We start from the raw sequence: 56,227 nt of genomic DNA, 5'->3' as shown, positions 1-56,227 counted from the left end.
GGGCCGATGGCCACGGGCTCCGTGCGGGGCCACTGTTTTCCCACGGGTTCGTGCGGGTCGTCGTAGCTGTGGTTGGTGGAGGTGATGTAGACGTAGGGGCCGCAGTAGGTGTCCGGGCCGATCGACACGGTCGTGTCCGCGATGACGTGGCTGCCGCGTCCCAGCACCACTCCGTCGCCCAGGGTGAGGATGGGGTCGGGCCCGAGGTCCAGGTCCGGCATCATCCCCGCCGTGAGCGTGACCTGCTCGCCGATGACGCAGTGCGCGCCGAGCTCGATCCACGGCTCCCCGAACACGGTGCCCTGCGGGAAGGCGAGCCGGGTTCCCGAGCCGATGGCGGCGAACCGCAGCCGCCCGGGGTGCTCCGCGGTGACCGCGCCCGTCTCCCGCACCCACGCCCAGCAGCGGTGGACCGCGCGGGAGGCGGCGCGACGCGGGAGGCGGGCGAGGGAGGAGAACATGTTTCGGTTCTTCGGCACGCACTCACGGTAGTCGGGGACGCGGCGGCCATCCGCGCGGTGACCTGTGATGTTCGCCCCACCGCCCGGTGCGTGCGGGGAGCCGTCGCCTACCGTGTGGAACGGCCCGGCCCGGCGACGAGGGCCCGGAGCACCACACCGGCGCGAAGGAGCAGACGATGGCGGAGCAGGCGCTGATCACGGGCATGGGCGGCAAGGAGCCGGTGGTCGACGTGGACGCGTTCGTGGCGCCCACCTCCGTGGTGATCGGAGAGGTGACACTCGCGCCGGGCTCCAGTGTCTGGTATCAGGCCGTGCTGCGCGCCGACTGCGGCCCCATCACGATCGGGCCCGACAGCAACGTCCAGGACAACTGCAGTGTGCACACCGACCCCGGCTTTCCGCTCACCGTGGGCGCACGGGTGTCGGTCGGCCACAACGCGGTGCTGCACGGCTGTGTGATCGAGGACGACGTGTTGATCGGGATGGGCGCGACGGTGCTCAACGGCGCGCACATCGGCGCTGGCTCGCTGGTCGCGGCACAGGCCCTCGTCCCGCAGGGCATGCGGGTGCCGCCGGGTTCTCTCGTCGCGGGGGTCCCCGCCAAGGTCAAGCGGCCGCTGACGAAGGAGGAGCTGGAGGGCGTCCGCTTCAACGCGACCGGCTACGTGGAACTGGCCAAGGCCCACCGGCGGGCGCACGCGGTGTGAGGCCGTGCCCGGACCTCCGCGCCACGGAACCGGGGCCGCCGTCCTCCCCTCGCGGGGCCGGGGAGGGCGGCGGCCCGGGGCCGAACGCCGCCGGTCAGCTGTTGGGGCGCAGAGTCCACACCACGGTCATCTCGCCGGTGACCGCGCCGTCGGCGCGCTTGATCTCGACGGCGACGGGGAATTCGGGGCGTCCGCCCGCGTCGAGTTCGGCGACGACGTCGGCGACGGGCCGGCCGAGGGTGGCGGTGGCGGTGACCTCCCCCATGGCGAGCTTCTTGTAGCCGATCTCGGCCTTCACCGCGAGCGGCACGGCACGTCGCAGCTGGTCGCCGAAGGCGGCGATGACGACGGCGCCGCTGGCCGACTCGGCGAGCGTGAACATCGCTCCGGCGTGCGGGCCGCCGACGTGGTTGTGGTAGTCCACCTGGTCGGGCAGCCGGACGACCGCGCGTTCCGCGGTCGTCTCCAGGAAGTCGAGGTCGAGGGTCCGGGCCATCGGAACCGTCGCGAGGAGCATCTCGCCCACGGTCGTCTCTTCAGCGCTCATGGTCCGAAGGTTACTCACGGGTAGCCCTGTTTGGCCATCCCCGTACAGCACCGGAACAGGGGCGGCCGTAGCAGCGGACGCGCCGCCCCTCTATGGTTACTGGCCATGTGGCCAGGACAGCAGCCGCCCGGGGGCGAGCAGAACCCGCAGGACCAGAATTCCAACCCGTACCAGCAGCCGGGGTACCAGCAGCCGAACCCCTACCAGCAGCCGGGATACCCGCCGCAGGGCCAGTCGGCGCAGCCGGGGTACGGGTACCCGCAGGGTCAGCCCGGCGGGCAGCCCGGCTACCCGCAGCCCCATCCGTACCAGCAGCCGACCGTGCCCCAGTACGCCGTGCCGGGGTCGCCCGGGGGGCCGAAGCCGGGCGACGACAAGAAGAAGACGGCCCTCGTCGCGGTCGTCGCGGCGACAGCGGTCCTCGTGGCCGCCGTCGTCACCGGTGCCATCGTGCTGAACAGGGACGACGAGGGCGGCGAGAGCGTCGCCGACGGCAAGAAGTCCGCGTCGCCCAGCGCGCAGCCCAGCGAGTCGGCCACCGGCACCGCACCGGTGGAGAACCCGCGGGGCGCCGACGGAGACCCCAAGCCGCTCATCGCGGGCTGGAAGGTCGTCACCAACCCCAAGTGGGGCACGCAGTTCGACGTCCCCGGCGACTGGGAGGTCTCGGGGACCGGCGTCATCTCCGGCTTCGAGGACGCCAAGGACCCCACGGGCCCGCCGGTCGCCGGCTTCTCCGCCCCCGCCCACTACAAGACCAAGTGGTGCGTCGACGACTCCGACGGGGACGGCCGCGAGGAGACCACCGGGCTGGCCGGCGCCGGGACGAAGGGCGCCCAGGGCGCCAAGACCGCCGACGAGGCCGCGCGGAACGAGGCCGCGAACTGGGTGTGGGCCGCCTACGCGCAGACCGACCCCAAGAGCAAGGTCAAGATCGGCGAGCCCAAGGCCTACACGACGAAGTCGGGGCTCTCCGGCAGCGTCGTGCAGGCCACCGCGCTGGAGCTGAGCAAGAAGGAGAAGTGCGACACGGACGGCAAGTCCATCGCCTTCACCTTCAAGAACGCCAAGGACGAGTTCGCGACCTGGGTGCTCTACGCCAACGCGGGCGTCGACGACGAGCTTCCGGACTCGACCGTCCAGCAGATCCTCAGCACGGTCCGGCTCGCCGGCCGGCCCGCCGGCTGACGCGCTCCGCGGCCGCCGCGCTGTCCCGGCCGCCGCCCACGCGGAGAACGTCGGCGCTCTCCGAGATCCGCGCCCCGCGCGCCCTGCCGGTCCACGCTCGTTCCACGCGTCAGCCGACGCTGAAGGCGCCCCCGGGCGGCTCGGGCGAGGCGACCGCGTCCGCGTCCCGCACCGGGCGGGCTCCGCCGAGGAACCGGGCCAGCGCCGGTCCGTACGTGACCCGGGCCGGAAAGGCGTCGGCGGCGCAACGCCGGGTGAGCGCGGCGATGTCGACCGGGGCGTGCGAGGCCAGCAGCACGACGTTGCCGAAGCGACGGCCGCGGAGCACCGCCGGCTCCGCGATCAGCGCCAGGTGCGGGAAGACGGCGGCGAAGTTGGCCAGTTGGGAGCGGACGAAGGCGAACGGCGTGCTGTCCGCCAGATTGGCCGCGTAGATCCCGTCGACGCGCAGCGCCCGGCACGCCGCGCGCGCGTACTCGGCGGAGGCGAGATGGGCCGGCACCCGGGAGCCACCGAAGACGTCCCCGATCAGCAGGTCGGCGCAGGCGGGCGCAGCGGCCTCCAACCGGCTCCGGGCGTCGCCCGCGTGGAGGCTGATCCCGCTGCCCCCGGGCAGCGGGAGATGCTCCTCGACCAACCGCAGCAGGCCCCGGTCCGCCTCCACGACGTCCTGCCGCGATCCGGGGCGGGTCACGGCCACGTAGCGCGGCAGGGTCAGCGCGCCGCCGCCCAGATGCAGGACGTCCAGCGGCGCTCCCGCCGGCGTCGCGCCGTCCACGACGTGGGCGAGCCGCCGGACGTACTCGAACTCCAGGTGCGACGGGTCGTCGAGGTCGACGTAGGACTGGGGCGCGTCGTCGACCGTGAGCAGCCAGGCCCGGTCGCGGTCGACGTCGGGCAGCAGCCGGGCGGTGCCGCAGTCGACCTCACGGTTGACGGGTATCGGCTCGTTCACCCCTCCATTGTCACCGCAGCGGCCCACCTCCGGCGCGCCCGCCGCCCGCCGCCCCGGGAGGCGGGCGGCGGGCGCGCGGGCCGTCAGAGCAGGGCGGTGACGGCGCCCGCGCCGACGGTGCGGCCGCCCTCGCGGACCGCGAAGCCGAGGCCGGGCTCCAGCGGCACGTCACGGCCCAGTTCCACGGTCATCGTGACCGTGTCCCCCGGGCGCGCGACGGCCGCCTCGCCGAGGTCGACGTCCCCGACGACGTCCGCCGTGCGGATGTAGAACTGCGGCCGGTAGCCGGTGGCGACCGGGGTCGTCCGGCCGCCCTCCTTCGCCGACAGCACGTACACCTGCGCGGTGAACCGGCGGCTGGGCGTCACACTGCCGGGCGCGGCGACGACGTGGCCGCGGCGGACGCGGTCACGCTCCACCCCGCGCAGCAGCAGGGCCACGTTGTCCCCGGCCTCGGCGGAGTCCATCGGCCTGCCGAAGGTCTCCAGGCCGGTGACGACGGTTTCCGCATCCGCGCCGAGCACCGCGACCCGGTCGCCGACGCGGACCGTGCCGCGCTCGATCGCGCCGGTGACCACGGTGCCCCTGCCGGTGATGGTCAGGACGTTCTCGACGGACAGCAGGAACGGCGCGTCCGTGTAGCGCACCGGCATCGGCACATACGTGTCGACGGCGTCCAGCAGTCCCTCGATCGCCGCCGTCCAGCGGGGGTCGCCCTCCAGCGCCTTCAGCCCGGAGACCCGGACGACGGGCACGGCGTCGCCGCCGTAGCCGTGCGCGGACAGCAGCTCGCGCACCTCCAGCTCGACCAGGTCGGTCAGTTCGGGGTCGCCCGCGTCGGCTTTGTTGAGGGCGACGACGATGTGGTCGACGCCGACCTGACGGGCCAGCAGCACGTGCTCGGCGGTCTGGGGCATGATCCCGTCGAGCGCGGAGACGACGAGGATCGCCCCGTCGAGCTGCGCCGCTCCGGTGACCATGTTCTTCACGTAGTCGGCGTGACCGGGCATGTCGACGTGCGCGTAGTGGCGGGTGTCGGTCTCGTACTCGACGTGGGCGATGTTGATGGTGATGCCGCGCCGGGCCTCCTCCGGGGCCCGGTCGATCCGGTCGAACGACACGTAGGAGGTGCCGCTGCCGCCGCGCTCGCTGAGCACCTTGGTGATGGCGGCGGTGAGGGTGGTCTTGCCGTGGTCGACGTGGCCCATGGTGCCGATGTTGAGGTGCGGCTTGGTGCGCACGTACGCCGTCTTGGACATGGCTCGTTCCTTACGAGGACTCGAAGCTGAGCGGAGAAGACCCCAGGGACCTGCCGACCCTCCCCTTGCGGGGTCCGCCGGACTGTCGGGGGAGGGTCAGCTTCGGGCGCCGCCGAAGGGCGCTGCGGCGGCGAGGACCGCTGCCGGGAGGGCTGCTGCTGCGGCGACGGCCGCCACCGGGACCGCGACGTTCACGGCAGCCTTCGGCGCGTCCGCGACCGCGGACCGCGCTGCGAGGAAGACGTACCGGAACATGCCTCAGATCATGGCCGGGGCCGGCCCCCGCGTCGACCGGTTTTCCGTGGGACCGGGGCGTCGCGGGGCAGCGGGCCGTTCGAGGGCGCTTGGGTTCCCGTGCCGGCGCAGCGGGTCGGCGCCGACGTGCTGGGACCGGCCCCCCGGCAACCGCCGGCCGCGAGCGGTGCGATCGCCGCGCCGGGCGGGCGGCGGGGGTACGCGACGCACGTTACGGCGATCACCCGCCCGTTTCGGTTACTCTCCCCGCATGCTCGACCCCGCCCCCCTCTCCGGACCCGCCACCGCCGGTCCTTCGCTGCGCTGGTCCAGGGCGCTCCTGTCACCGTGGTCCCGGCTCTCGCTGCTCCTCGTGGTCCTGCTGGGGGCCGCCACCACGATGCTGCTGTTCGAACCCCAGCGACTGCTGGCATCGGGGTGGCCTCCTCAGTTGACCGGCGGCACGGCCGCGATGGTCTTCGCGCTCGCGTACGGGGCGCTGACGGTGGCGTTCGTGCCCCGCCCGCTGCTCAACCTCGCCGCAGGGGCGCTGTTCGGCGCGCAGGCGGGGCTGGCGGCGGCGCTGGCGGGCACGGTGCTGGGCGCGGGCGTCGCGTTCACGCTGGGCCGGGTTCTGGGTCAGGACGCGCTGCGCACTCTGCTGCGCGGCCGGCTGCTCACCGCGGCGGACGGGGTGCTGAGCCGGCACGGTTTCCGGTCGGTCCTGGCGCTGCGGCTCTTCCCCGGGGTCCCGTTCGCCGCCGCCAACTACTGTGCGGCGACCTCCCGCATGGCCTGCCCGCCGTTCCTGCTGGCCACCGGGCTCGGCTCGATACCGAACACGGCGGCGTACGTGATCGCGGGCAGCGAGGCCGCGTCGCCGACCTCGCCCGTGTTCCTGGCCGCGGCGGGCTTCATCGTGGTCTCCGCTCTCGCCGGGGCTCTGGTCGCCTGGCGCAAGCGTCACCGGCTGGGCCCGGAGGCCGCTGGCGGCTGACCGGGCCGCGGCGGGGACCGGTCGGTCTGGTGTTCACTTTCAGGCGATACTGTGCCCGCGACCGACCAAGGATCTCGGGGCCCGGGGCCCCTTCTTTCTGATGTCCTCGACCGCACACCGCACGCCGCCGGCGGGCCCGTGGCCCGTGGCCGATGCACGATCACCTTCGGGATGGCCAAAGCCCCATGAGCTGGTTCGAATCATTCGTCCTGGGCCTCGTTCAGGGACTGACCGAGTTCCTGCCGATCTCCTCCAGCGCCCACCTGCGGCTGACGGCCGCGTTCGCCGGCTGGCACGACCCGGGTGCGGCGTTCACCGCGATCTCCCAGATCGGCACGGAGGCGGCGGTGCTCATCTACTTCCGCAAGGACATCTCACGCATCCTGTCGGCCTGGTTCCGTTCACTGACGGACCGCTCGATGCGCAGTGACCACGACGCCAAGATGGGCTGGCTGGTCATCGTGGGATCGATTCCGATCGGCGTGCTGGGCATCACGCTCAAGGACCAGATCGAAGGCCCCTTCCGCGACCTGCGGCTGATCGCGACGACGCTGATCGTCCTGGGCATCGTGCTGGGCATCGCCGACCGGCTGGCCGCGCGCGACGAGTCCGGCGGCAGGCACCGCGTCGTGAAGGAGCGCAAGACGCTCCAGGACCTCAACGTCCGGGACGGTCTGATCTTCGGGTTCTGCCAGGCGATGGCCCTGGTCCCGGGCGTCTCCCGGTCGGGCGCGACGATCAGCGGCGGACTGCTGATGGGCTACACCCGGGAGGCGGCCGCGCGCTACTCCTTCCTGCTGGCGATCCCCGCCGTGCTCGCGTCGGGGGCGTACGAGCTGAAGGACGCGAACGAGGGGCATGTGTCCTGGGGGCCGACGATCTTCGCGACCCTGGTGGCGTTCGTCGTCGGGTACGCCGTGATCGCGTGGTTCATGCGCTTCATCACCACCAAGAGCTTCATGCCGTTCGTCATCTACCGCATCATCCTCGGCGCCGTGCTGTTCCTTCTCATCTGGGCCGGTGTGCTGAGCCCGCACGCGGGCGAGTCGGCGGGCTAGCGGCCGCCCGGCCCTGGTCCTCCGGGCGCCCTCTGAGGGCCGACCGGCCGGGCGGCGGGTTTCAGGCCGGTCGCGGCCAGGATCGCGTCGACCGTCCGGTCCACGGTCAGTTCCGCGTTGTCGATCCAGATCCCCTCGTCGGCGAGTTCGGCGCGCATCACCGTCTCGAGCGGGGTCCAGTCCGTCGTCAGAGTCTTGTCCCGGGCGAGGTTGCGCTCCCGGGCCTTCGCCGCGCCCGGGGCGAGGAGGACGCGGTGCAGCGGCCGGCCGGTGAGTCTTTCGCGGTAGAAGCCGAGGTGGGCGCGGCGCACGACCACGTCGTCGATGACCGGGAGGAAGCCGGCGGCGGCGAAGCTGTCCGCCAGCAGACAGGCGTTGCGGGCCCGGAGGAGGATCTGCCGGTCCGCCTCCTCGTCCCGCTCCGGCGAGGGCCACCGGCCGCCCGAGACGATGAGCCCCTGGAGGGCGTCCACCTCGATGTGCGCGGAGGCGGTGAAGCGGGCGGCGAGCGCCGCGGCCACGGTGCTCTTGCCGCTGCCGGGGATGCCGCTCAACAGGACCGTCGCGGCGGCCGGCTCTGTGTCCACCGGCGCCTGCGCCCACTCCATGGCCATGCCCCCCTCGGTCAGTACACGTCACGCACGTATCTGCGGTCAGAGGCTAGCTGCTTCACCTGGGCGGCCGCCGCCTCCGGGTCCAGCCCGCCGTGAGCGACGGCGATGTCCCGCAGGGCCCGGTCGACGTCCTTGGCCATGCGGGAGGCGTCACCGCAGACGTAGACGCAGGCGCCCTCGCGGACCCACGACCAGAGCTGGGCCCCGTGCTCGCGCATCCGGTCCTGGACGTAGACCTTGGCCCGCTGGTCGCGGGAGAACGCGGTGTCCAGCCGGGTGAGGGTGCCCGCGCGGCGCAGCGCGTCCAGCTCGTCGCGGTAGTAGAAGTCGGTGGCGCGGTGCTGCTCGCCGAAGAACAGCCAGTTGGCGCCGGGGTGGCCCAGGGCCCGGCGCTCCTCCAGGAAGCCGAGGAACGGGGCGACGCCGGTGCCCGGCCCGATCATGATCACCGGGGTGGCCGGGTCGGCGGGGAGCCGGAAGCGGTCGTTGCGCTGGACGAAGACCGGCACGGGGCTGTCCGGCGCGGCGTCGGCGAGGAAGGTGGAGGCGACACCCTTGCGGGTCCGGCCGCGGTGGCTCTCGTAGCGGACCACGGAGACGGTCAGACGTATGCGGTGAGGGTCCACCACGGGGCTGGAGGCTATGGAGTACAGCCGCGGCCGCAGGGGCGCGAGGACGTCGGCCCACGCGGCGGCGGGGGCGCGCACGGAGTGTTCGGCGAGGACGTCGACGGCCTGGCGGCCCCACGCCCACTGGGCCAGTTCGCCCTTGTTGTCCGGGCGCAGCAGCTTCTTCAGCGTCCGGTCCCCCGTGTCGTCGGCGACCAGGCGCAACAGGTCGGGGGTGATGCGGGCGATGTCCAGGTGGCGGTGCAGGGCCTCGCCCAGTTCGACCGTGCCGCGACCGGGCAGCTCCACCTCCGCGTCCGGGGCGAGGCCGGTGACGGCGAGCCATTCGGCCACCAGGTCCGGACAGTTGAGCGGCCGTACGCCCAGGGCGTCGCCGGCCACGTAGGTGAGGGGGGTCTCCGTGTGCAGGGTGTCGAGCGTGAAGGCACGGACCTCCTTTCCCGCGCCGGGCAGGCTCAGCAGCCGGTTCCCGGTGAGGAGGGCGGTCCCGGGGGCCTCCCGCGAGGGGCGGGGGGCGGGAGCGGCGAGCGGGGGGCGTGTCTCCGCAACGGCGGCGAAGGCGCTCATCTCGACGGCGGGCTCCGGGGCCGCGGATATCTCCAGGGCGACGCGGACCTCCTTGAGCCACTGGCCGACGGGCTGTTCGTAGTCGGGTTCGCAGTCGGCGCGCGGGACCAGCCGCTCCGCGCCGAGGGCGTGGAACCGTTCGTCCAGCCGCCGGCCGTGGCCGCAGAAGTCGTCGTACGAGGAGTCGCCGAGCGCGAGGACGGCGTAGCGCACGCCGTCCAGGCGCGGCGCGCCGGGGGCGTTGAGCGACTCCCAGAATCCGGCGCCGTTGTCGGGGGCCTCGCCGTCGCCGAAGGTGCTGGTGACGAGGAGGACGTCGGCCGGGCGCGGGAGGACGTCGGGCGTCCCCTCGTCCATGCACAGGAGCGTGGTGCGGTGGCCTTCAGCGGCGAGGGTGCGGGCCGCCGTGGCGGCGACCTCCTCGGCGTTTCCGGTCTGCGAGGCCCACAGCACGACGACCGGGCGGCCCTGGCCGTACGGATCTTGGGGGGCCTGCGCGGCGGCCGGGGAGGGGGCGTCGGCGGCCGGGAGGCGCGAGTAGGTGCCGGCCAGTACCCCGTTGACCCACAGGGCGTGGTCCGGGGCGATGGGGGCGTGCTCCGGGAGCACCGGGGTGCCCGAGGGCCGGGCGCCCAGGCCCGCCAGGAACCCGGCCAGATAGCGGCGTTCCGCTTCGGTGAGGAGGGGGGCCGCGGTGTCCGCGAGGCCGAGGACCCCGCAGAGCGCGCGCCGTTCGTCCTCCTGGTGCGGATACGGCGGGGGGGCGGCGTCGGAGAGGGCGGCAGCGGCAAGGGCCGCGAAGGCCGGAGCGGCGACCGGAGCGGGCCCGGAAGCCCGGGCCGGGACGGAGGCGGAAGCAGGGGCGGAGGCGGAGGCGGGGGCCGGTATGACGGCCGACGCGGGGACGGCGGACTTCGCCAGTCGCACCGCGCACACCTTGAGCTCGGGCTGGAAGGATATGGGGTCGACCGCGTCGTTGGTGACGGCGTTCACACCGAGGTGCTCGCCGAACAGGTCGTTCCAGTGGAACGGGGCGAAGCACTCGCCCGGCCGGACCAGGTCGGTGATCCGGGCCGGGAGCACGGCGCGGCCGCGCCGTGAGGCGATCTCGACGCCGTCGCCCTCGGCGAGGTCGAGGGCGGCGGCGTCGTCGGGGTGGACCTCCACGAAGGGCCCGGGGTCCAGACGGTTCAGCTTGCCGATCTTCGCGGTCTTGGTCAGGGTGTGCCACTGGTGCTGGAGCCGCCCGGTGTTCAGGACGAACGGGAAGTCGTCGTCGGGCATTTCGGCGGGCGGCAGATGCGGTCGGGCGTGGAAGACGGCGCGGCCGCCGGGGGTGGGGAAGGCGAGCCGCGGCACGGTGCCGTCGGGCCGTACGATCAGCTCCTGGCTGACGCCGTCGTTGAGGTAGCGCACGGGGTTGCGGGCGGGGCCGTCGACGGCGGCGCTGGGCCACTGCACGGGGGTCTCGCGCAGCCGCTCGTACGTCACTCCGCGCAGGTCGTATCCGGTCTGCGGGTTCCAGGCCCGGGTGATCTCCGCGAAGATCTCCTCGGCGCTCGTGTAGCTGAAGGCCTCCTCGTACCCCATGGCGCAGGCGACGGCCGCGATGATGCGCCAGTCGGGCCACGCCTCTCCCGGCGGGTCGGTGGCACGGCGGGAGAGGGTCAGGTTGCGCTCGGAGTTGACCATCACGCCCTCCGACTCGGCCCAGAGCGCGGCGGGCAGCACGATGTCGGCGTGGGCGTTGGTCTCGGTGTCGGCGAACACGTCCTGGGTGACGACGAATTCGGCCGCCCGTAGGCCCTCCACGACGGTGGTGCGGTTGGCGACCGACGCCACGGGGTTGGTGCAGATGATCCAGCACGCCTTGATGTCGCCCTGCGCCATCCGGCGGAACATGTCGACGGTGCCGCTGCCCGATCCGTCCGCGCGCAGGGTCCCCGGCTCCAGGCCCCACAGCCCCTCGACGAAGGCGCGTTCCTCCTCGACGAGCACCGAGCGCTGGCCGGGCAGCCCCGGCCCCATGTAGCCCATCTCCCGGCCGCCCATGGCATTGGGCTGACCGGTGAGCGAGAACGGTCCGCTGCCGGGGCGGCAGAGGGCGCCGGTCGCCAGATGCAGGTTGATGAGCGCGTTGGTGTTCCAGGTGCCGTGGGTGCTCTGGTTGAGCCCCATCGTCCAGCAGCTCATCCACTCGCCCGCCTCCCCGATCCAGCGGGCCGCCTGCCGGATGTCGGCTTCGGGGATGCCGGTGATCCGCGCGACGGCGGCGGGCGGGTAGTCGTTCAGGAAGGCGGGCATCGCCTCCCAGCCCTGTGTGTGCTCGGCGATGAACTCGGGGTCGGTGTGCCCGTTCTCCACGAGGAGGTGCAGCAGTCCGTTGAGGAGGGCGAGGTCGGTGCCGGGCCGGATGCGCAGGTGGAGGTCGGCCTTGGCGGCGGTGGCGTTGCGCCGAGGGTCGACGACGATGAGCTTCGCGCCCGTCTTCACGCGCTCCATCATCCGCAGGAACAGGATCGGATGGCAGTCGGCCATGTTGGCGCCGGTGACGAGGAAGACATCGGCGTGGGCGAAGTCCTCGTAGGAGCCCGGCGGGCCGTCCGACCCCAGGGAGAGTTTGTAGCCACTGCCCGCACTCGCCATGCAGAGACGGGAGTTGGACTCGATGGTGTTGGTCCTGATGAAGCCCTTGGCCAGCTTGTTGGCCAGGTACTGCGCCTCCAGCGTCATCTGACCGGAGACGTAGAAGGCCACCGCGTCCGGTCCGTGGGACTCCAGCACCGACCGCAGCCTGCGCGCGGTCTCCGCGATGGCGGCGTCCCGGCCGAGCGGGGCGGGCTGCTCGCCGCGTTCGGCCCGCGCCAGGGCGGTGGTCAGGCGTCCCGGAGCGGCGAGCAGCTCCGCGCCGGTGGCGCCCTTGGTGCACAGGCGGCCGGCGTTCGCCGGGTGCTGTCTGTCGCCCGAGGCCTTCACGACGCTGCGGCGGCCGTCGGGGCCGGTGGCGATGTCCAGGACGACCCCGCAGCCGACCCCGCAGTAGGAGCAGACCGTACGCACCCGGTCGGTGGCGGGGACGTCCGGCGGCAGGGTCGACTCGGTCATGGGCCAGGCCTTTCGGGGGGCGGGCGTTCCCGGGGGGACACGGAGGGCGGGCATGGGCACCCCCGAGTGTATGGAGGGCCCGTTACCCGTGGATGACACTCGGCGATCAAAGCCGGTTACGTCGACTGCACAACGTCCGTCGGACGTCGGTGAGGGATGCCGCTCCGGGCGGTGCAAGGGCCGCGAACCGCCCCGGAAGCGCGGGAACTACCCGCCCGGGCCGGCCGACTACTCAGGAGACGCCGGACGCGCGAGAAGCGCCCGGCGCCGTCCGGACGTCAGGTCCCAGGGCCCTCGGGGCCGGGAGGAGGCCGCGAGGCATGCACTGGTACGAGGACGACGCGCTCTGGTCCGATTTCGCCCCCACGATGTTCCCGCCGGCGCGGGCCGAGTCCGCAGCCGCCTTGGTCGCCTCGTCCCCCCTGCTGGACTTCCCACCGGGCTCCCGGGTGCTGGACCTGTGCTGCGGGCCGGGGCTCTTCGTGGTGCCGCTGGCCGGCCGGGGGTACGACGTGACGGGCGTCGACCTGTCGCCCACGATGCTCGACGCGGCCCGCGCCGCCTGCAAGGCGGCGGGCGCCCCTGCGCGGCTGGAGCGGGCCGACATGCTCACGTACACGGAGCCGGGGGCCTTCGACGTGGTGCTGAACGTGTTCACGTCGTTCGGCTACTTCGAGGCCGCGAAGGACAACCTCCAGGTGCTCCGCAACGCCCACGACAGTCTCGCCCCGGGCGGGCTGCTCCTGGTGGACGTGATGGGCAAGGAGGTTCTGGCGGGTTGGATCGGGCGGCCGAAGGCCGTCGACCTGCCGGACGGTTCGTACGTCGTCCAGCGCGACACCGTCCTGGACAGCTGGCGGCGACTGCGCACGGACTGGACGCTGGTGAGCGGGGCCTCTGCCCGTACGGCGTCCATCACCTCCTGGCTCTACTCGGCGGCCGAGCTGCACGCCCTCTTCGAGAGCGCCGGCTTCACCGGGGTGGAGTGCTTCGGCGGATTCGACGGGTCCGGCTACGACCAGCGGTCAAACCGGCTCATCGTCCGCGGGCGGCGCTCGTGAGGGCCGGGGCGGACGCCGGTCCGCGCTCCGCCGCCGCGCCGGTCCACGAGCACATCACCGATGCCGTGAAGGCCCCGGACCTGATCCGGCTGAACGGTGACGTCGTCCTCGCCCGCTTCGAGACGATGAAGGTGTACGCGGCGCTCGGCGCGGTCCGCTCGCTGCTGCGCCGGGGCCGGGTGGCCCCGGGGCAGACCCTCGTCGACAGCTCCAGCGGGATCTACGCGCTGGCGCTCGCGATGGCCTGCCACCGTTACGGACTGCGCTGCCACATCGTCGCGTCCACCACCGTCGACGCCACTCTGCGGGCGCAGTTGGAGATCCTCGGCGCGACGGTGGACGCGATGCCCCCGTCGTCGAGTCTGCAGTTGGACCAGGAGCTGCGGGTGCGTCACGTGCGGCGGCTGCTGGCCGAGCGGCCCGACGTCCACTGGATGCGGCAGTACCACGACGCGATCCACCACGAGGGCTACCGGGAGTTCGCGGAGCTGCTCACCGACGCGCTGCCCGAGGGCCCGCTGACCGTGGTGGGGGCGGTGGGCACGGGGGCCTCCACCGGTGGACTGGCCCGCGCCCTGCGGGAGTCGGGGCGGCCGGTGCGGCTGGTGGGCGTCCAGCCGTTCGGCAGCGTCACCTTCGGCAGCGAGCAGTTCACCGACCCGGAGGCGATCATCGCGGGCATCGGCAGCTCCATTCCCTTCGGCAACGTCCACCACGCGTTGTACGACACCGTCCACTGGATGGACTTCCGCCATGCGATGGCCGGCGCGGTGGGGCTGCTGCGGGAGCACGCGGTGTTCGCCGGCCTGTCCACCGGGGCGGCCCATCTGGCGGCTGCCTGGGAGGCGGCCCGCGACCCCGGGCGCCTGCACCTGGTGCTGGGCGCGGACACCGGACACCGGTACGCGGAGCGGGTGTTCGCCCGGCACTCCGAGGCCCTGGACCCCGCCGGACTGCGGCCGCGGACCATCGCCGCGCTCGACGCCCTGCGCCCTCCGTGGTCGGTCATGGAGTGGGCCGGGCGCTCCGCTCCCGAGGCCGCCCGACCCGCCGCCGAGGACGCCCCCTTCGCCGTACCGACCGTGGAGCTGCTGCCATGACGATCGCCGCACTGGAGTCCCTGTCCTTCGGTCTGGGCCGGATGGCCCGGGCCGCGGAGGGGGCGGGCCACCGGCTGTGCCTGCTGACCGGCGACCGCTCGGTGTACCGGCACGAGCTGGCGACCCTGCCACCGGACGCGCTGACCGTCGTCGAGGTCGACACCCATGACCGGGAGGCCGCACGGCGGGCGCTGGCCGCCGTGCCCGGTCTGGCCGGGCTGATCAACACGACGGACACCTGGAGTCTGCCTGCCGCGTCGCTGGCCGCAGAGCTCGGGCTCCCGGGGCCGTCCCCGCAGGCCGTGGAGCTGCTGCGGGACAAGCTCCGGGTGCGTCAGGCGCTGCACGCGCACGGGCTGAGCCGGTCCGGAGCTGTGGCCGTGCCAGAGGGCCCCGAGGCCGCCGGGGAGGTACTGCGGGCCGTCGGGCTGCCGGCGGTCCTCAAGGACTCGGCGGGCACCTCGTCGCGCCATGTGTGGATCGTGCGCGACGAGGAGGCGTTGCACCGCGCGCTGGCGGAGGCCGGGCGGCAGCGTCTGACGGGCACACTGTTCGCCGAGGCGTTCCTGGCCGGCCCGCTGTACAGCGCGGAGACCCTGAGCTGGGACGGGACCACCCGGCTGCTCGGGGTGATGAGCCGCCAGACCTCCCGGGCGGCGGTGGCGCGCGAGGAGGCGGCGGCGTTCCCGGTGGCTCTGCCGGACGGGGACCGGGCCGGGGTCGCGGCCTGGGCGGGGCGGGTCCTGGAGACCGCCGGGCACCGCAGGGGCTTTGCGCACGTGGAGTTCGTCTGGACGTCGGACGGCCCGGAACTGGTGGAGATCAACCGCCGGATCGGCGGCGCGCTGGTCGGCGAGGTGCTGTGCCGCACTCTGGGGACCAATGTCTACACGGCGATGATGGACGAGGCGCTCGGCCGCCGCCCGGCGCTGCTGGACGCCCCGCTCGACGCGGAGGGACCCGCGTACGGTTTCGTCCTGGTGTACGCGGACGGGCCCGGGGTGCTGAAGGGCTGGACGGGTCTCGACGAGCTCGCCGCCTTCCCCGGTCCGGTGGAGTGGTACCCCACCCGCGAGCCCGGGGAGACCGTGGCCCATGTGGGCGACCAGCGGGGCTGCACGGGCCTGGTGCTGGCCGAGGGCCGGACGGCGGAGCTCGCCCAGCACCGGGCGTGGAGCGCGGCCGTGCGGGTCCGCCCGGTGCTCGCCGCGACGCCGTGAGCCCGGGCAGGTGAGGCCGCTCCGGGCGGGCGGCCGCCCCGGCGCCCGGCAGCGCCCCCTTCCGCTCGCCGGAGGGCCTCCGGCCGGCGGGAAGGGGCGTGAACGGGCCGTGCGCCGACCGATGAGCGGACCTCAGCGGTTCCTGCTGGCGGGCTCGTTCCTGATCACGCTGGGCAGTTTCGCGGTGCTGCCCTACATGTCGGTGCTGCTGCACCAGCGGCTGGGCCTCGGGATCGGCACGGTCGGTCTCGTGCTGGCCGTGGCCTCGCTGATCCAGTTCGCCGGGGGCGCGGTCGCGGGCCCGGTGACCGGGCGGATCGGACTGCGGCGCTCGATGCTGCTGGCGCTGGCGCTGCGCACGGCGGGGTTCGCCGCGTTCGTCCCCGGCCTGAGGAGTCCCGTACTCGCTGTGGGGGCGCTGCTGTTGGTGTCGGCCGGGGCCGCGCTGTACCTGCCGGCGAACAAGGCGTACCTGGTGGACGGGGCGGCCGAGGCACAGCGCCCGCGACTGCTGTCGGCGAGCGGTTCCGCGTTCAACGCCGGCATGGCGCTGGGCCCGGCGGCCGCCGCGCCGCTCGTGATGGGCTCCCCCGGCGTGCTGTTCTCCTGCGTCACCGTGCTCTTCGCCCTCGTCGGGGCCGCTCACGCGCTCCTGCCCCGCAGCGCGGCGGGCCAGCCGCCCGCTCCGCCGCCCCCCGTCGCCCCGGTCCGGGACGCCGCGGCGCCTCCCCCGGGCCCCTCACCCTTCCTGGCGACCGCGGTGAGCGTGTACGCGTTCATGTTCTTCCAGCACTACCTGGCGCTGTACGCCGTCCCCCGGACGTCGGCGGGCTTCTACGGGGCGGTCCTGACGGGGTACGCGGCCCTCCTGGTCGTCGCCCAGCCACTGCTGGCGGAGCGGGTCTCCGCGCTGAGCCATCCGCGCGCGCTGCGGTGGGGCTTCGGCGCGATGGCGGCGGGCATGGCGGCGATCGCCGGCGGCGGTCACGTGGGGATCGCGGCGGGCGCGGTGCTGCTGTGCCTGGGGGAGATCGTGCTCTTCCTGAAGAACGATCTGGAGGCGCTGGCCCGTGCGGGCTCCTCCTTGCCGGCCGCCGTGTTCGGGCGTCAGCGACTGGCGGCGGGCCTCGGCGCGTTCGTCAGCGGGGTGGCCGGGGGCCAGTTGTACGGGGCGGCGGAGGCGGCGGGCTCTGCGCGGGCGTTCTGGGCGGCTCTCTGCCTCCAGTGCCTGCTTCTGCCGGTGCTGCTGCTCCGCCGCCGCGCCGCCCGGAGCCGTCCGGGGCCCCGGAGGGGCGCCCCCTAGAGTCGGGTGCTCGGCCGGGACGACGCGGTGCGGCCCGGCCCGGACGTGCCGTCTCAGCGGTCCGCGGCGGGCCCCGCCGCCCGGCCGCCGCCGACGGGGTGGTCCGTGCGCCACTGCCCGGCCAGTTCGCGCCGGGCGCGGGCCACCCGGGAGCGCACCGTGCCGATGGGGCATCCGGCCGCCGCCGCGGCCTCCTCGTACGAGGCCCCCAGCAGCTGGGTGAGGACGAAGGCCTGGCGGCGCGCCGGTTCCAGCCGCCGCAGGGCGTCCAGCACCGCGACGGACTCCTCGAAGCCGGGCAGATGGCGGGGCTGCGTCCGTTCCACCGCGCTCTGCCAGTCCGCCGTGTCGGCGGTCCGGGGGCGTGCGGCGGCTGTGCGGTGCCGGTCGATGACCACGCGCCGGGCGATGGACAGCAGCCAGGTCCGCGCGCAGGAGCGCCCGGCGAACCGGGCCAGCCCGCCGAGCGCCCGCAGATAGGTCTCCTGGGCCAGGTCGTCGGCGCCCGGGACGTCGGCGCTGAGGTAGGCGACGAACCGGCGGACGTCGTCGTAGGTCGCCCGGACGAAGCGCTCGGCGGCCTCTCGGTCCCCGCCGCCCGCGGCCAGGGCCCAGTCGGTGATCTGCCCGTCGTTCTGCCGCGCAGAGGAGCCCCGGGGGCGAGGCGGCCGGGCGGTGGCCGGGCGGGAGGCGGGAGGCCGGTGGGCGGGGGCGCAGTCGCGGGGCGCGGGGGCCGCCGGCGACGGGGGCGGCGGCGCGGGAGCGGGTAACGCGACCACCGGCCGCGCGGGAGCGGGCGGGAGAGGGGTGGGCCATGCGGGGGCAGAGAGAGTCACAGCAGTCCTTCGCGTCCTCGCGGAGCCGGGGCGACGGCCGCGCGGCTCCGGTGACCGGCCCCCGGTGGGCCCGTGCGGCGTTCCGGGGGGACCGGCATGCCTGTCCGGGGTGTACGCGGGCGCGCACACCCGTACCGCCGACCGGCGTGCGACAGCCTGGAGGGCGGGCGGGGTTCAGGGGAGACGGAGGACGACGGGCGGCCCGCGCCGGGAGATGGCGTGCAGCGCGAGGAGGTCCTGGGGGCGTCGACCGGGGCGGCGTCGGGTGCGCCGTCGGGCGGACGGCGGCACAGCGGGCGGCCGCGCGGACCACAGGCCCAGGGCCGTGTGCAGCGGGGCCCGCACGGTCAGGGCCAGACCGCGGCCCAGCCGGACGGCGGCGACTTCGCCGCGCCACAGCCACCAGCCGCAGACCAGCCCGGCCAGCGCGTGCGCCGCGGCCATACCCGTCGTGGACGCCGTGCCGTCGAAGGCGGCCGACAGGTCCGGCGAGCCGCCTGCCGCCGCCTCGCGGACGGCGTGGTGCGCCGCGCCGGGGGGCGCATGGCCCCCGCCCGCGTGGTGCGCGCCCGAGTCGGGCGGCAGGCAGGCGCCGACGACGGTGAAGAGGACGTGCAGCCCCGACTGGCCCATCCCGTGGGCCGCGACGGTCACCGGAGCACTCCGCTCCCGCGCCGCGAGCCACCATCCCGCTCCGCCCGCCGGCACCAGGGCGGCGGCCTGGGCGAGGAACGGCAGGGGCGCGCCGGACATCACCGCGTGGCCGAGCCCGGACACGGCGACGCACACGACCGCGAACAGCGCGGCGCGCCCGAGTCGGAGTGCGGTTCCGGCCCCCATGGCGGTCATCGTGCCAGCCGTACCCACCCCGGCGAGAAGACCGCCCGTCGCCGAAACGACCGGGTTGCTCCTGGTCTGAACCAATGCGTCAGGCAGTGATTCACCTCACACGAAGACGTCGGGAACTTCCCTCGCTCCCCGCCCGACTGCTCCAACAACGCGTCTGTGCGCGCTGCGTGGCCCCAGCCGCCGCGTCCGCACGCACCGGGCCCGTCACCCCGTCCGCCCCCTCGGCACCGGCCTGGCGCCCTGCCGCCGACCCGATGCCCCTTCCCCCGCCAGCCGACGCCCCCCGAAGAGGCCGCATGACGAATCCGTCCCCCGCCCCCGAACCGGAAGCGGCCGCCGAGACGCCAGGAGCACCTGCCCCGTCCCCGCACTCCCCCGCAGCCGCACAGCCGGCGGACGGCCGGCCCCCCGGGCACCGGTCCGCACGGCAGCCGCGGCCGACGCTCCGCTCCGATCTCCGCGCCTCCTGGCCCGACGGCCTGGTGGCGCTCGTCGTCACCGCGGCGATCTTCGTCCTGCTCTACGTCCGTATCCGGAACAAGACCTCCTCCACGGTCACCGTGATGCCCTTCATGGCGGATGCGGGCGGCTTCTGGATGTACTTCCTCAGCCAGGCGTTCGGCTGGTCCGCACTGGCGTGGGCCTGGGGGACGGTCGTTTTGGGGCTGCTGCTCTCCGGGCCCCGGCCGAGCCGCCTCCCGCTGTCGCACCCCCGGCTGGAGCGCCTGCACCGCACCACGAGCCTCAACACCATCGCGCTGACCGCGGCGCACGGCCTGTTCTTCGCCGCCGAGCTGGTCCGGCACGACACTGCCGCCTGGAACTCGGCCGTGGCCACCGCCTTCGTCGAGGCCTTCGTCCCCGGCGGTTACGACTCGGGGACCGGGCGGATCGCCATCCCCATCGGCCAGGCGGCCCTCTACCTCGCGATCCCCCTCGGTCTGCTCTTCTACGCACGCCACCGTATCGGCCCCCGCACCTGGCGCACGCTGCACCGGTCAGTGATCGTCGTCTACGTCCTCAGCGTCTGGCACACCCTGCTGTACGGGACGAACGTCTGGTACGACGGTTGGTTCCGCACCAGCGTCTGGCTGCTCCAGCTCCCGATCGCCGCCCTGCTGCTCGTACGACTGCTGCGGCCCGCCCGGCGCTCCGAGAAGATGCCCGGGCGACCGGAGGCCACCGTCCGGTCGCGGACGGGGTGGGCTCTGCGGCTGGGCGGCCGGCTCGCCGTGGCGGGGACGCTCGTCGCCCTCGTCGCGGTGCTGGTCAGCGGCAGCGACGGCGGACGCCACGCTCCTCCGAAGGACACTTCCTCCACCCACAACCACGACTGACAGGCCACCCGTACAACGACGTACGCTCGCAGCCATGACCCCTACTGATCTTCCCGTGATCGCCGCCGTCGACGGCTCCACGCACAGCCGCCAGGCCCTTGACTGGGCCACCCATGAAGCTGCGCGGCGGGAGCTGCCGCTGCTGATCGTCCATGTCCTGCCGCTCACCCGGCAGGGCGACGAGGAGGCCCGGCGGCGCGAGGCGGACGAACTGCTGGCCACATCCGTACGCCGCAGTGCTTCGATCGCTCCGGGGGTGCGGGCCTCGACGCTGGCGCCGCTGGACTTCCCGTCGGCGGCGCTGGTCTCGCTGGGGCGGGACGCGTCGATGATCGTGGTGGGCTCGCGGGGACTCGGCGGCTTCCGTTCCCTGATGGTCGGTTCCAACAGCCTCGCCACCGCGTCGATGGCGAGCTGTCCGGTCGTCGTCGTGCAGGACGGCCGGCCGGAGGAGGACGACCAGCCCGGGGGCGCGGAGGTGTTCACCGACATCGTCGCGGGAGTGGCCGCCGACGAGAGCAGTGAGGCGGTCCTGGAGTTCGCCTTCGCCACCGCCGCCTCCCGGCCGGGCGCGCGGCTGCGGATCGTGCACGGCTGGACCATGTTCTCCTCGATGCTCGCAGGCGGCCCGGTCCTGGACCGGGAGGAGGCGGCGGACTCGGCCGCCCGGACCCTGGCGGAGCTGACATCGGGCTGGCACGAGAGATATCCGCGGGTGGAGATCGTGCGCGAGCCGGTCAACGGCTCCGCCTCGCGGACCCTGGTCACCGCGTCGGCCACGGCGGGCCTCACGGTGATCGGCCGCCGGAGGGGCGGCGAGTCGCTCGGGCTGGGGCTGTCCCCGGTGGCGCAGACGACGGTCACACACGCGCTGGGGCCGGTCGCCGTCGTTCCCTGCTGACCGGGCCGCGGTCGCCGCTTCCGCCGTCTCCTCGCCCCACCCGCGGCGCGGGCCCCTTGGCCGGGCGGGCGCCGTGACCGAGACTTGCCCGATGACACAGCGTGTGGCACTCGCGACCGTACTGGACCGGCTTGCCATCGATGCGGTGATCACCGGGTACGCGGTGGCCGTGGACGACGGGGCCTGGTCGGACTACGGAGCCCTGTTCGCCCCCGGCGGCCGCGCGGACTACCGGGAGGCGGGCGGGGCCGAGGGGCCTGCGGAGGAGATCGCGCGGTGGCTCGCGGAGAGTCGGCGACGCTTCCCCGTCCGCCAGCATCTGATCGTCAACCGCCGCATCGACCTGGAGGATCTGGGCGGCTACCCGGGCGACCGGGCGGAGGTGCGGGCCGACTACCTCAGTCCGATGTGCCCGGCCCCGGCCGAGGGCGTGGGCACGCGGGCGGCCGGACCGCGGGACTCCGGCCCCGGGGTGAGGGAACGGGGGCCGGCGGACGCTGCACCTTCGAACTGCGGCGCGTGGACCCGGGCTGGCTCATCTCGAAGGTCACCGTCCACGAGAAGTGGCGCCGGGCGCACGGCGCACCGGCCGGCCCCCCGTCGATCACACCCCCCTGAGCGGCCGCGTCCTGTGTCCGACTCGCGCCCCGCCCCCCACACTGAACAGACAGGGGCGCACCGGCGACGGCACCCGCCCGCCCGCTCGGGACCAAGGAGGGCACGGCATGCGGATCTGGGGCGGACGCTCCCCCACCGGTCCGCGCGACCGGAAGCCGACCGGGCGCTCCGGCTCCGCACGGGCCGCGGCCGGCGGACCCCGCCGCGCCTTCAGCGGGCTGCTCGGCTCCCGCTGGGGGCGGGCCGCCCTGGCGCTGCTCGCCGGGGCGCTGCCGGCGCTCGCCTTCCCCGCCCCCGGGCTCTGGTGGTTCGCCTACGTCGCGCTGGTCCCCTGGCTGCTGCTGATCCGCAGCGCGGACACGGCCCGTCGGGCGGCCCTCGACGGCTGGATCGGCGGGGCGGGCTTCGTGATCGCCGTGCACCACTGGCTGATGCCGAACCTCCACGTCTTCATCCTCCTGCTGGCCGCGCTGTTCGGGCTGCTCTGGGCTCCTTGGGGGCTGCTCGTCTTCCGGCTGCTCGGCGGCCGCCCCGGTGCGCTGCGGGCTGTCGCCGCTGTGGTCGTCGTGCCCTCCGGATGGCTGGTGATCGAGCTGATCCGGTCCTGGGAGGGGCTCGGCGGGCCCTGGGGGCTCCTCGGCGCGAGCCAGTGGGAGGTCGCTCCCGCGCTGCGGGTGGCCTCGGTCGGCGGGGTGTGGCTGGTGAGCCTGCTGGTGCTGGCGGTGAACACCGGCGTCGTGCTGCTGACCGCGTCCGCCGCCCGGGCGACCGCCGCGGCCGCACTGGCGGTGTGCGCGCTCGCGGTCACGGCGGTCTGGGCCTGGGCCCCGCGGCCGCAGACCACGGACACGGTCAGGATCGCCGTGGTCCAGCCTGGCGTCGTCGAGGGGCCGGGCAGCGTCGCGCGACGTTTCGAGCGGGGGGCGGAGCTGACGCGCTCGCTGGAGGGCCGGGGCGTGGACCTCGTGGTGTGGGGCGAGAGCGGCATCGGCGCCGGCGTGTGGGAGGACCCGAGGACCGTTCGGCGGCTGGCGGAGCTGTCCCGGCAGACCGGGGCGCACCTGCTGGTCAATGTGGACGCCCGGCAGACGGACGGCTCCGGGCGCTCGGGGATCTTCAAGTCGGCGGTGCTCGTCGGGCCGGGCGGGCCCACCGGCGACCGTTACGACAAGATGCGGCTGGTCCCGTTCGGCGAGTACGTCCCGGCCCGCGGCCTGCTGGGGTGGGCTGCCTCCGTGGGCCGGGCGGCGGACGAGGACCGGCTGCGCGGCGACCGCCCGGTGGTGATGGCGCTGCCGGACGGCGGGCAGGGCCTGCGGATCGGCCCGCTGGTCTGCTTCGAGTCGGCGTTTCCCGACATGAGCAGGCGGCTGGTGCGCGACGGTGCGCAGGTGATCGTCGCCCAGTCCGCCACGTCCACGTTCCAGGACAGCTGGGCCCCGGCCCAGCACGCCTCGCTGGCGGCGCTGCGGGCCGCGGAGAACGGCCGTTCCACGGTCCACGCGACGCTCACCGGCGTCAGCGCGGCCTACGGGCCCCGGGGAGAACCGCTGGGCCGGCCGCTCGGTACGGACACCCGAGCGGCCGGCGTGTTCGACGTACCGCTGGCGCGCGGCTCCACGGTCTACGGGCGCTTCGGCGCCTGGCCGGTGTACGGCGCGCTGGCCGCGCTGGCCGCGCTGTGCGCCGCCGAGGGGGCGCGGGCGCTCAGGAAGCCTGCTCCAGCGCCTCCCGGACCACCCGCTCGCACAGCTCATGGGTCGCCAGGGCGTCCCGGGCGCTGAGCTGCTCGCCCCGGCGCACGGCGTCGAGGAAGGCGTGGACGCAGCCCTCGATGCCGCGCTGGCGGGCCACCGGCACCCAGTCCCCGCGTCGTCGCACCGAAGGCCGGCCCGCGTGGTCGACGACGTCCGCGAGGTTGAGGACCTGGCGTTTGGCGTCCTGCCCGGAGACCTCCAGGATCTCCTCGGTCGATCCGTTCAGCCGGTTCATCATGCCGATCGCGGTGAAGCCGTCGCCGGACAGCTGGAGCACCACGTGGTGCGTCAGACCGTCCACGGTCCGGGCGCGCACGGTGGTGTGGTCGACCGGCCCAGGGAGCAGGAAGCGCAGGGTGTCGACGACGTGGACGAAGTCGTCCAGGATCATGGAGCGCGGGTCCTCCGGCAGCCCCACCCGGTTCTTCTGCATCAGGATCAGCTCGCGCGGGTGGTCCGCGCACTGCGCGTAGTCGGGGGCGAACCGGCGGTTGAAGCCGACGGCGAGGCTGGTCCCGCGCTCCTCAGCGAGGGCCACCAGCCGCTCGGACTCGGCGAACTCGTAGGCGATCGGCTTGTCGACATAGGTGGCGACGCCCGCGTCGAGCAGGCGTTCGACGATCTGCGGGTGGACGGCGGTCGGGGCGTGCACGAGGGCCGCGTCCAGCCCTTGGGCGAGCAGTGAGTCGAGGGTCGTGTGCCGTGCGCCGACCGGAACGCGGTGGGCGTCGCCGACCGCGTGGAGCGTGGCGGGGGTCCGGGTCTGGAGATGCAGTTCGGCCCCCGGGACGGCGCTGAGAACCGGCAGATACGCCTTCTGCGCGATGTCGCCGAGCCCGATGCAACCGATCTTCACGAGGGTCTCCCTGTCGCCATGACGCTCCGCTCTTCCCGCCACGGCAGCATACGTCTTCGCTGCCGCCCTTCCTCAGCCCGCCGGGACCGACGCTGCCCGCTCTTCTGCGGCGCGTCCGACGGGCGTCCGTGACGGCGGGCGGCGTCGGCCATGACCCTCGTTCGGGTGCACCGTCGCCGTCCGGCGGAGGCGCGCGGCCCGGGCGCAGAGCTGACCGGGTCACTCGTGCGGGCCATTCCTCGTCCACCGCCTCCGCCAGGGGTCCGCCGCGCCGCAGAGTTGTCCGGGTGCAGCACATGAGAATCACCATGGGACTTCTGGTCGGGGCGGCGGTCGCGACCCTCTCCGGCTGCGTGTCGGTGGAGCCTTCGGCCGGCCCTTCTCCGCGTCCGGGGCCCGGGCCCGTCCACGACGTCTCCCCGCAGATCGTGCAGCCGCCGGCGCGCGAGGCGCTCGACGTGGTGGCGGACCCTAGTCCGTCCGCCGCCCGGCCCGCCTCCCCCGCCCCTGAGCGGTCCCGCTCCGCCGCCCCTTCGGCCGCACGGCGGGCAGCGTCGTCGCCTGAGCCCCGGCCTCGCCCGCGCCCGCCGCGGCGGGCGGCGCCCCGGGCCCCTGGCCTCCCGTCCGCCGCCGACGCGGTTTCCGCCGTGCCGCGCGTGCCGGGCGGCGGCGTGGACGTCTGCGCGCTCGGCCGGGGGTACGGCCGCTGGCCCGCCGGGAGCAGGGAGGCCCGCATCTGCGAGGAGGCGTACGGGCGCTGACGCGCGGAGGGCTCCCCCAGGGGCGCGACGCGGCCCCGGGTCACCCCTGCCGCATACGGAGCTCCAGTCGGTCGATGGCGGCGCGGACCCCGCCGCCGTACCCGTCGTCCGCGAGCGCTTCGGCGGCGGCGCGGGCCCGCTGAAGGTGGGTGCGGGCCGCTTCGGGGCGCTGGAGCTTGAGGTAGTCGGCAGCGAGGTTGAGATGGAGGGAGGGGTAGAACGCCCGGACCGCCGAGGCGTCCCGGTGCTCCTGCGCCCGCTCCCCGCAGGCACCGTCGGTCTGGGGGGCGTCCGGCCCGCAGGCCCCGGCCCGCTCGCCCTCCGGCCCGCCGGGCCCGCAGCCCGCCGTCGAGGCGCCGGCCGGCCCGTCGGCCGCCCGCTCGTCGTCCAGTCCCTCGGCGGCTGTCAGGGCGCGCAGATCCCAGGCCAGCTCGTCACCCGGGTCGTCCTGGGTGTCGGCCATGTAGTGCGCGAGGGTGCAGCGGTGCAGCGCGCCGCCCTCCGCTCCGAGCTCCGACCAGAGGAGGCCCAGGCGGTTGCGGGCCTCCTCGCGGTCGCCCCCGTGGAGCAGCATGATCGCCTGGCCGATCCTGGTCATGACTGCGTCCTGCGACGCCTCCCGCTGCTCCACCACTGTGGTCTCCTCACGCCCGTGCTGCGGTTGCGGTCGCTTCGACGCTAGCGCCGGGCGGGCGCTTTGCCGCTCAGACACGGGCGGACCACCGCACGGGCGTGGGCTTCGGGGCCCGTCAGCCGAGGTCGGGGATGCGCCAGTCGATCGGCTCGTGGCCCTGGGCGGCCACGGCCTCGTTGATCTGGGTGAAGGGACGGGAGCCGAAGAACCTCTTCGCGGAGAGCGGCGAGGGGTGGGCGCCCTTGACGACGACGTGACGCTCCTCGTCGATCAGGGGCAGCTTCTTCTGGGCGTAGTTCCCCCAGAGCACGAAGACCGCGGGGTCGGGCCGTGATGAGACGGCGCGGATCACCGCGTCGGTGATCTTCTCCCAGCCCTTGCCCTTGTGGGAGTTGGCCTCGCCGCCCCGGACGGTGAGCACCGCGTTGAGCAGGAGGACGCCCTGCTCGGCCCACGGCATCAGATAGCCGTTGTCCGGGACCGGCAGGCCGAGCTCCTGGTTCATCTCCTTGTAGATGTTGCGCAGGGAGGGGGGCGTCTTCACGCCGGGCCGCACGGAGAAGCACAGCCCGTGCCCCTGGCCCGGGCCGTGATAGGGGTCCTGGCCGAGGACGAGGACCTTCACCCGGTCGTAGGGCGTGGCGTCCAGCGCGGCGAAGACCTGCTCACGCGGGGGGTACACCGGCCCCTTGGCCCGCTCCTCCTCCACGAAGTCCGCCAGCTCCTTCACATAGGGCTTTCGCAGTTCTTCGCCGAGGACGCCGCGCCAGGACTCGGGCAGCAGGTCGATATCGGTCACGTCCACAACCTCCGGTGAGCAACAGGATCTTGGTCCCGAACCTACCGGGCGCCACTGACAACGGGCCCCGGGATGCCTACCAGCTGGCCTTGCGGTAGAGCTCCCACATCTGCATGACGGTCTGCGGGTCGAGTGCGCGCTCGCCGCCGCCGATGTCCTCGCCCGCGGCGATGTACAGCTTGCCCTGCCACAGCGGCAGCAGGCGCACGTCCTCGACGAGGATCTCCTGGGCCCGCTCGAAGTGCTGGTTCACCGCTCCCCGGTCGCTCTCCTGCCGCGAGGACGGGATGAGCTGCTGGGTGATCTCCTTGTTGACGTACGGGGTGCCGGTGACGCTCTCCTTGCCGACGAACGGGGCGACGAAGTTGTCCGGGTCCGGGAAGTCCGGGAACCAGCCGCGGCCGAACACGGGGTACTCGCCGTCGTTGAAGCCTTCCTGGAACACCGTCCAGGGCTCGCCCTTCAGCGTGATGTCGAACAGCTCGGAGGCCTCCAGCTGTCGCTCGATCTCCTCGAACTCGGGCTGCGTGGAGGAGCCGTACCGGTCGGTGGTGTACCAGAAGGTCATCTTCACGGGCTCGGTGATGCCGGCCTCGGTGAGGATGTTCTTCGCCTTCTTCACGTCCGGGTCGCCGAAGGTGTCGAAGAAGCTCGTGGTGTGTCCCGCGATGCCCTTGGGGATCATGGAGTAGAGGGGCTCGGCCGTGCCCCGGTAGACCTTGGCGACCAGGGCGTCGCGGTCCACGACGTGCGCGACGGCCTTGCGGACGGCCGGGTTCGCGGCAGCCGGGTCCTTCGGGTTGAAGACGAGGAAGCGGATGTCGGCTCCGACGGACTCGACGACCTGGAGACCGGAGTTCCCGTCCTTCCCGTCCTCCAGGCTGACGACCTCCTCTGCGGTCAGACCCCGGTAGGTGGCGTCGATCTTCTTGGCCCTGAGGGCTTCCACCATCTCCGCGGACTTCCCGAAGTAACGGATGGTGACCGCGTTGTTCTTCCGGTTGGCGAAGCCCTTGTAGCCGGGGTTCTTCTTCAGCTCAGCGACGTCCCCGGCCTTGTAGGCCTCCAGGAGGTAGGGGCCGGAGCCGGTCACCTGGACGCCCTCGCGGATCTTGTCCTTGGGGTAGTCGCCGGGGGCGACGATCGACATGGCGGGCGTGGCCAGGATGAACGGGAACGTGGCGTCGGACTTGTTCAGGTGGAAGACGACCGTGTCGTCGCCCTTGGCCTCGACCCGGTCCAGCGATCCGAGCATCCCGGCCGGTCCGCCCTTGAAGTCGATGTCCACGATGCGGTCGATCGAGTACTTCACCGCCTCGGCGTCGAGCTTCTCACCGTTGGAGAACTTCAGGCCCCGCTTCAGCTCGCACCGGTAGGCCATGCTCGTGGCATCGGTGAACTCGCAGGACTCGGCGGCGTCCGGCTCGGGGCTCGTGCTCCCCGTGGGGTAGCTCACCAGGGTCTGGTAGACGTTCCGCATCAGCTCCCAGGAGTTGTCCCAGGCCGCCGCCGGATCGAGGGTGGACGGGGAGCTGGTCGTCCCGACGGTTATCTTCTGGTCCGCCTCCGATCCACTGTCGGAGAGGAGACCGCAGCCGGCCAGCAGAGAAAGGGAAGCTAGGGCTGCAGCAGCCTGCAGACTGGCCCGGTAGAACACGCGCACGCTCCTCGATCAGCCATGGGTCGGCAGACCATACCGCAGCGCCCCGCCGGGTCAATCCGTGGGCCCGGCAGGGCACTTGAGTCAATCAGGGCCAAACCGGCGCAGGCCGCTCAGCCCACACCGGCTTTCAGGAAGATTCCTCCGTCGACCACCAGGGTCTGCCCGGTGATCCAGTCCGACTGCGCGGAGGTGAGGAAGGCCGCCGCACCTCCGATGTCCTGCGGCACGCCGAGCCTGCCCAGGGGGTAGGACGCGGCCGCCTCCGCTTCCCGGCCCTCGTAAATGGCCACGGCGAACTTGGTCTTGACCACGGCGGGGGCGATCGCGTTGACCCGGACGGCCGGGGCGAACTCGTGCGCCAGCTGAAGAGTCAGGTTGATCATCGCCGCCTTGCTCATGCCGTACGCGCCGATGAACGGCGAGGCGGAGACGCCGGCGACCGAGGCGATGTTCACGATCGCCCCGCCGTTCTCCTTCTGCCAGGCCTTCCAGGTCTGCTGCGCGAAGCCGAGCGCCGAGACCACGTTGGTCTCGTACACCTTGCGGGCGACGGCGAGGTCGAGCTCCGCGATGGGGCCGAAGACCGGGTTCGTCCCGGCGTTGTTCACCAGGTAGTCGATCCGGCCGTACTCCTCCATCGCGCACGCGACGGCCGCCGCCTGGTGCGCCTCGTCGTGCGCCTTGCCCGCGATGCCGGTCGCCCGGTCGGGGCCGAGCTTCTCCACAGCTTCCCGCAGGGCCTCCTCGCCCCGCCCCGTGATGACCACCCGGTCGCCGCGGGCGACGAGAGCCTCGGCGATGCCGTAGCCGATGCCCCGGCTCGCACCCGTGATCAGGGCGACCTTTCCGCTGTCCTGCACCGTCATGTCGTCCGCCGTCCTTCGCGTCAGTTGAGGGGGCCGCCGGCCACGTACATGACCTGGCCGGAGACGAAGCCCGCGTCGTCGCCCGCGAAGAAGGCGATGGCGTTCGCGACGTCCTCGGGGCGGCCCACACGCTGGACCGGGATCTGGGTGGCGGCCGCCGCCTGGAACTCCTCGAAGCCCATGCCGACGCGCTCGGCGGTCTGCGCGGTCATCTCGGTGACGATGAAGCCGGGGGCAACGGCGTTGGCCGTGACGCCGAACTTGCCGAGCTCCTTGGCCAACGTCTTGGTGAGGCCCTGGAGCCCCGCCTTGACCGCGGAGTAGTTGGCCTGACCGCGGTTGCCGAGGGCGGAGGAGGAGGAGAGCGAGACGATACGTCCGAACTTGGCCTCGACCATGTGCGCCTGCACGGCCTTCGCCATGAGGAACGCGCCCTTGAGGTGCACGTTCATCACGAGGTCCCAGTCGGACTCGCTCATCTTGAACAGCAGGTTGTCGCGGAGCACGCCCGCGTTGTTGACGAGGATCGTCGGCGCGCCCAGCTCGGTGGCGACCCGCGCCACGGCGGCCTCCACCTGACCGGCGTCCGAGACGTCGCAGCCGACGGCGAGCGCGGTGCCCCCGCCGGCGGTGATCTTCTCGACGGTGTCCTTGCAGGCCGACTCGTCGAGGTCGAGCACGGCGACGGCGCGGCCCTCGGCCGCGAGACGTACCGCGGTGGCGGCGCCGATGCCCCGCGCCGCTCCTGTCACGATGGCCACACGCTGCTCGGTGATGGACATGCTTGGTTCTCCTCGCCCTTGGATCGCGGCTCAGCGGACGTCGGGGCGTTTCCTCCCGGAACCAGGCCCCCGATGACTGAGCAACCGCTTAGTACCTTCAGCAGACGAGACGCTAGAAGCCCTGGCACCCGGTGTCAACGGCCCACGGCCTCACGGGCCGCACGTCACACCCGGCGCGGCCGCCCGCCGGGCGCCCGCCCGGCCTCTCCGCACACCGCGGGCCGGACCGCGGTGTGCGGAGGGGCGGGCGGTCGTCCGCGCCGGTCAGCGCACCAGCAGGTCGAGCAGCCGCTCGACCTCGTCGGCCGGGTCGGCGGTGAGGCCGCTGTGCACGGCGCCGGGCTGGACGACGGTGGAGCGCGGGGCGATCAGCCAGCGGAACCGCCGCCCGGCCTCGTCGCCCGCCGCCTGACCGGCGCCTTCGCCGCCGCCGCAGACCCCTTCGACGGCGCGCAGGGCGGCCCGCACGCCGACGACGTCGGCGTGCGGGTCCAGCGCCCTGAGCTTCTGCTCGTCGAGATGCGTACGGGCGGCGACGAACGACCGGGCCCGGCAGTACACCAGCACCCCGGCGTTGAAGCACTCCCCGCGCTCGACCCGGGGGACGACGCGCAGGAGGGCGTACTCGAAGACGTCACGCGAGCTCATCGCCGGTCCTCCCCGCCGCCGCCGGCGCCGGTGGCCGCCCGGTCCTTCTTCGTGGGGTGCGGCCAGGGCGCGGCGTGGTCGGTGAGCCAGCCCGGCGCCTGCGAGGGCCTGGTCGCCGTCGGCGCGTCCAGGGTGATCCGCTCGTGGATGCCGGCGGCCCGCGCGAGCAGCGGGGCGACGTAGGCCCGGCGCAGTTCGTCGGTGGACCCGAAACCGGGCTCGTCGGCCAGCCAGGCGTCCGGCACGTCGGCGGCCACCTCGGTGAGCAGCTCCTCGGTGACCAGGGGGGCGAGTTCGGCGGCCGCGGCCGCGATGTCCGGTGCGAAGGGGGCCAGCACGTGGTCGGAGGCGTTGTACGGCTTGGCGGCGGAGGCTGCGGCGCCCGGCCAGTTGTGGTGCCAGATCATGGTGGCGCCGTGGTCGATGAGCCAGAGGTCCCCGTGCCAGACGAGCATGTTGGGGTTGCGCCAGGACCGGTCGACGTTGTTGATCAGCGCGTCGAACCAGACGATCCGCCCGGCCTCGGCCGCTCCGACCTCGTAGGCGAGCGGATCGAACCCGAGCGAGCCGGGCAGGTAGTCCATCCCGAGGTTCAGCCCGCCGCTCGCCCGGAGCAGCTCCTGCACCTCCTCGTCGGGCTCGGCGAGTCCGATGACCGGGTCGAGCTCCATGGCCGCCAGCTCCGGCACCCGCAGCCCCAGCCGACGGCCGAGCTCCCCGCAGATGACCTCGGCGACGAGCGTCTTGCGCCCCTGCCCCGCACCGGTGAACTTCATGACGTACGTACCGAGATCGTCGGCCTCGACGATCCCGGGGAGCGAGCCGCCTTCACGCAGGGGCGTGACATAGCGGGTCGCTACGACCTCTTGCAACACTTTCCCAGGCCACCAATCTCTTCAGCCTTGCGATCCATGGAGAGCCTCTTCGGGGCGGAGAAGCGGGACCCACCGGCCGAGGGCGCTGGGGAGCGCTTCGTGGAGATTCGGCCGGCGCGCCGGCCCCCGCGCTCCCCCAGCAGACTGTCGACGGCGCGCGCCCCTTACTGCCGGCCTCCGGCATGAAGGAGCTATTGTAACCGAGAGTGATCGCGGGCGACCAGTGCCGCTTTCCGATGCAGGGGCCCCAGGGCCTCGGCCCCCGCCCGATCCGCGACTGTCCCGCGCCAGGAGCACAAGCATGAGCGGGCCACGCCGAACAGGCCGCGCAGCCGCTTCGCACCCGAGGGCGACGCACGGGAAGCGGCATGCCAGCACGTCGCCCCGGCGAAACACGTCGTCGCCCTCCGGCCGCAGGCCAGGCGGCCGAGGCCGGAGCACCCCACGAGCCTCACGCGCCGGGTTGGCGGCGCGTGAGGCCGCGTCCTCGGCAGGAAGACCACGATCACATCGCCTCGACCGCGGAGCCGGCGAACACCGCCCGGCGTCCTCGCGGCGATGGGGCGTCACCGAGCTCCGTTTCGCCGCCGCCCGGTCGAACACGTCGCACGACTGACCATCACCCTCCCGGCCTCAGGGGGTGAAGCGCCCGGGGGCGAAGAGTGACAGGTCCTGCTGGGCCCTGCCGTCCGTGACGAGCTCGGCGAGGGCCTCTCCGATGGCCGGCAGGAACTTGAACGCATGTCCCGACGTGCCGGCCGCGAGCAGGATGCGGCTCTCGTCGGACGCCGGGCCGATCAGGAAGGCCTGGTCGGGGGTGTTGTCGTAGAGGCACACGGCGCTCTGGCGGTAGCGGCCCCTGCCGAGTCCGGGGATGCGGTCGCGCAGGAAGGACTGAATCTCCTGGACCTCCTGCTGGTCGACGAACCGCTCGACGGAGTCGGGATCGGCCGGGGTGCCGCCGCTGTGCACTCCCGCCTTCACCCCGCCGTGCGTTCCGTTGGCAGCCGGGTGCCCGTATCCGATCATCCCGTCCCCCTCCCAGATCCAGTACGGGAAGCGGCCGGGCAGGAAGTCCGCCATCTCTCCCTCGGGTTGGAACCAGAGCATCACCTTGCGCAACACGCTGATGGGGAGTGCCATCCCGGGGAGCAGACCGGGAGCCCAGCAGCCTGCCGACACCACTACGCGCTCGGCGTGGTACGTCGTCCGGTCGGTCCGTACCCTGACCCCTCCGGAGGTCTCGGCGATCTCCAGGACCTGCTCGTCGAAGTGCAGCTCGGCGCCGTGCTTCCCGGCGAGGGACTGCTGGACCCGTACGGTCTGCTCCGGCTGGACGTATCCGGACTCCGGGTCGTAGACGGCCACGCAGTCGTCGGCGGGGGTGAACTGCGGGTAGTGGGCGTGGACCTGGTCCGCCGTCCAGTACTCGTGGGGCAGTCCGCACTGCTCGGCGCTGGCCCGCGCGGCCGGGATCAGTTCGCCTTCGGCGGGCCCCAGGCACATGCCGCCCGTCTGGTGGAACAGCCGTTCGCCGCTCTCCTCCTCCAGCTCGCTCCACAGCGTGCGCGCACGGCGCAGCAGGGGCACGTACCCGGGCCCCATGAAGTACGCCTGCCACACCCCGCGGGACTCCCCGTGGCTGGCACCGAGGTTGTGCGCGGGACCGAAGCGTTCGAGTCCCAGAACCCGCTGGCCCGAGACGGCGAGCGACCGAGCGGCAGCGCTGCCGACGCCCCCCAGGCCGACCACCACGACGTCGTAGGACTCGTTCCTCATCGCTCTCCTTTGTGGGTGCGTATGTCTCCTGCTGCGGCTCGTGCCATCCAGCAGGACAGTTCCGGGTGGGCGCCCCTCGAACCGGGGGCGAAGTGCCGGACCGCTCTGCCCCGCACCTCTTCGGGCTGTTCCTGGCTGAGTTTGAACATGCCGTCCACCTGCTCCACATGCAGCTCGAAGGCCCCCACAGCGGGCACGATCCGCCGGAAGTAGTCGAGCGAGTCCGTCATGTCCCACCCGAGGCCGAACCGTCCTTCGAGCTCCTCGACGGTCCGCCGCACCACGTCAAGAGTCTCCTGCCCCTGCGGCAGCACGCGCAGGGTGCCTCGTAGGTGCACGGACACGAAGTTCCAGGTGGGCGCGGCCGGGACGCGCTGGTAGACCGTCGGGGACAGGTAGCTGCCGGGCCCGCTGAAGATCGCCAGCGCGGGAGTCCCGTCCGTGCCTCCGGCGAGGGCCGCCCAGTGGGGATTCGCTCGGTTCAGGTGCCCGATCAGCCGGCGTCCTCGCAGGTCCCGGGGCCCGTCCGAGAGGAGGAGGTCGGTGTCGGCCGGTATCACGATGGGCAGGTGCGTGGCGTGCGGCGCCGGGTCCGCGTTCGTGGTCAGCGTGGCGAGCGGATGGGCCCGCACCACCGCCAGAGCCGACTCCGGGTCCCCTTGGTACTGCGGTGGAACGTACACGGTGAGTACTCCCTGCCTGGCACAGAATCGATTCGGCCCGCGAGGTCAGGAGGCGCGACGCAGGCGGTCGCGCAGCGCGTCGGCGATCTCGCCCGCCCGGACGGCGGTCATGGACAGCAGGGTCGAGGTGAGCCCGTGCGTGTCCTCGGTGGAGCCCTGCACGTAGATGCCCCACTCGACGCCGTCGACCATCTCCAGCCGGTAGTCGCGCCCTGCCCGCGGCTGCCCGAGGGAGTCCTTGCGGCACAGTCGACGCAGATCCGGTCGCAGCAGTTCGTCCGGGGCCGCCGGGTGGTATCCCGTGGCGCAGACGAGGTAGTCGCACTCCACCTCTGTCTTCTCACTGGTGATCAGGGATTCCAGTGTGAGGCGCACGGTGTCCTGCGACTCGTCGCATTCCAGGAGCCGAGTGGCGTTCTCGATCAGCAGTCGCTGCTCGCCCCGGACCTTCTCCTGGTACCAGGTGGCGTACAGGTCCTCGATCAACTCCTGGTCGACGACCGCGTAGTTGGTGTTCCTGTGGCGTTCGAGGAGCATCCTGCGGGCTGCGGGCGGGGCTTCGAAGAAGTAGTCGACGGCGGCCGGGTCGAAGATGCGGTTGGCGAAGGGCGAGTCGTCCGCCGGAGCGTATCCGTAGGGCGTGAAGACCGCGCGCACCCGGGCGCCGTCGAAGCGGTCGTGCAGGTGGGCGGTCACCTCGGCGGCGCTCTGGCCCGCTCCGACCACGGCGAACCGCAGACCTCCGCCCCCCGGCGGCAGGCCGTCGAGGCGCTGAAGCAGTCCGCTGCTGTGCCACACCCGGTCGGATTCGGTCACACCGTCCGGCAGCCGCCTGCGCAGCCCGGGGGCGATCACCACGTTCCGGGTGCGACGCCGCAGGGTACGGGAGCCCAGTTCGTCGGTCTGGCGGAGGTGCACGTCCAGGAGCCGGCCGTCCCCCGCCCCGCCGACCGGTTCGACCGACAGCACTTCGCACCCGTAGGTGACCTTGTCCGCGCACGCGCTCGCGCACCACCGGAAATAGTCGTGGAACTCCACCCTGCTGGGGAAGATCATCTTGTGATTGACGAAGTCGACGAGACGGCCCTGTTCGCGCAGGTAATTGAGGAACGAGAACCTGCTGGACGGATCACGCAAAGTGACCAGGTCTTTGAGGAAATGGACCTGCATGGTCGCCTCCGGCAGGAGCATCCCGGGGTGCCATGAGAATCGCGGCTGCTTCTCGAAGAAATGCGCGGTGGGCGCAGGTCCGGGACTCTCTCCGAGCGCTAGCGCCAGGGCGATGTTGGAGGGGCCGAAACCCACACCTATGACGTCGAATACGGTGTCGTCGCAGGCTGGACCCGCGGCCGCTCTTGAGGTCGGGCGGGGATCATCAATCCCTGTGGTCAACGGGGGCTCCAGTGGTCGGCCTCGTGAACTGCGGTGCCAGGCATTGTTTTCGGGCAGGGCCGGCGGCCCGAACCGTGCACGTGTGCGCCACGGCCGAGAAGACCCGCCGGCGCTCAGCCCTGAGAAGGTCTGAACGGCGCCCTTCCGGAACAAGGGGCCGTTCGGCCGATGGCGCGGTGCGGCCCCAGCGGGGGGAGCCACCGGTCATGGGATCATCGACCGCCGTCCGAAAGCGCTGTTCCCGTGGCTCCCTCGCACCTCGCGCCGCGCCGGCGCCGGCCGGTCGGCGTACGAGCAGCCGGCCGATGCCCCGGCGCTGCGAGCCGTCCTCCACCGCCATGCCCAGCTCCGCCGCACCGGGCGAGACGAGGGCCGTGCCGACCGGCACGATGGCCCGCCGGCCTGAAGGGCCGTCTAGCCCCAGGGTGCTGGTGGCGCCTGCGCAGTCGCTCCACGCGGTGTCCAGACGACCCTCGGCCAGGCCGGGGCCTCCGGTCCGGAAACGGTGGCGCCGGGTCGCCTCTCCGCATGTGCGGTGCAGGCGGTCCCGTGCTGTCCTGTCGCCCGGCACCACGGCCCGGAAGGCCGATCGGCTTTCCGCCATGCCACGGACTCCGTTTCTCTCGGTCGAGCGGATCACGTGCGAAGCGCCTCTGCGCGACGGCGCCTGTGCGGGTGCCGCACCGAGCCCCGCGCCGGCGCCGAGCCCTGTGCCTGCGTCGAGCGATTTTCCTCTGCAAGTACAACCCAGAATCTCCTGAACAACACCTCTCGACGCATGGGACGTTGGTCCTATTGATCGGCAACCGGGAATCCTGCGAGGCTGACCCGCCATGGACGCAGTACAGCAGGAGATTCTCTACAATCCCCGTGATCCTGGGATGCGCAGTGACCCCTATCCCTTCTATGCCCGACTGAGGGAAACCGAGCCGGTGCACCTGACGCCGTACGGCTTCTGGGCGGTTTCCGGCTACAAGGAGACCGCGGCTCTTCTCCGGGACAACCGCCTGACCAGCGAGTTCCATCGTGACCCGAAATGGGCCGAGCACCGCGGTGGCTGGGAAAGTCCGGTGGTCAGCGACACCCGGATGTGGATGCTCATGCTGGACGGCGCCGCCCATCGCCGTATTCGCGGAATCGTCAACCCGGTATTCAGTGCCCGGTCGATTCAGCAGATGGTCCCGAAGATCGAGGAGATCCTCGAACGCATCCTGGCCGACCTCGGTTCGGGCGAAGGAATCGACCTCATCGACTCGCTCGCACTCCCCCTCCCGGTGACCGTCATCTGCGGCCTCGTGGGACTGCCGGTCGAGGACCGCGACCAGTGCCGTCAGTGGACCGAGGCGATAGGCCACGTGGTCGACCCCGCGCTGAGCGAGCAGACCCAGCAGCGCATGAACACCGCTCTGGTGGAGTTCCGCGCGTACATCACCGAGCACCTGGCCAAGCGGCGCAGCGACCCCCAGGACGACATCCTGTCCCGGTTGGCCTTCGCCGAGGTCGACGGGGAGCGCCTGTCCGACGACGAGATCGTCGCCAACGTCCTGCTCCTGTTCAACGCGGGGCACGAGACCACGGTCAACCTGATCGGCAACGGCATGCTGGCGCTGCTCAGGAACCCCGACCAGCTCCAGATCCTGCGGGACCACCCCGAACTGATCGACAACGCCATCGAGGAGTTCGTCCGGTACGACGCGCCCGTGCAGCTGGTCGCGCGCATCGCCACCGCCGACCTGGAGGTGGGCGGCAGGACCATTCCCGCGGGTTCCAAGCTCATGCTCCTGCTCGGTGCCGCCAACCGCGATCCGAGGCGGTACGCCCACGCCGACCGGCTGGACGTGCGCCGGGACGACATCAAGCCGCTGTCGTTCGGCGGCGGCCCGCACTTCTGCATCGGCACCATGCTCGGCAAGGTCGAAGGGCGCCTGGTCTTCCACGAGTTGCTCGACCGGTACAGCCGGATCTCGCTCACCACCGAGGAGGTCCTCTGGCGGCCCCACGTCAACTTCCGCGGTCTGAGCGAGCTGCGGGTGGATCTCGTCCACAGCAGCTGAGCCCAGGCCGACGGGTGAACCAGGAAAGGAGATCTCCCGTGCGCAGTCCTCTGTTGTCCGGTGACACGCTCACCGAGAACTTCCTGCACCACACACAGGCGTCACCGGCTGCGGCAGCGGTCTTCCCCGGCAGCGACGAGCGGATCACCGCCGGCGAGCTGGCCGAGGCCACCCTGAGCTGCGCGCTGGGGCTCCAGGACCACGGCGTGGGCCCCGGCTCGATCGTCGGTCTCCTGGTGCCCACCGACGCGAGGTTCCTGACCCTCTTCTTCGGCGTGCAGCGCACCGGAGCCGCGTGCAGCGTCCTCCCGCTGCCCGCAGGGTTCGGCGACGAGCGGGCCACCGCGCGGAGGCTGAGCAGGATTCTCCAGGTCGCGGGCATCCGCCACCTGGTGCTCGGCCCGGCCTACGCCGACCTGGGCTCCCTCCTCAAGGAGCAGAACCCGGGGCTGGTGCTGATCGACCCGGCCACCTCCCGCTCCGGCAGCGCCCGCGCGCTGCCCCCGGTGGACCCGGACGCCCTGTCCGTCGTGCAGTTCACCTCGGGCAGCACCAGCGCGCCCAAGGGCGTACAGCTCAGCCAGCGGTCCATGGCCGCCGGGCTGCGGGCCTGTGTGGTGTCCGGCGCCTTCAGCCCCGACGACGTCTTCATGCAGTGGGTGCCCACCTTCCACGACATGGGGCTCGTGGGCCTCTTCTCTCACCTGCTCAACGGCGCCGACGTCCACGTCTTCACTCCCACGGCCTTCCTGCGCCGGCCCGCCGTGCTGCTCAAGTACTTCGCCGAGCACCGGGGCACGGTCATCACGGGGCCGAACTTCTCGTACGACCAGATCCTCGACGCGGCTCCACCCGAGCTCATCAGGGAGCTCGACCTCTCCGCCTGGCGGCTGGCCTTCAACGGCGCGGAACCGGTGAGCGCCGCGAGCACGGAGCGGTTCACCACCGCGCTGGCGCCCGCCGGACTCCGCGACACCGTGATGTACCCGGTCTACGGCATGGCGGAAGCCACTTTGGGGATCACCTTCCCCGAGCCGGGCAGCCCCGTCCGCGTCCTGTCGGTCGACCGGGCCGAACTGGCCTCGGGACGCAAGGCGGTGGTCGTGCCGCGCGGCACCCGAGGCGCCAAGGACGTGGTGGGCCTCGGCCGCGCCGTGCACGGCATCGAGATCCGGCTCGTCGGCGAGGACGGCCGGGTCTGCGTGCCGGGCGAGCTGGGCGAGATCCAGATCGCCGGGCCCCCGGTGACCTCCGGGTACTACAACGACCCGCAGGCCACCGCGGCCGCCTTCGACGGCCGCTGGCTGCGCACCGGGGACGTCGGGTTCCAGTACGAGGAGAATCTGTTCGTCACCGGACGGCGCAAGGAGATGGTCATCGTCCGGGGCCAGAACTTCTTCCCCGACGACATCGAGGCCATCGCCCGCGAGATGCCGGGTGTCTACCGAAAGCGCTGCGTGGCGTTCTCCGACACGGAGCCGAACGGCGGTGAAGTGGTGCGCGTGGTGGTCGAGGCCGACCCCAAGAGCGCCGCCGCCGACCTGGCCGGGGACATCGCCGCCCGCGTCGAACAGGAGATGGACTTCTCCGACGTACGCGTGCATCTCGTCAAGCCGCGCTGGATCACCCGTACCACCAGTGGAAAGTGGCAGCGCTCCCTGACCCGCGAGCGACTCTCCGAGCTGGCCTCCGCCGGATCGTCCCCGTCCGCTGACTGAAGCCGACCGAACAGGAACAGAGGGCACCCTGATGACCACTCCGCACAAGCTCCAAGCGGCCCGAGACCTCACGACGGAACCGCTGCACAGCTACGACGTGTTCCCCGTCTACCAGAACGCCTCCTGGGAGTTGAGCGACATCCCCTGGGACGAGTTCAGGCCCGACCTCGTACGCCCCGAGTACATCGCCTTCGCGATGGGCGCCGTCATGGGCGAGTCCAATTCCATCGCGGCCCAGCACGGCTTCTTCAACGAGTTCGAGGACGACTACGACTTCTCGGCCTTCGTATGCCTGTGGGGCTACCAGGAGCTCCAGCACCACCTGGCCTTCAAGAAGTGGCTGCGGCTGGCCGGCGAGGACGTCGGATACGAACAGATCAACGCGATGCGGGCGCCCTACCCGCCGGGCATCACGCCCTCGGCGACCCTCGCCACGAACATCATCTCCGAGATAGCCACCAACCACATGTACAAATGCGTGAGCCGGGTGGCCGAAGAACCGGTGATCGCCAAGCTGATGAAGCGGGCGAGCGGCGACGAAGCCCGCCACGCACGGGAGTTCATCCACTACACGGCCCGGCGACTGGTCACCCACCCGCACGAACTGGCCTCGGTACTGGAGACGTTCTACGTCTACATGGCCGACCCCGACGGGCGCTACCAGCACCCGGTGAGCAAGTTCAAGGGCAACCTCCCCGAGCTCGACGGCCACGTCACCATCGACGAGGTGTTCCGCTACTTCGGCGAGGTCGACGACGGCACCGAGTGGGACCGCATCCACCGCCAGCTCTTCAGCACGCTCACCGAACTCACCGGCGAGTCCATCACCAAGCTGCGTGACATCCGCAGGATGCTGGCGTCGCTGCCGCCCGCCCCGGCCGGCGCCTGATGACGGCCGAGGCCACCCCGGTCGAGCTTCCCTGGATCGACGAGCCCCGCTTCCGGTGCTTCGGCTGCTCGCCGCGGAACAAGATCGGTCTCGCCCTGAAGATGTACCGGACCGACGACGGCGGCCTCGCCACCGACGTCACCTTCGCCGACGACTACGCGTCCTATCCCGGTGTGGTGCACGGCGGGATAGTCAGCGTGCTGGTCGACGAGCTGATGGGCGACCTGATCGCCCTGGACCGCGGTCTGCTGGCGTTCTCCGTGACCCTGCGCACCAAATTCCTGCGACCCCTGCGCACGGGCACGCCCTACCGGGCCGTCGCCCGAGTCGTGCGCGAGGGGGCCGGGGTCGTCCACGCGGAGGCCGACGTCCTCTCGTCGGACGGCGAACACCACGTCATGGCGAGCTCCGCCTACCAGCCGATCAGCTCGGAACAGGCGACGGGGCACATGGGCCTGGTCGGCGCCGACCGGGACCGGCTCGCCCACTACTTCGACCACTCGATTGGATGACCATGACTCAGTCCGCCGACCACCAGCTCTCCGCTCTCGACGCCGCCGCGGTACTCGACGAGGTGCGAGGACAGACCAGTAAGGAACTCGGCATCGCCGTGGGCGAGATCGAGCCGGACACCGTCCTCAAGCAACTGCCCGGCTCCGACTCCGTACGGCTGCTGCGGGTCGTCGCCCAGATCGAGCGCCTCTACGACGTCGAGCTGGAGGACGAGGACATCTTCGCGGTGCGCACCGCCCAGGACCTCACCGACCTCATCCTCGCCCAGCACCGGGACGTGGCCTGAGATGACGACCGAGGTCCCCACGGAGACCGCCCTGCTGCACACCGGCCGGGACGGCGACTTCGCCCTCCCGCCGGACGAGGCCAGGCGCGCGACCAATCAGCACTACGAACTGCCCCCCGAGGTCTTCACGGCCTTCCTCGACGCACGCGTCAAGTACAGCTCCGCGCTGTACCGCGACCCGCAGCAGACCCTGGAAGAGGCGCAGACCGCCAAGCTGCACTTCGTCGCCGAACGGCTCGGCCTGCGCGGCGGCGAGTGCCTCCTCGACATCGGCTGCGGCTGGGGCAGCCTGACCCTGTTCATGGCCCAGGAGTACGGGTGCGAGGTGACGGCCGTCACCCCCTCCGCCCCCCAGGCGGAGTACGTCCGGGAGCAAGCGGCCCGTGCCGGGCTGACCGGCCGCGTCTCCATCCGGATCGGTTCCTATTCGGACATGGAGGTGGAGGGCCGGTACGACGCGGCGACCATGCTGGGCTCCATCATCCACATGCCCGACCGTGTCGACGCGCTGCGCAAGACCTACCGGGCGCTGCGCCGGGAGGGGCGGCTCTACGTCTCCGAGAGCTGCTTCAGGAACGAGGAGGTCTATCAGGAGTTCGCCAACCGGCCCGGCACCAAGCACGTCACCGAGCGCATCTTCGGGTTCGCTGACATGGTGCCCTTCTCCCAGCTGATCGGCGCCACCGAGTCCGCGGGCTTCAGTCTGGAGACGCTGGACGACCTCACCGCCCACTACCACCGCACCATCGAGGAGTGGGAGCGGCGGGCCCTGGCCAACAGCGACCGCATCGAGGCCGCGGCTCCGGGCATGACGGCTCCCCTGGTGGAGTACCTGCGCACGGCGAACGCCGGCTGGGGGTACACCTCGAAGCACTACGCCCTCACCGCGGTCAAGTCCCGGCTCGGACCCAGGACCGTCCGGTGAGCGCCCCCACACGCACCGGGGCGGCGGACACGTCGACGCCCGCGGACCTCCTGCCCGTCCCCCAGATGTTCGAGCTGGTGGACCACGCGGTGACGCGGGCGGGCGAGCGAGCCTGGACCCTCAACGATCTGGACTGGTCCGCGCTGCGGCCCGAGCGGCTCACCGAGGTCGACCGGTCCGCCGTACGCTTCATCACCTTCGTCGAGGACCATATTCCGGGCTATCTCTCGCACTTCCTCGAAGCCTTCCCGGTGGCCGCAGCCGAGATGGAGCTGGAGCGGTTCGGCTTCAACCGCGAGTACTTCCGCTTCCTGGTCGCCTGGGCCGGCGACGAGGAACGGCACGCCTCGGCGCTCGCGCGCTATCAGGTCGACACGGGCATGGCCACGCGCGAGGAACTGCTGGCCGACCTGGCCGAGGAGGGGCGCAAGACGTTCACCCTGCCCTATCAGCACCCGGTGCAGTCCTTCACGTACACGCTGATCCAGGAGAAGGCGACACAGCTCTTCTACCAGCGGTTCAGGGAAACGGTCAGCGAGCCGTTCCTGAAGGACCTGCTGGGCAGGCTGGCGCGGGACGAGGCACGCCACTTCGCCTTCTACAGCAACCTCGTCGGCGCCTATGTGGCGCGCGACGGAGCTGCGTCGGTGCCCGGTCTCAAGGACGTCATCGCCACGTTCCGGATGCCGCTCGCGGACACCATGAAGGGGTACTGGCGGTGGTCCCTGCGGGTCGCGGACTCCACCGCCTACGACCACACGGAGGCGTACGACTCCGTGGTCCGGCTGGTCAATGGCTTCGTCGACACACCGGGCGAGCCCACTGTGGGCGAGCTCGGCGACTTCGTGCAGGCCATCCGGCGCGTGCGATGACCTCAGGGGTCCCGCCGGCGTCCCTGGTGGTGAGCTGCGACTGGGGGGCGCTGCCCGGGCCAGAGGAGCTGCTCGGCGGCCGGGAGCGGGCGTACGCCGCCTCGCTGGAGGGGCCACGACGCACGGAGTGGGTCCGCACCCGGCTCACCGCCAAGCTGGCGGTGCGGCGCATGTCAGGAGAGTCCGAGTCCGGGGTCGAGATCCTGCCGGACCGGCGCGGAGCCCCGTGTCTGGTGGCGGGGCCCGCCGCCGTGACGGTCTCCCTCGCGCACACCGGGGCGCTCACCGTGTGCGCGGTCACCCGGGGGGGCCGCGACGGAGCGCTCGGCGTCGACGTCGAACCCCTCGACCCGCGCAACGAGATCTTGCTGCCCCGGCTGCTGGGCCACGGCGAACAGCCGCACGTGGTCGGCGGTCTGTCCCCGGGCGTCCGGGCCACCGCGCTGGTGAGCTGCAAGGAAGCCGCGTTGAAGGCCTGCCGGGGAGCCTCCCGTTCGCTGCGTGACCATCGGTTGTGGCGCTGTCGGGAAGGACGGCTCTGGGTGCGCTCGGCCGTCCCGGGCGCACCCGACCTGCGCGTGTTCCTGTCGTACGGGGAGGGCCTGGTGACGGCGCTGTGCCAGGTGGGCCCCCGGCCTCCGGCGTATCTGCGTACCACTCCGGAGGAGGTGCTCGCGGAGCTGCGTCCGGGCGTCCCGGTTCGGTGAGAGAGGCCGTGCGGGACGAGCGGTCCGCCGGGCCTGGGACTGCCTGGTCGCGGTCGCGTTCCACGCCTGCCGGCCAGGCTCGCCGCGGGGGCCACGGGCCCGGACGCCGAGCCGACCGGGCCACCGCGTGCGTGAGGGGTCTGCCCCTGGCCTCGGCGTGAGGGTCACGTCCCTGGCTGTTCGCGGTGCCGGGTTCAGCGGCGCGTGCCCGGGCGCCGCGCTGGGCGCGATGGCGCTGTCGGGCCGTTCGGAGTTCGTTCCGGGCCGTGCTCACGCACGGCACAGAGGCGCCGCGCCGCTCGCACGCTCGCGGGACGGTCTCACGTGGCACGGCCGGGTGGTCGCGGAGCCGGCCTCGGGCGCGTTGTGGTGGGGCATCGCCCGGGTTCTCGTACAGCTCCGGGCGACCCGCGCCATGGGCCACCGGCCGGCCCGTCCGACGCAACGGAAAGGAAGTCATGACGATGCTCGATCCGGCCGCGGTGAGGCGGGCGGTCGAGACCGCGCTCGCCGGGGACACCGCGGTCGACGACATCGCCGCCCGCTGGAGTGTGCCCGAGGAGGGGCTGTGCGGAGGCCGCCGTCTTCACCACGCAGCCGGGAGTCGTCGCGGGGCTGCCCGTCGCCATGGAGGTCTTCACCGCGATCGACCCCGCGGTGGAGACGGCGTCACAGGCTGGCGACGGGACGCGCGTCGGCACGGGGGATGTGCTGTTCACTGCGGAAGGGCCTGCCAGAAGCCTCGTCACCGGGGAGCGCACCGCGCTGGACTTCCTTCAGCGGATGTCCGGGATCGCCACGCTCACGGCGCGGCACGCGCGGGCCGCCGCGGAGTTCCCGGTGCGGTCGGCGGCTCCGGTCGGGGCGCTGACACACAGCACCCCGGCGCTGGACCTCAGCCTGCTGCTGGAGGCGGGGGGAGACCGGTCCCGGGATCAGGCGCGGATCACACCGGAGCTGTCGCCGCGCAGTACGACCGTGCCGGTCTGGTTGGCGATCTCGATGTCGAACTCCACTCCCGTGCCGGAGCGGACCTCGCTCAGTGCCGTGATGGTCACGGTGGCGGAGATGGTGTCTCCCGCCCACACCGGTTTGAGGAACTCCCAACCCATGCGCCGGGCGATGAAGTGGAGTTCACCACCGATCCTGGTGGCCAGCGAGGCGGTCAGCAGCCCGTGGGCCATCACCGCGCCCTCCGCCGGCAGATGGTGCCGGCCCCGGTCTCCGGCGAGTTCGGCGAAGGCGGCGATGTCTTCCTTCGTGATGGCGCGTTCGGCATGGAAGGTCTGGCCGACCGTGAGGCCGGCCGCCGCGGTGACCGGGCGGTCGCCGGACTGTTCCGGGCTCACCGGGAGGCCTCCGCCGCGGGCGCGTGGCCGTTGGCCGACGCGTTCGGCTTGTCCCGCACCATGCAGCTGCTCTTGCCGACGGCACACAGTTTGCCGGCCGAGTCCACGGCACGGCAGGCGGCCAGACCGCGGGAGCGCCCCAGGTGGACGACCTCGGCGTCCACGGTGATCAGGCCGGAGGCCTCGGAGACCGGCCTGAGGAAGTCGACGCTCAGGTCGAGCGTGACGATGTCCTTGTCGTCCGGAATCGCGGAGAGAATCGCGCAGCCCAGGGCGGAGTCGATGACAGTGGACAGGATACCGCCGGCGAGAAACCCCAGATGGTTGGTGAAGAAGTTCTTGACCGGCATGGTGAACTGCACCGTACCTGGGTCCACTTTGGCGACGGAGATACCGAGCACCTGGGCGACGGGAGGCGCCACGACTTCGCCCGTGATCAACCCACGAAGATAATCGAGCCCCGACGCACCGGACTGTGCGGCAAATAATGCGCCTTGATCCTTCCACTGGAGCTCAACTGTGTGAATTCCAGGGGTAACGGCCTCTGTCACCTTGACTCCTCGGTCGGGACGGCGATGCAGATCTATTCCTACCGCACCCTCGCTCGGGACGCAATGGCCCTTCGTACACGGGCAGTTCGGCACACGAAGAACTCCCCGAACGGCTCCCGTGGCGCTTCCGTTTGCGGAGAATCAGCACCAGCACATGGGCCAAACGTCCCAGTGGTCGAATGCAATGCAGTCGGTATCCTCAACATGTCTCATGAGAGGCGCTGAGGGTGCAACTATCCAGCGATGGGGATGATGTGACCGATGGCAGCAAGGCTACAACCCGCACACCGATTTTTCGCCAGCCCTCTCGGATTGGGCTCCTACCGGCCCAGTCGCGTCGTGGACAACGCGGAAATCTGTCGACTCATTGATTCGGACGCCGAGTGGATCGAGTCGCGGTCGGGAATTACTGCTCGCCGTTTCGCGACTCCCGAGGAATCGATTCCCTTCATGGGAGCCAGGGCCGCGGAGAAGGCACTCAGCGCGGCGGGCCTGCCCCCCGCCGACGTGGACTGCGTGATCCTCGCGACGATGTCCTACCTCCATCAGGCTCCCCCCGCAGCCGCGGCCTGTGTCGCCGAGCTGGGCGCGGACGGTGCGGCGGCCTTCGACCTCGGCGCGGCGTGCGCCGGCTTCTCCCATGGGCTGGCGCTGGCCGGCAGCCTCGTGGTGGCGGGCCAGGCGGAGCACGTGATGGTCATCGGCGCCGAGCGCATGAGTGACATCGTCGATCCACGGGACCGGTCCACCGCTTTCATCTTCGGCGACGGCGCGGGCGCCGTACTCGTGGGGCGCTCCGCCGAACCGGGCATCGGCCAGGTCGTGTGGGGCACCGCGACAGGCCATATACGAGCCATTCAGCAACCCGCCTCGTTCGCGGACCTCCAGGGCGGAGCATCCACGCCGTGGCCCTACCTGGAGATGGCGGGCCCCGAAGTCTTCCGGTGGGCGATAGGGGCCGTCGGTGAGGTGTGCTCCCGTGCCATGGAAGCGGCAGGAGTGACCGGCGGAGACATCGAGGCGTTCGTGCCCCACCAGGCCAATGGCCGCATCATCGACGCCGTGGTCAAGAACATGAAGCTGCCCGCCTCTGTGGCGGTGGCGCGCACGGTCCGGGAGGACGGCAACACCTCGGCCGCGTCCGTGCCGCTCGCGATGGATCATCTGGTGTCAACGGGTCAGGTCCGGCGCGGCGGCCTCGCCCTGACCGTGGGGTTCGGCTCGGGGCTCGGCTACTCGGCCCAGGTGATCACGGTTCCCTGAGACGCCCGGAGCTCCGCCGGACGGCCCGGCCGCCGCCCGGCAGGCCGAGTGCGTCAGACCGAGTGCGTCAGACCGAGGAACGAACGTCGCGCGTCCCGCCCGTGCCCGGCGCAGGCCGCGCCGCACGTCCGCGTCCGGCCGTGCCGGGCGGAACGGGCGGAGGTCGCGGACCCCGTCATGTGCGTCCCCATCACGCCTCGTCGTCCGAGGCGTTCTCCTGCGAACGCAGCCCTTCCAATTCCCGCAGCTGGTCCAGCATGGCCTCCGCGAATTCCAGCCCCTTCGGAGACAGCCCCACCGCACGCATGGCCACTCGGGTGATGCCCGCCTTCTCAAGCTTGCGCAGATCCTCACCGGTGAGTCCGGTGTCCCGCCAGACCGCGAGCTCTGCGAGCTTCTCTTTGGTGCGTTCCGCGGATTCACTGTCGAGGAAGTAGGAGACCTGGACACCGAAGAATCGGGCAAGTGCCTCCAAATGGTGCACTCGCGGGTTCTCCCTCTCACCCTTCCGGAGATAGGCGATGTACTGCTTCGAGATGTCGCCGCCCTGCTCCCGGATCGCGCGCGCCACCTCCTCATTGCTGTAAGGGCCACGACCACGAGGATGGACCGTCTCAAACAGGTGGTTCAATCTCTCCGCCAGCGCGTTGGGCCTGCTTGCCCCCATATGCCCCACCTTTCAAGGCTTCCCGTGTGACAACCCGGAGAAAGATCAACTTAGCACTCGACCATGGGAGTTGACGGCTTCAATGACTCGCCGTACGCTCGATAAGAGGTCGACCAAACACTTTCTAAGCTGTTCGGTAGAGGCTACCGCATATCAGTGGATGCCTCTACACCCGCCTCCCACTTTCTCCGGGGCGGCGACTTCTGTCGATCTCCAGTAACTCGCACTGCATTTGCCAGACGCGCGTGCACCGAAGCGGGTGGCCCTTTGAAACCCCTTCTCCCCGCTGCACGTTCCACTTCACGGGCACTCAGAGGAGACGAGGAAAGCAGATGGGCGAGTCGAGCGCTGCGGAGATATCCGGACACAAAGTTCGATTTACCGGCCTGACCGAACGCGAAGCGATCGTCTTACGCCTGCTGTCGCGCGGCCTGACCAACAGGCGTATTGCTCGAACTCTGGAGATATCAGAGAAGACGGTGAAGAACCATCTCAGCGGCATCTACGCCAAGATCCACGTGACCGACCGCACCCAAGCTACCCTCTACGCCCTCCAGGCAGGCGTGGCCGATCCACGCTCGGTGCCCGGCGCCCCGCTCCAGGCCGGCCGCGGGGACGCGGCGGTCCGCTCGACGCCGCTGACGCCCCGGGAGAAGGGGGTGCTGGCGTTACTGTCGCGCGGCCTGAGCAACAGGCTCATAGCCCGAACTCTGGAAATATCAGAGAAGACGGTGAAGAACCACCTCAGCGGCATCTACGCCAAGATCCACGTGACCGACCGCACCCAAGCCCTGCTCTACGCACGGAGAACCGGACTTTCCTGAGTCGATAACTGGCTGAATCACAACCCTCCGGCTCTCCGCTTGGATCTTTCGCTGCGTGACTTCGTGTCACATGATGGGAGGGCCGGTGTGCGGCAGAGGCGAAGGGATGGGCCATGATGCGGCGCTCAATGCGAAAGCGGTGTGCAGAACTGATTAGAAGCCTCGACCTGAGAGCGCCACTGCGGGCCGAAGAGTTGTGCCGACAAGTAGCGGAACGCCGCAACCGCCCTATTTGCCTGGCTCCCCTGGCTTTTCCGCACGGTGGCCCCGTGGGCCTCCTGGTCTCCACAGCGCCGGTCGACTACATCTTCTACGAGACACACACTTCGGTTCCTCACCAAACTCACATAATTGCCCATGAGCTGGGACATCTATTGTGGGGGCACTCGTCCGCCGCCAGCACCGACGCAGTGACCCCGAATGTTCCGGAAAGCATTGATCCGACCCTGGTCAAGCACATGCTCGGGCGCACGCTCTACAGCCAGCCCGAAGAGTTCGCGGCCGAATACTTCGCCACTCAGCTTCTGCGCCGGACCAGTGAGTGGACCATCGAGGCATCCTCTGTGCCGGAAGACGAACGAGAGCTGGTGGAACGCCTGGAACGCTCACTGCGCCCGGGGCCCGAGGAACATGCATGACCGAAGTCCTTCTCCGCGTGTTCAGCGTGACGCACTTGCTGTCCGCAGCCATCTGTTTCACTGCCTTCGGGTACAAATGGCGCGACCTGAGAAGAGACCGAAGAAACCTGTCGCTCTTCGCGCTGTGCGCAGGCCGCCTACTCAACGGCATGGCCTACTTGATGCTTGCGCCGGTCAGCTACATCGCCATCGGGAACCTTTCCGGCATCCCCAATCTGGCTACCTTGATCGCCTATGTGTGCATCATCCTGGGAGCGCTGTTCACGCACGTCATGGTCTACGGCTGGTTCAAGCACCCGCGGGCCGTGAGGTCCAGCGCGTCGCTCGTCGCCTGCTTCTACCTGCTCGCCGTTCTCGCGATGATCGCCTTGTTCTTCGCCTCCCCGCTGCCCGAGCCGCACCCCCTCGATTTCGAGATCCACTTCGCGTCTGTCGCCTCCGCGAGCGCGTACTCCCTGGTGTTCCTGACCACGTACGCCTTCAGCCTCGTCAACACCGCCCGGCACACCTGGCCTTCGTCGAAAGTCATCAGCCGGCCCTGGCTCTCCGAAGTGCTCCGCATCACGGCAGTCGGCAGCTGGTTCGTCCTGGGATTCATCATCGGCAAACTGCTCGGCCTCGTGGGCCGATGGTCCGGCACGACCGCGTTCGACCAGGCCGCCGTCCTCTGGAGCCCCCTCATGGCCAGTGTCGGCTCCCTGGCCCTCGGGGTGGGCTACACCCTGCCGCGCTGGGGCAAGGGGGTCGACAGCAGAATGCGCCTGTTCCGCTCCTGCCGCCGACTGCACCCCTTGTGGTTCGCGCTCTGCCAGGCCAACCCCGGCATCGCGCTCTTCGAGGCCAGGCCGACCAGACCTCGGGTGTGGACCCGGGATCTCCAGACCCGGCTCTACCGAATCGTCATCGAGATCCGGGACGGGCAGCGGGCCTTGCAGCCCTACGCACGCGCGCCCTGCGTCGACGCCTTGGAGAAGATACTGTGCGCGGGCCCGGCGCGAGATGCGCGGCCCGAGGTCCTGCGCGAGGCCTCGGCCCTCGCGCTGGCCATACGCGGCAAGAGGCGCGGCGCGGACACCACCGGCAGCGGCAAACTCAGCACGGCGCAGACAGGAGAGAACTTCTGGGACGAGTTGACGTGGTTGGAAGACGTGGCGGAGGAGTTCCAGCGCCTTCACAGCGATGCGCATCCTCATGCCGGGCCGAAGACGACGGTCGCTCCCACGTCTCCACCGGTCAAGCGTCCTTTGTGACCGGTTCCTGAATCGCCGCGCACTCGACGTGCGAAGTCAGCGGAAACCCGCGCGATCCCCGCCCCATCCGGGTGACTGCTCCTTCGTGACAGAGCCGGGCAAGGGTGGGACGTGCTGGACGCTGCCGACTCCTTTGCGGCATCGCGCCTCCCGCCACCGGTGCGGGCCGTCTGCGCCCTGGGAACAATCCGGGAGTAATCGAAGGCTCGGGGAACGCGGGGAGAGAAGTGGGCCGACGAGCAGGTCGCCCGCGCGCCCCGGCAGACCATCCGTGGTGCCGCGCCCCTTGCTGCCGGCCTCCGGCACGAAGTGAGCACCGAGGGATCGTCGGCGGGGCGTCGTGCTCCAGGGCCTCGGACTGGCTCTCCATGGCGCGCTCGGGCGCGCCAACGCCGTGCCCCCCCCATGTCGTCCGCTGCACCGGCGTCAGCCCGACAAAGCTGACCGGCACAGGCCCCGGAACGAGGACTACCGCCGCCGTCCCCTGACAGCCGCAGGGGACGACTGCCCTGGGCACGAGCACCATCCGGCGTGCTTCACGATCCGGGTGGGGAGCGGGCGGATGAACACAGCCCGCCCGTACCGCCGGACGCGGTGCGGGCGGGTTCGGGTCACAGCGGCCCGAGGCGCGGGGCCCGGCGCGTCTCAGCCGGTGGTGGGGCCGGTCCAGTCCGTGGGGACGTGGCCGAGACGGACCCGTTGCGGGTGGTCGCCGACGGGGATGGAGACCACCTTCCGGCCGGTGGCGAAGTCGATCGCCGTCACCTGGTCCGTGCCGCTCTCGGACACCACACAGTGCTTGCCGTCTCCGCTGACGGTGGCCCAGTACGGCTTGGAGGCGGTGACGAGGGGGCCCTCCTGCAGCGTCTCGCGGTTCACGACGGTGACGTAGTCGTCCATGGTCCCGGCGATGCAGAGCTTGTCGCCCTGGGGGCTCATGGACATGCCGTGATGGCGGGAGTCGTTGACGTAGGTGGTGCGCTCGTCGCTGGTGTCCGGGTTCTTCGGCAGCGTCTTCACTCGGGTGATCGTGTCCGTGTGCACGTCGTACTCGACGAAGCCGTTGAAGAAGGAGACCTGGAAGTACATCTTCGACTCGTCGGGCGTGAAGGCGACGGGGCGCAGGGCGTCGGACAGGTCCTCGCGGCCGAAGGCGTCGAGCCGCTCGCGCATGTCGATGATCCTCTTGACCTGGAAGGTCTTCGCGTCGGCGACGGTGATGCGGCGGTCGCCCTTGGTGAAGTCCTGCCAGGGCGCGTCCAGATCGGTGTTGACCTCGCCGATGGCCATGTTCCAGAGGTACTTGCCGCCGTCGGTGTAGACGTTCTCGTGCGGCTTGTCGCCCGTCCTGAACGCACCCGCCTCCTCGCCCGTCGCCATGTCCAGCACGTGCACGGTGTTGGAGGTCGAGGAGGACACGGCGACCTGGGCGCCGTCGGGGGAGACCGCCATGTGGTCGGAGCGGAAACCGGACACCGGGAAACGCCAGTTGATCCTGCCGCTCTCCACATCGATGGAGACCACGTCGGCGAAGCTCGGCCGGGAGGCGACCACGGACTTGCCGTCCTTCGTGGTGTACATGTCGTCGACGTACTGGTCGTGACCCTCACCCGGGCCGAGCCGGATGCCGAGGAAGAAGGCGAGCTTGACGGGGTTCAGGTAGATCTCCCACAGGCGCTCCTTCTTGTCGGGGATCATGTCGATGCGGCCGATCTTGGCGTAGTCGCCCCGGGAGCCGATGACGTCGGCGGTGCCCTCCCAGTTGTTGCCGACGAAGAACACCTCCTTGAGCTCCTCCGGAGCGGTTTCCCGCGCCTGTTTCTGGATCTCGCTCGCGCCGGCCGGGCCGGGGGCGACGGCCAGCGCGCCCGCGGTCAGCCCCGCGGCGACAAGGGCGGCCGCGCCGAAGGGGCGCCGGCGGCGAGGACGACGAGCTGGGGAACGCGTCATGGTGAACCTCCAGAGGCAGGGGTGGGCGGCGCGCCGTCGAACACAGGCCCGCATCTGTTACTGGAGGTAACGTAGCCAGGAGAAAGAAAGGTGAACAGGGCCCTATCAAGACTCCTGGCGGCCCAGGCGGGCCGGCGGACGGTACGGAGCCGCCAGCGGTGTTCCCCGGGCCCCGCATGACGCCGACTCCGGCACCGGGGAAAGCGCCAGCGGAAGCGCCGGGCCGCCGACTGATGAGGTGAAGTCGCCGGTTGGCCGGATATGACACACAAACCCCCCGCGGGCCGCCTGCCGTGCGGCGGCATTTCCGGCGGAGGCCGCGCAGATGAGCTGTACGAACCCGAACAGCAGGACTTGGCGGCCGCGTCCTGGCCGGGCCATCCGGACCTCCTTTCGGAAACCGGCTGAGCGGCCGGGTCGCCCGCCCAGCCCCCTCGCAGACCGGTCCCGGCCATCAAGTCCCCTCCCCGCTCGGCCGTGAACCGTCAGCACCCTCGGCAGACGCACGGTGGCCCGCCCCAGGCCCTCGTCAGGGCATACCCCTCCCCCGTCGTCCGGGCTGAGGCCGCCGCCGGGGCCGGGTGCCGGCGCGCATCACCCTCCAGGTGCGGCGCCGCCGCCGAGCGCCGGATTCCTCGTACATCTCCTGGGGCGCCGCGGAGTCGGCCGTGCCGGTGTGCGGCGGCGATGGGGCCTCAGGGAGGTGGCGGCCTGCCCCCGGCATACGTGCCGGGGCACTTCCGCCCGGTGTCGGCGTACCGGTCGTACGGTGGAGTCATGAGTACCCGGACCGCGGCGGGAGGCCGTCCCATGCGGCTGTTGCTCGTCTCGGACACCCATGTGCCCCGGCGTGCCAGGCGGCTCCCCGAGGAACTGCTGCGCGCGGCGGACCGTGCGGACGTCGTCCTCCACGCCGGGGACTGGGTCGACCTCGCCACCCTGGAGACGTTGGAGGGACGTGCGCGACGCCTGGTGGCGGTGTACGGAAACAACGACGGCCCGGAGCTGCGCGCCCGGCTGCCGGAGGTCGCCCGTGTCCGCCTGGGAGGCTTGCGGTTCGGCGTCGTCCACGAGACGGGGGCGTCACGCGGGCGGGAGGCACGGTGTGCGGCGCTCTACCCGGACCTGGACGTCCTGGTCTTCGGCCACAGTCACATCCCCTGGGACACCGAGGCGCCGGGCGGCCTGCGTCTGCTGAACCCGGGCTCTCCCACGGACCGCAGACGGCAGCCGTACTGCACGTACATGACGTGCACGGTTGCGAACGGGGTGCTCGGCGAGATCGTCGTGCACCGCCTGCCTAGGCGCTGACGGCCCCCATCCGGGGCAGACCGCGTCGGACTGCGGGCCGTCGGGCCATGAGCGTCGCACCCCGGCCGCGGCAGCAGACCGTGCGGGCGGCCGAGGGCGCCGCGGCCGGACGGAATGGGCGGCCGCTGTTGGCGAGGGCGACCGCACGCCGGCGCCCCGGCTGCGCGTCGGCCGCGAGGGAGCCGGCGTGGAGCCGGGGTCAGAACCAGCTCTGGTAGGGCAGGTCGTTGCACGGAAAGGTGCGGAAGCCCAGGGAGCTGTCGTCGATGCACCGAAGCGTCACCTGGTTCTGGAAGCGGACGGTGCCATCGCCCCAGACCTTGACCCACCAGCTCTGTTCAGCGGCGGAGCTGCACGAGCCGACCGTACGGAAACCGTTGGTGTGGCTGTCCTCGATGCAGCGCCCCGTGTTGACGTTGCGCAGCTGGCGCGTTCCGTCGCCCCAGACCTTCACGTCCCACAGCTGCGGACGGCTGCCGTTGCAACTCCACGTGCGGAAGCCGCTGTCGGTGTCGTCCATGCACCGGTTCGTGGCCTGATTACGGAAGCTCTGGGTGGCGGCGGCCGTCCGGGCGTCGGCCTGGGAGGTGTTCTCTGCGGCCGGAGCGCCGGGCGGTGCGGCCAGGGACGCGAGGGTGAGAACTCCGCCGAGCAGGAGTGCGTGCATGCCGCGCATGGGCTGTCTCTCTCTTTCTTGGGGCAGCTTTCGGGCGCGTGGGGGACGGCCGCGCGGTGAGCGGGCGAGGTGCGGGCGGCCCGTCGTCCAACGGTCGGCACCGTAGCCCGCCGGGCCGCCCGGGGGCGCCCGGAACGATCGGGAGTGACAGGCCGAGGCGGCGGCTCCGGGCCGGCCGCCCGGCCGGGAGTCTCACCGCGCCGCGGCGGGCCTCCGGCCGGCGGGCGCCCGTGCGCTGCGGTGCGTTCGGAGGCCACTGCTAGCGTTGGCGGGCGTGGATGACAGCGTGTACGTGGGCAACGCGGGCAAGGACGCGCCTTCGGACCGGGGGTGGCTCCTCGGACACTTCAAGGACCGGGAGGACCCGCGCCACAGCGAGGCTGTCGAGATCAAATGGGGCGTTCACCCTCGCGGCGACCAGCGAGCCCGGTGGGTCGAGGGCGAGGAACGGACGGCCCTGCTGGTCCTCGTCAGCGGCCGCTTCCGGGTCGATTTCCCAGGCCGCAGCGTGGTGCTGGCGGAACAGGGCGACTACGTCGTGTGGGGACGCGAGGTCGCGCACTCGTGGTACGCGGAGGAGGAGTCGGTGCTGCTGACCGTTCGCTGGCCCTCCGTGCCCGGCTACGCGGTGCCCGAGAAGGAGCGGACCCGGTCGCAGACCTGAGCGCGACACCGCCCCCGGCTTTGGGCGCGCCCCGGCGCACGGCTCACCCCGCGGCGGCGGCCACGCCCGCCCCCGCGGCCCGCAGCGCCGCCACCGCCGCCCGGAGCGAGGGCCGGCGGTCGGCGTCCGTGCGCCAGACGGCATGCACGTGCCGCCGCATCGTCTGCCGCACAGGCACCAGCCGCACTCCGTCGGGAATCGGCCCGCGCCCCAGCCTCGGGGCTACGCAGACACCGAAACCGGCGGCGATCAGGGCGAGTTGCGTGTGGTGTTCGCCGGCCAGATGCGCGATGCGCGGCTCGATGCCCCGGGAACGCAGCGTGAACATCAGCCACTCGTAACAGAATTCGCCCTCGGGCCAGGACACCCACGCGTCGTGGGCGAAGTCCTCCAGCTCCACCTCGCTGCGGTCGGCCAGCGGGTGCCCGGCCGGCATGGCGATGTCCGGCGCGTCGTCGAGGAGTTCGGCTTTGGTCAGGCCGCCGGGGACGGGCAGCCGCTTGTTGCTCCAGTCGAGCACGACGGCCAGGTCGACATCGCCCCGCAGCACCGCGAGGAGCCCCTGCTCGGGCTCCAGCTCGCGGGTGCGGACGAGGAGGTCCGGGTGGTCGCTGCGCAGGGCGGTGAGGGTCGCGGGGAACAGCCCGCGGGCCGCGGTGGGAAAGGCGCTGATCCTGACCTCGCCGACGACCTCGCCCCGCTGCGCCTCGATGTCGGACTGGGCCAGCTCCACCTGCGACAGAATGCGCGCGGCATGATCCGCGAGCAGTCGGCCCGCGTCGGTGAGGCGGACCCCCCGGCCGTTCCTGGCCAGCAGCCGCTGGCCGACCTCACGCTCCAGCTTGGCCATCTGCTGTGAGACCGCCGACGTCGTGACGTGCAGCCCGTAAGCGGCCCCGCTCACCGAGCCGTGCCGGGCGAGGGCGTCCAGCGTCCGAAGTCGCTCAAGATTCAACATATTAGCGATGCTACGTGTTCAGATGCAGAAACTCTCGCTTGTTCTAAGACGTCAGGTTCGCCACAGTGAGCCCATGAGCGCTCCCTGTGAGCCGACGGTCACCGCCGCGGCGTCAGCCACCTCTCCACCCGCGCCACCCGGCCGCCGTCCGGCCGTCGACTGGCGGATTCGGTTCGCGGCGCTCTCCCTCATCTGGGGGTTCAGCTTCCTGCTGATCAAGGTGGGGACCGAGGGCTACGCCCCCTTCCAGGTGACGTTCGGCCGGCTGCTGGCCGGCACGGCGGTACTGGTCGCCGCCATGGGGATGCGCCGCGAGCGCCTGCCGCGCTCGGCCCGGACCTGGGGGCACCTCACCGTCGCCGCGTTCTTCCTCAACGCGTTGCCGTTCTCGCTCTTCTCGTACGCCGAGCTGACCATCCCGTCCACTCTGGCCGGCGTCTGCAACGCGACCTCGCCCCTGTGGGGGATGGCCCTCTCCGTGGTCGCCCTGTCCGAGGACCGTCCGACCCGTCGCCGCGTCGCCGGTCTCGGCGTCGGCTTCCTCGGTGTCCTGACGGTGCTGGGCGCCTGGCAGGGCTTCTCGGGCCTGGACCTGCCAGGCACGGGCATGGCTCTGCTGGCCTCGCTCAGCTACCCGGTCGGCTGGATCTACGTCCGCCGCACCCTGGCGGGGACCGGCTCCTCCACGCTGTCCCTGACGGGCAGCCAGCTCTTCCTGGGAACGCTGCAACTGGCCGTTGTGACACCGTTGTTCACTTCGGCACCCGTCGGCTTCCCGCTGCTCCCGACGCTCAGCGTCCTCGCCCTCGGCGCCCTGGGCACGGGGCTCGCGGTGCTGCTCCAGTACGGCCTCGTCCAGGAGGTCGGGCCGACGACCGCCCAGATGGTCACCTACTTCATCCCGGTGATCGCCACGGCGGCCGGCGTCGCCCTGCTGGGTGAGCGGTTGAGCTGGAACACCCCGGTCGGGGCTCTGGTCGTCCTCGTCGGCGCTGCCCTGACCCAGAGCCGCACCGGTGTGCCCACAGCGCGGAGGCCACCGCTGGGACCCCGGCGGACCACGCCGCTCTCCACGACGTCCATGTCCACCCGGATCAGTCGGCTGGACGGAGTGATCTGGC

At 71.9% G+C, this 56,227-nt stretch carries 52 protein-coding genes and 2 pseudogenes (1 of these 54 only partly in view); 28 read left to right on the top strand and 26 right to left on the bottom strand.

The features are described 5' to 3' along the window. Positions 1–479, bottom strand: partial view of an acyltransferase gene (locus tag V9U70_RS12130; RefSeq protein ID WP_336674654.1) — the 5' portion only. 271 nt of this gene lie to the left of the window's left edge; only the first 479 of its 750 coding nucleotides appear in the window; it begins with the start codon at positions 477–479; its stop codon lies beyond the left edge, outside the window. Positions 480–637: 158 nt separating this feature from the next. Between V9U70_RS12130 and V9U70_RS12125 the strand changes: the two genes are divergently transcribed. Then, on the top strand, positions 638–1,168 hold the full coding sequence (locus tag V9U70_RS12125) for a gamma carbonic anhydrase family protein (protein WP_336674653.1): 531 nt from the start codon (positions 638–640) through the stop codon (positions 1,166–1,168). 94 nt (positions 1,169–1,262) lie between these two features. Here V9U70_RS12125 and V9U70_RS12120 read toward each other — a convergent pair whose 3' ends face one another. Continuing rightward, entirely contained in the window at positions 1,263–1,715 is a 453-nt protein-coding gene (locus tag V9U70_RS12120; RefSeq protein ID WP_336674652.1) for a DUF4442 domain-containing protein, read from the bottom strand. A gap of 105 nt (positions 1,716–1,820) precedes the next feature. On the opposite strand from V9U70_RS12120, the gene V9U70_RS12115 reads away from it, so the two are divergent. Then, positions 1,821–2,903, top strand: a complete 1,083-nt coding sequence (locus V9U70_RS12115; RefSeq protein ID WP_336674651.1) for a DUF8017 domain-containing protein — start codon at positions 1,821–1,823, stop codon at positions 2,901–2,903. 109 nt (positions 2,904–3,012) lie between these two features. Here the strand turns inward: V9U70_RS12115 and V9U70_RS12110 are convergent, their stop codons facing one another. From V9U70_RS12110 to V9U70_RS12100, 3 genes are all read right to left on the bottom strand, one after another. Continuing rightward, on the bottom strand, positions 3,013–3,858 hold the full coding sequence (locus V9U70_RS12110) for a spermidine synthase (RefSeq protein WP_336674650.1): 846 nt from the start codon (positions 3,856–3,858) through the stop codon (positions 3,013–3,015). Between the two features lie 83 nt (positions 3,859–3,941). Next, positions 3,942–5,117, bottom strand: a complete 1,176-nt coding sequence (gene tuf / locus V9U70_RS12105; RefSeq protein ID WP_336674649.1) for an elongation factor Tu — start codon at positions 5,115–5,117, stop codon at positions 3,942–3,944. A 96-nt stretch (positions 5,118–5,213) separates the two neighbouring features. Then, positions 5,214–5,372, bottom strand: a complete 159-nt coding sequence (locus tag V9U70_RS12100) for a hypothetical protein (RefSeq protein ID WP_336674647.1) — start codon at positions 5,370–5,372, stop codon at positions 5,214–5,216. A gap of 250 nt (positions 5,373–5,622) precedes the next feature. On the opposite strand from V9U70_RS12100, the gene V9U70_RS12095 reads away from it, so the two are divergent. Beyond that, a complete protein-coding gene (locus V9U70_RS12095) occupies positions 5,623–6,348 on the top strand; it encodes a TVP38/TMEM64 family protein (RefSeq protein WP_336674646.1) in 726 nt (241 codons plus the stop codon). A 185-nt stretch (positions 6,349–6,533) separates the two neighbouring features. Continuing rightward, positions 6,534–7,406, top strand: a complete 873-nt coding sequence (locus V9U70_RS12090; protein WP_336674644.1) for an undecaprenyl-diphosphate phosphatase — start codon at positions 6,534–6,536, stop codon at positions 7,404–7,406. Here the strand turns inward: V9U70_RS12090 and V9U70_RS12085 are convergent. Both V9U70_RS12085 and V9U70_RS12080 read right to left on the bottom strand, forming a co-directional pair. Then, the gene (locus V9U70_RS12085) at positions 7,403–8,014 is read right to left on the bottom strand and encodes an AAA family ATPase (protein ID WP_336674971.1); all 612 of its coding nucleotides are present in this window, start codon (positions 8,012–8,014) and stop codon (positions 7,403–7,405) included. The two genes, V9U70_RS12090 and V9U70_RS12085, sit on opposite strands and share 4 nt — an antisense overlap. A 17-nt stretch (positions 8,015–8,031) precedes the next feature. After that, entirely contained in the window at positions 8,032–12,321 is a 4,290-nt protein-coding gene (locus V9U70_RS12080) for a bifunctional nitrate reductase/sulfite reductase flavoprotein subunit alpha (protein WP_336674642.1), read from the bottom strand. A 320-nt stretch (positions 12,322–12,641) separates the two neighbouring features. On the opposite strand from V9U70_RS12080, the gene V9U70_RS12075 reads away from it, so the two are divergent. The 4 genes from V9U70_RS12075 to V9U70_RS12060 are packed head-to-tail and all read left to right on the top strand — an operon-like array spanning position 12,642 to position 17,005. Continuing rightward, complete coding sequence (locus V9U70_RS12075; protein ID WP_336674640.1) at positions 12,642–13,382, top strand: class I SAM-dependent methyltransferase; 741 nt, start codon at positions 12,642–12,644, stop codon at positions 13,380–13,382. Further along, positions 13,379–14,482 carry a pyridoxal-phosphate dependent enzyme gene (locus V9U70_RS12070; RefSeq protein ID WP_336674639.1) on the top strand — a complete coding sequence of 368 codons (1,104 nt, stop codon included), beginning with the start codon at positions 13,379–13,381 and terminating at the stop codon, positions 14,480–14,482. The genes V9U70_RS12075 and V9U70_RS12070 overlap by 4 nt, the downstream gene beginning before the upstream one ends. Continuing rightward, a complete protein-coding gene (locus tag V9U70_RS12065) occupies positions 14,479–15,702 on the top strand; it encodes an ATP-grasp domain-containing protein (RefSeq protein ID WP_336674638.1) in 1,224 nt (407 codons plus the stop codon). Before V9U70_RS12070 ends, V9U70_RS12065 begins: the two co-directional genes overlap by 4 nt. Before the next feature lie 10 nt (positions 15,703–15,712). Then, a complete protein-coding gene (locus tag V9U70_RS12060; RefSeq protein ID WP_419723968.1) occupies positions 15,713–17,005 on the top strand; it encodes an MFS transporter in 1,293 nt (430 codons plus the stop codon). Positions 17,006–17,058: 53 nt separating this feature from the next. Here the strand turns inward: V9U70_RS12060 and V9U70_RS12055 are convergent, their stop codons facing one another. Together V9U70_RS12055 and V9U70_RS12050 are read right to left on the bottom strand one after the other, a co-directional pair. Beyond that, on the bottom strand, positions 17,059–17,628 hold the full coding sequence (locus V9U70_RS12055; protein WP_336674970.1) for a sigma-70 family RNA polymerase sigma factor: 570 nt from the start codon (positions 17,626–17,628) through the stop codon (positions 17,059–17,061). A gap of 387 nt (positions 17,629–18,015) precedes the next feature. Further along, a complete protein-coding gene (locus V9U70_RS12050; protein ID WP_336674635.1) occupies positions 18,016–18,681 on the bottom strand; it encodes a hypothetical protein in 666 nt (221 codons plus the stop codon). Between the two features lie 305 nt (positions 18,682–18,986). Between V9U70_RS12050 and V9U70_RS12045 the strand changes: the two genes are divergently transcribed. The 4 genes and pseudogenes from V9U70_RS12045 to lnt all read left to right on the top strand — a co-directional run bounded on the left by V9U70_RS12045 (position 18,987) and on the right by lnt (position 23,330). Then, positions 18,987–20,027, top strand: coding sequence for a ferric reductase-like transmembrane domain-containing protein (locus V9U70_RS12045; protein ID WP_336674634.1), 1,041 nt, complete (start codon positions 18,987–18,989; stop codon positions 20,025–20,027). A gap of 34 nt (positions 20,028–20,061) precedes the next feature. Next, complete coding sequence (locus V9U70_RS12040) at positions 20,062–20,928, top strand: universal stress protein (RefSeq protein WP_336674633.1); 867 nt, start codon at positions 20,062–20,064, stop codon at positions 20,926–20,928. 91 nt (positions 20,929–21,019) lie between these two features. After that, positions 21,020–21,546 (top strand): annotated as a pseudogene (locus V9U70_RS12035) (nuclear transport factor 2 family protein). Between the two features lie 107 nt (positions 21,547–21,653). After that, entirely contained in the window at positions 21,654–23,330 is a 1,677-nt protein-coding gene (gene lnt / locus V9U70_RS12030; RefSeq protein ID WP_336674631.1) for an apolipoprotein N-acyltransferase, read from the top strand. On the opposite strand, the gene V9U70_RS12025 is transcribed toward lnt, so the two are convergent. From V9U70_RS12025 to V9U70_RS11975, 11 genes are all read right to left on the bottom strand, one after another. Then, on the bottom strand, positions 23,254–24,159 hold the full coding sequence (locus tag V9U70_RS12025; protein ID WP_336674629.1) for a Gfo/Idh/MocA family protein: 906 nt from the start codon (positions 24,157–24,159) through the stop codon (positions 23,254–23,256). The two genes, lnt and V9U70_RS12025, sit on opposite strands and share 77 nt — an antisense overlap. An 801-nt stretch (positions 24,160–24,960) precedes the next feature. Next, on the bottom strand, positions 24,961–25,551 hold the full coding sequence (locus V9U70_RS12020; RefSeq protein ID WP_336674968.1) for a hypothetical protein: 591 nt from the start codon (positions 25,549–25,551) through the stop codon (positions 24,961–24,963). A gap of 118 nt (positions 25,552–25,669) precedes the next feature. After that, the gene (locus tag V9U70_RS12015; RefSeq protein WP_336674627.1) at positions 25,670–26,353 is read right to left on the bottom strand and encodes a uracil-DNA glycosylase; all 684 of its coding nucleotides are present in this window, start codon (positions 26,351–26,353) and stop codon (positions 25,670–25,672) included. Positions 26,354–26,429: 76 nt separating this feature from the next. Next, positions 26,430–28,010: an ABC transporter substrate-binding protein gene (locus V9U70_RS12010; RefSeq protein WP_336674625.1), complete on the bottom strand. Its 1,581-nt coding sequence runs from the start codon at positions 28,008–28,010 to the stop codon at positions 26,430–26,432. A gap of 116 nt (positions 28,011–28,126) precedes the next feature. Continuing rightward, positions 28,127–28,882, bottom strand: coding sequence for an SDR family oxidoreductase (locus V9U70_RS12005; protein WP_336674623.1), 756 nt, complete (start codon positions 28,880–28,882; stop codon positions 28,127–28,129). A 20-nt stretch (positions 28,883–28,902) separates the two neighbouring features. Continuing rightward, positions 28,903–29,664 carry a 3-oxoacyl-ACP reductase FabG gene (gene fabG / locus V9U70_RS12000; protein WP_336674621.1) on the bottom strand — a complete coding sequence of 254 codons (762 nt, stop codon included), beginning with the start codon at positions 29,662–29,664 and terminating at the stop codon, positions 28,903–28,905. A 264-nt stretch (positions 29,665–29,928) separates the two neighbouring features. Then, a complete protein-coding gene (locus V9U70_RS11995; RefSeq protein ID WP_336674619.1) occupies positions 29,929–30,312 on the bottom strand; it encodes a DUF3037 domain-containing protein in 384 nt (127 codons plus the stop codon). Then, the gene (locus V9U70_RS11990) at positions 30,309–31,187 is read right to left on the bottom strand and encodes a HipA family kinase (RefSeq protein ID WP_336674617.1); all 879 of its coding nucleotides are present in this window, start codon (positions 31,185–31,187) and stop codon (positions 30,309–30,311) included. The genes V9U70_RS11995 and V9U70_RS11990 overlap by 4 nt, the downstream gene beginning before the upstream one ends. A 633-nt stretch (positions 31,188–31,820) precedes the next feature. Further along, positions 31,821–32,966 (bottom strand): N-methyl-L-tryptophan oxidase, encoded by a 1,146-nt coding sequence (gene solA / locus V9U70_RS11985; RefSeq protein WP_336674615.1) that lies wholly within the window; start codon positions 32,964–32,966, stop codon positions 31,821–31,823. After that, positions 32,963–33,649 (bottom strand): FMN-binding negative transcriptional regulator, encoded by a 687-nt coding sequence (locus V9U70_RS11980; protein ID WP_336674613.1) that lies wholly within the window; start codon positions 33,647–33,649, stop codon positions 32,963–32,965. Before V9U70_RS11980 ends, solA begins: the two co-directional genes overlap by 4 nt. Positions 33,650–33,694: 45 nt before the next feature. Continuing rightward, positions 33,695–35,041: a lysine N(6)-hydroxylase/L-ornithine N(5)-oxygenase family protein gene (locus V9U70_RS11975; protein WP_419723967.1), complete on the bottom strand. Its 1,347-nt coding sequence runs from the start codon at positions 35,039–35,041 to the stop codon at positions 33,695–33,697. Between the two features lie 833 nt (positions 35,042–35,874). On the opposite strand from V9U70_RS11975, the gene V9U70_RS11970 reads away from it, so the two are divergent. The 9 genes and pseudogenes from V9U70_RS11970 to V9U70_RS30560 all read left to right on the top strand — a co-directional run. Continuing rightward, complete coding sequence (locus V9U70_RS11970) at positions 35,875–37,095, top strand: cytochrome P450 (RefSeq protein WP_336674611.1); 1,221 nt, start codon at positions 35,875–35,877, stop codon at positions 37,093–37,095. A gap of 38 nt (positions 37,096–37,133) precedes the next feature. Next, the gene (locus tag V9U70_RS11965) at positions 37,134–38,813 is read left to right on the top strand and encodes an AMP-binding protein (RefSeq protein WP_336674609.1); all 1,680 of its coding nucleotides are present in this window, start codon (positions 37,134–37,136) and stop codon (positions 38,811–38,813) included. 31 nt (positions 38,814–38,844) lie between these two features. Continuing rightward, a complete protein-coding gene (locus V9U70_RS11960) occupies positions 38,845–39,702 on the top strand; it encodes a ferritin-like domain-containing protein (RefSeq protein WP_336674607.1) in 858 nt (285 codons plus the stop codon). Next, a complete protein-coding gene (locus V9U70_RS11955; RefSeq protein ID WP_336674605.1) occupies positions 39,702–40,214 on the top strand; it encodes a PaaI family thioesterase in 513 nt (170 codons plus the stop codon). Before V9U70_RS11960 ends, V9U70_RS11955 begins: the two co-directional genes overlap by 1 nt. Continuing rightward, a complete protein-coding gene (locus tag V9U70_RS11950; RefSeq protein ID WP_336674603.1) occupies positions 40,211–40,501 on the top strand; it encodes an acyl carrier protein in 291 nt (96 codons plus the stop codon). The genes V9U70_RS11955 and V9U70_RS11950 overlap by 4 nt, the downstream gene beginning before the upstream one ends. Before the next feature lies 1 nt (position 40,502). Next, positions 40,503–41,426, top strand: coding sequence for an SAM-dependent methyltransferase (locus V9U70_RS11945; protein ID WP_336674601.1), 924 nt, complete (start codon positions 40,503–40,505; stop codon positions 41,424–41,426). After that, a complete protein-coding gene (locus V9U70_RS11940) occupies positions 41,423–42,298 on the top strand; it encodes an acyl-ACP desaturase (RefSeq protein WP_336674599.1) in 876 nt (291 codons plus the stop codon). Before V9U70_RS11945 ends, V9U70_RS11940 begins: the two co-directional genes overlap by 4 nt. Continuing rightward, positions 42,295–43,005 carry a 4'-phosphopantetheinyl transferase family protein gene (locus V9U70_RS11935; RefSeq protein WP_336674597.1) on the top strand — a complete coding sequence of 237 codons (711 nt, stop codon included), beginning with the start codon at positions 42,295–42,297 and terminating at the stop codon, positions 43,003–43,005. The genes V9U70_RS11940 and V9U70_RS11935 overlap by 4 nt, the downstream gene beginning before the upstream one ends. Before the next feature lie 549 nt (positions 43,006–43,554). Further along, positions 43,555–43,782, top strand: a pseudogene (locus V9U70_RS30560) (carboxylating nicotinate-nucleotide diphosphorylase); the annotation flags it as partial. A gap of 158 nt (positions 43,783–43,940) precedes the next feature. Here V9U70_RS30560 and V9U70_RS11930 read toward each other — a convergent pair. Then, a complete protein-coding gene (locus V9U70_RS11930) occupies positions 43,941–44,354 on the bottom strand; it encodes a hotdog family protein (protein ID WP_336674596.1) in 414 nt (137 codons plus the stop codon). After that, on the bottom strand, positions 44,351–44,794 hold the full coding sequence (locus tag V9U70_RS11925; RefSeq protein WP_336674594.1) for a PaaI family thioesterase: 444 nt from the start codon (positions 44,792–44,794) through the stop codon (positions 44,351–44,353). Before V9U70_RS11925 ends, V9U70_RS11930 begins: the two co-directional genes overlap by 4 nt. Positions 44,795–45,166: 372 nt before the next feature. Between V9U70_RS11925 and V9U70_RS11920 the strand changes: the two genes are divergently transcribed. Continuing rightward, the gene (locus V9U70_RS11920; protein WP_336674593.1) at positions 45,167–46,168 is read left to right on the top strand and encodes a beta-ketoacyl-ACP synthase 3; all 1,002 of its coding nucleotides are present in this window, start codon (positions 45,167–45,169) and stop codon (positions 46,166–46,168) included. Between the two features lie 190 nt (positions 46,169–46,358). Here V9U70_RS11920 and V9U70_RS11915 read toward each other — a convergent pair whose 3' ends face one another. Continuing rightward, complete coding sequence (locus V9U70_RS11915; protein WP_336674592.1) at positions 46,359–46,835, bottom strand: helix-turn-helix domain-containing protein; 477 nt, start codon at positions 46,833–46,835, stop codon at positions 46,359–46,361. A gap of 332 nt (positions 46,836–47,167) precedes the next feature. Between V9U70_RS11915 and V9U70_RS11910 the strand changes: the two genes are divergently transcribed. The 3 genes from V9U70_RS11910 (at position 47,168) to V9U70_RS11900 (ending at position 49,547) form a co-directional block, all read left to right on the top strand. Then, complete coding sequence (locus V9U70_RS11910) at positions 47,168–47,659, top strand: response regulator transcription factor (RefSeq protein ID WP_336674590.1); 492 nt, start codon at positions 47,168–47,170, stop codon at positions 47,657–47,659. 269 nt (positions 47,660–47,928) lie between these two features. Beyond that, on the top strand, positions 47,929–48,297 hold the full coding sequence (locus tag V9U70_RS11905; protein ID WP_336674588.1) for an ImmA/IrrE family metallo-endopeptidase: 369 nt from the start codon (positions 47,929–47,931) through the stop codon (positions 48,295–48,297). Next, positions 48,294–49,547: an MAB_1171c family putative transporter gene (locus V9U70_RS11900; protein ID WP_336674586.1), complete on the top strand. Its 1,254-nt coding sequence runs from the start codon at positions 48,294–48,296 to the stop codon at positions 49,545–49,547. The genes V9U70_RS11905 and V9U70_RS11900 overlap by 4 nt, the downstream gene beginning before the upstream one ends. A 645-nt stretch (positions 49,548–50,192) precedes the next feature. On the opposite strand, the gene V9U70_RS11895 is transcribed toward V9U70_RS11900, so the two are convergent. Further along, on the bottom strand, positions 50,193–51,497 hold the full coding sequence (locus tag V9U70_RS11895; RefSeq protein ID WP_336674584.1) for a YncE family protein: 1,305 nt from the start codon (positions 51,495–51,497) through the stop codon (positions 50,193–50,195). 810 nt (positions 51,498–52,307) lie between these two features. Here V9U70_RS11895 and V9U70_RS11890 point away from each other — a divergent pair. Next, positions 52,308–52,808, top strand: coding sequence for a metallophosphoesterase family protein (locus tag V9U70_RS11890; protein WP_336674966.1), 501 nt, complete (start codon positions 52,308–52,310; stop codon positions 52,806–52,808). Between the two features lie 199 nt (positions 52,809–53,007). On the opposite strand, the gene V9U70_RS11885 is transcribed toward V9U70_RS11890, so the two are convergent. Next, the gene (locus V9U70_RS11885; RefSeq protein ID WP_336674582.1) at positions 53,008–53,484 is read right to left on the bottom strand and encodes an RICIN domain-containing protein; all 477 of its coding nucleotides are present in this window, start codon (positions 53,482–53,484) and stop codon (positions 53,008–53,010) included. A 274-nt stretch (positions 53,485–53,758) separates the two neighbouring features. On the opposite strand from V9U70_RS11885, the gene V9U70_RS11880 reads away from it, so the two are divergent. Then, on the top strand, positions 53,759–54,148 hold the full coding sequence (locus V9U70_RS11880) for a cupin domain-containing protein (protein WP_336674580.1): 390 nt from the start codon (positions 53,759–53,761) through the stop codon (positions 54,146–54,148). A gap of 43 nt (positions 54,149–54,191) precedes the next feature. Here the strand turns inward: V9U70_RS11880 and V9U70_RS11875 are convergent, their stop codons facing one another. Then, positions 54,192–55,106: a LysR family transcriptional regulator gene (locus tag V9U70_RS11875; RefSeq protein ID WP_336674578.1), complete on the bottom strand. Its 915-nt coding sequence runs from the start codon at positions 55,104–55,106 to the stop codon at positions 54,192–54,194. 73 nt (positions 55,107–55,179) lie between these two features. On the opposite strand from V9U70_RS11875, the gene V9U70_RS11870 reads away from it, so the two are divergent. Next, a partial coding sequence (locus V9U70_RS11870; RefSeq protein WP_336674576.1) for a DMT family transporter occupies positions 55,180–56,227 on the top strand: 1,048 nt, incomplete at its 3' end.

It is taken from the genome of Streptomyces pratensis, assembly GCF_037137275.1.
Taxonomy (GTDB): domain Bacteria; phylum Actinomycetota; class Actinomycetes; order Streptomycetales; family Streptomycetaceae; genus Streptomyces; species Streptomyces pratensis_B.
Note: the sequence above shows the minus strand (reverse complement) of the source record. Positions and strands in the feature narration are given on the sequence as shown.

Coding starts and splice junctions, on each gene's coding strand:
- V9U70_RS12125 (WP_336674653.1), top strand. CDS start 638: ATGGCGGAGCAGGCGCTGATCACGGGCATGGGCGGCAAGGAGCCGGTG.
- V9U70_RS12120 (WP_336674652.1), bottom strand. CDS start 1,715: ATGAGCGCTGAAGAGACGACCGTGGGCGAGATGCTCCTCGCGACGGTT.
- V9U70_RS12115 (WP_336674651.1), top strand. CDS start 1,821: ATGTGGCCAGGACAGCAGCCGCCCGGGGGCGAGCAGAACCCGCAGGAC.
- tuf (WP_336674649.1), bottom strand. CDS start 5,117: ATGTCCAAGACGGCGTACGTGCGCACCAAGCCGCACCTCAACATCGGC.
- V9U70_RS12100 (WP_336674647.1), bottom strand. CDS start 5,372: ATGTTCCGGTACGTCTTCCTCGCAGCGCGGTCCGCGGTCGCGGACGCG.
- V9U70_RS12095 (WP_336674646.1), top strand. CDS start 5,623: ATGCTCGACCCCGCCCCCCTCTCCGGACCCGCCACCGCCGGTCCTTCG.
- V9U70_RS12090 (WP_336674644.1), top strand. CDS start 6,534: ATGAGCTGGTTCGAATCATTCGTCCTGGGCCTCGTTCAGGGACTGACC.
- V9U70_RS12085 (WP_336674971.1), bottom strand. CDS start 8,014: ATGGAGTGGGCGCAGGCGCCGGTGGACACAGAGCCGGCCGCCGCGACG.
- V9U70_RS12080 (WP_336674642.1), bottom strand. CDS start 12,321: ATGACCGAGTCGACCCTGCCGCCGGACGTCCCCGCCACCGACCGGGTG.
- V9U70_RS12075 (WP_336674640.1), top strand. CDS start 12,642: ATGCACTGGTACGAGGACGACGCGCTCTGGTCCGATTTCGCCCCCACG.
- V9U70_RS12065 (WP_336674638.1), top strand. CDS start 14,479: ATGACGATCGCCGCACTGGAGTCCCTGTCCTTCGGTCTGGGCCGGATG.
- V9U70_RS12050 (WP_336674635.1), bottom strand. CDS start 18,681: ATGGGGGCCGGAACCGCACTCCGACTCGGGCGCGCCGCGCTGTTCGCG.
- V9U70_RS12045 (WP_336674634.1), top strand. CDS start 18,987: ATGACGAATCCGTCCCCCGCCCCCGAACCGGAAGCGGCCGCCGAGACG.
- V9U70_RS12040 (WP_336674633.1), top strand. CDS start 20,062: ATGACCCCTACTGATCTTCCCGTGATCGCCGCCGTCGACGGCTCCACG.
- lnt (WP_336674631.1), top strand. CDS start 21,654: ATGCGGATCTGGGGCGGACGCTCCCCCACCGGTCCGCGCGACCGGAAG.
- V9U70_RS12005 (WP_336674623.1), bottom strand. CDS start 28,882: ATGACGGTGCAGGACAGCGGAAAGGTCGCCCTGATCACGGGTGCGAGC.
- fabG (WP_336674621.1), bottom strand. CDS start 29,664: ATGTCCATCACCGAGCAGCGTGTGGCCATCGTGACAGGAGCGGCGCGG.
- V9U70_RS11995 (WP_336674619.1), bottom strand. CDS start 30,312: ATGAGCTCGCGTGACGTCTTCGAGTACGCCCTCCTGCGCGTCGTCCCC.
- solA (WP_336674615.1), bottom strand. CDS start 32,966: ATGAGGAACGAGTCCTACGACGTCGTGGTGGTCGGCCTGGGGGGCGTC.
- V9U70_RS11970 (WP_336674611.1), top strand. CDS start 35,875: ATGGACGCAGTACAGCAGGAGATTCTCTACAATCCCCGTGATCCTGGG.
- V9U70_RS11960 (WP_336674607.1), top strand. CDS start 38,845: ATGACCACTCCGCACAAGCTCCAAGCGGCCCGAGACCTCACGACGGAA.
- V9U70_RS11955 (WP_336674605.1), top strand. CDS start 39,702: ATGACGGCCGAGGCCACCCCGGTCGAGCTTCCCTGGATCGACGAGCCC.
- V9U70_RS11950 (WP_336674603.1), top strand. CDS start 40,211: ATGACCATGACTCAGTCCGCCGACCACCAGCTCTCCGCTCTCGACGCC.
- V9U70_RS11945 (WP_336674601.1), top strand. CDS start 40,503: ATGACGACCGAGGTCCCCACGGAGACCGCCCTGCTGCACACCGGCCGG.
- V9U70_RS11935 (WP_336674597.1), top strand. CDS start 42,295: ATGACCTCAGGGGTCCCGCCGGCGTCCCTGGTGGTGAGCTGCGACTGG.
- V9U70_RS11920 (WP_336674593.1), top strand. CDS start 45,167: ATGGCAGCAAGGCTACAACCCGCACACCGATTTTTCGCCAGCCCTCTC.
- V9U70_RS11915 (WP_336674592.1), bottom strand. CDS start 46,835: ATGGGGGCAAGCAGGCCCAACGCGCTGGCGGAGAGATTGAACCACCTG.
- V9U70_RS11910 (WP_336674590.1), top strand. CDS start 47,168: ATGGGCGAGTCGAGCGCTGCGGAGATATCCGGACACAAAGTTCGATTT.
- V9U70_RS11900 (WP_336674586.1), top strand. CDS start 48,294: ATGACCGAAGTCCTTCTCCGCGTGTTCAGCGTGACGCACTTGCTGTCC.
- V9U70_RS11895 (WP_336674584.1), bottom strand. CDS start 51,497: ATGACGCGTTCCCCAGCTCGTCGTCCTCGCCGCCGGCGCCCCTTCGGC.
- V9U70_RS11890 (WP_336674966.1), top strand. CDS start 52,308: ATGCGGCTGTTGCTCGTCTCGGACACCCATGTGCCCCGGCGTGCCAGG.
- V9U70_RS11885 (WP_336674582.1), bottom strand. CDS start 53,484: ATGCGCGGCATGCACGCACTCCTGCTCGGCGGAGTTCTCACCCTCGCG.
- V9U70_RS11875 (WP_336674578.1), bottom strand. CDS start 55,106: ATGTTGAATCTTGAGCGACTTCGGACGCTGGACGCCCTCGCCCGGCAC.